The organism is Paraburkholderia phenoliruptrix, assembly GCF_047325075.1.
Lineage (GTDB): Bacteria > Pseudomonadota > Gammaproteobacteria > Burkholderiales > Burkholderiaceae > Paraburkholderia > Paraburkholderia phenoliruptrix.
In genome coordinates this window covers 1,369,323-1,426,317 of record NZ_CP168530.1, presented here as the reverse complement: position 1 = coordinate 1,426,317, position 56,995 = coordinate 1,369,323, and the positions used below count along the sequence as shown (strand labels likewise).

Genomic DNA, 56,995 nt, shown 5'->3' with positions numbered 1-56,995 from the left:
TGCGGTTTGGGCGCATTCTGTCGGACCATCCAACGCTGACGGGGGCGGCTTGCGCCACCTGGATCGCAGTGCCGTTCGACGAGAGCGGCACGCTGGGCTATGTCAACATCGCGCCGGATGCAATCAAGAAGCTGTCTGACGCAGATTTTCCGTTCTTCACGGGGTGGCAAAAGATCGATGGCGACAACACGCCGTTCAACGACGCCGGGCGCTGTGATTACGCCACGCTTTGCGGGTTGACCGGCATTCAGGATTCGCTGCCGTCGGCGCAGCCGCTCGAAGCCGATCCGAACAATAACAACGAGGTCAACCTGCAGCTTGCCAGCTATGTGCAGAACACGGATGGCGTGAATGAGAAGCTCCGGGGGATGGTGTTCAAGGCGCGTAGCGAGTGGGATCCGTCCAACAACGAGGAGCGGTACAAGGACCTGAACGATCCATATGGTTTCTTTGGCAAGCAGAAAGACACCAACCCTGATGGGTACACCAAGTTCACCGATTTCCTGGCCAAGTTCCAGTTTCTGGGCAAGACGCCGCTTGCCGGGAAGGAACTCTGGTTCTTCCATCCGCTGGCGTTTATTCGCCACTTCAGAAAGTGTGGATGGCTAAGTGTGAGGGAACTTGCTCAGTGCCTTCCGCGGAAGGTCATTGACCAAACGAGAAATGGCGTACATCAGACGGTGTATCCAACCGCCACGCTTCGCTGGGGGGTTGCACATGGCCGCGCTGACCGCTTTGCGCAATACATCAATTCCGCATTGCGAAAATATGGCATTTCTCTGAGTGGATTGCGAACTGCATATTTCATGGGAAATGCTATTCAAGAAACAATCTATCTAAGTCGCACTTCGGAACTCGGCGGAGCTCAGGCGCATTATGCCCCTTGGTATGGTCGTGGCGTGATCCAATTGACGTTTGAGGAAAATTATAAACGATATGGTGATTTCCGGAAATGGAGTGGCCCACCATCAGGTTATCGCGATTTGCTTGAGACGGACCTATCTGCAGCTTGCGATTCTGCGGGGTTCTATTGGGTTAGTTGTGCCAAACCTGTCAACAATACTCATAATATAAATATTGAGGCGGATAAACTCCCTCGGTTTACGGCCACTACGTTGATTAATGTCTGCCCAGATTACGACTATCACTCCAAATCGTGTCGAACATCCCTCTCCAGGATGGATTTTCTGGCATCTGCTGAATTTGAGAGGTCGGCGCGCGCAGTGAACACTGGCAATCCAAATAGTACCGGTACGTTAAACGGGCTGATACCGAGAACGAATGTCTTTGTTGCTTCTATCGCGAAGTTAACCGATATTTTGATCGATTATAATGATGCATATTCGCAGAAAGAGTAAAGTGCACAATTCGATTTAGGTAATTACATGGGTGGATTATGAAAATCGAAAAATATATTTTTGCAGGACTATTTTTGGTTTGTAGCTGCGCTGCGGTGGCAGAAAATTTTCCAAGCGTGTCCATGTCGGATGGCCATGCATATGTGACCACTCCAAGTGGAAAGAGGCAGGCGATATCCGTGAAAAATGGAGTGACAGCATCCGACGCCAAATTGATTGACCTGACGTTTAATGGATATGCTGATTTGGTAGTGCTTCGAGACAGCGGGGCGAATCAAAAATTTTACGACGTCTATTTGTATTCAAGGCAGAAGGATGAATATATTTACAATAAGCGTCTGAGCGATATCCCGTGTTTGAGTGTTGATCAAAAAAACAAAGAGTTAGTCGGTCAGTGTTTCCATGAAAGCTCGTGCGAAAACTGGGAGGAGCACTATTCCGTCTCTCCGAAGGGCAATATTTCTCTCGTTGAGCGAAAAGGGACCTATTGTGATCCGACTGGCGGTGAGGGGTACACCTATATCGATCGTTTCCGAAACGGCAAGAAAATGTCTTCGAAAACGTCTCCAGTGGGTAGCCAATCGGAAAAGTAAGCTATGCAATCTCCCATCCGCAAAGGCGACAAACTCGAACACGGCGGTGAAGTCACAGGCGGCTCACCGTGGTTCGAGGTGATGGGCCGCCCCCTCGCCCGCAAGGGCGACGAGGCGATCTGCGAGCAGCACGGGCCAACCACGGTAAACGAAGGCTACGCCAAATTTCCCGATCGCGACGGCAAGGAAATTGCCTTCCATCATTACCGCTGCGCGTGCGGCTGCCGTCTGCTCTCGTCGCTCATGAACTTCAACATCGAGTAATGCCGGTCGATCTTTCTCCCGCCGGACGCCCCAGCGTGTATCCGCCCGGGATGCGCTTTTGGCCATGGGCGGCGACGTGGCTCGTGTGTAACGTGTTCGGCCCCGTGATCGTGCTGCTTGCGTGGCCGAAGGGCGAGCCTGCGCGCGGCCTCGAGTTCTGGAGCTGTGTGTTGGGCGCCCCGAACGGCGTGTTCCTGGTCCTGCTCGGCTTTGCACGCGCGGGCTACGAGGTCCTATGGTCTCGCGCGTACTGGCGCAACCATCATCGCGACCGCTGGCTTGCGGAAAAAATCCGGTTCGCGCAGCGCCCGCTGCATGTAGTTGGTGCTGGGTATTGCCTGCCGCTAGCGGGCAAATCCCTTGCCGACGCTCTTGCGGGCAAGCAGTCGCTCCTGAAGATGCAGAGCGCCCGCCATGGCTCGGGTAAGGTCATGTGTAACCGCTTTGAGGACGATGATCCGCTGGTGGCCGGGCTGCCCGTGGCTGGTGAAGAGCAAAGCGAGGGCGCCGCCGCGGGCGTGCTGATGGAGGTTGGTCCCGCTGTCCAGATGATCCGTGTTGCGCTTGAACCGTTGGTCGGCAATATCCAGGCGCTGACGCGATACGAAAAGCCATACTGGCCGCAGGTACGCGTGCTGGCCGCGCCGGAGACTGCAGGCCTGTACGTGGCTCATGTCCGCGAGGCGTTGCGGCTGGCTGCACTTCCGCCGCTTGAGGTCCAGGCGATCCCCGCGACCGATGGTCTGCTGGTAGCCGACGGGTGGCTCGACGCGCGCGAGCGCCGTCCGCTTCTCGCAGTCGCTGCGGCATGGTACGACGAGGCCATCGACGAAGGCTGTGCCGAAGGTTGTGCCGCCGTGCTGCTCGATCCCGGTTACTTCAGGCTCCCGCGGGAAGTCCGCCACGAGGCTGCGCTGCACCGTCCCGTCCAGGCGACCGATGGTGAGGCCGGCTACGGTTTCGCGAATGCCGCGATCTGGGGCAAGGTCAAGGCCGCAGCGGTGACGCGCGCGTGGATCACGCGGCCGGTCGAGCACAGCGACCGCGCCCTCGCTGCCGCGGGCTTTCAGGCCGCGTCGAAGGACGCCGCACTGCACCGGCTCGATCGTATCGTCGGCGACGTGGGCGCGGCTAACGGCCTGCTGGCGATTGCCGCTGCCATTGAGTCCGGCGTAACGGACGGCCCGCAACTGGTTGTCGATGGCCTGCAGTCAGCCATCCTCCACGTTATACCCGCTAAACCAACCAACGCTTCCACGCATGACGACTCCCCAAAATAACCTGAAGAGCATGGAGCCCGAAGCCGTCGCCAGCACGCCGGCTCCGAGCCGCGTGGCGATCTGGGGCATGCCCCTCGCAGCGCTCGTCCTGGCCATTGCCGCACTTCTGCTGGTCTGGTTCGGGAATGACCGTCTGGGCATCGCGGATGGTGCGCCTCGCACGCGGTTATTGATCGGTATCCCGATCATGCTGGTTGTCGTCGTGGTAGCCCATCTGTTCGCGGTATCAACAGGCGCATACGGCGGGGCTGCCAGACTGTTCCGCTCTGAAACCGGCGACCGCACGAAGGCAGCGAAGCCGCTTAATCGCGATGCGCGACTGCAGCGCGTATACGAGGAACTACGCGTTTCGCACGGCTGGCGCTGGCAACGTCGCCTGCGCTGGTTGCTGGTGAGCGGCATGGACGAGCGCATCGATCAGGTCGCGCCGGGACTCAAGCATGCGGGCGTCATGCACGTGGGCGAAACGGTCCTCGTGCACGCCTCCCCGGACGGCATCGAGGCGGCGAAATGGCTCGGCCAGATCCGCAAGCTGCGCCGCCGCCCTGTTGATGGCGTGGTGCATGTCGCGCGCACAGACGATATGGACACCGAATTGCCGCGTATGCTCTCGGGCCTCTCAACCTCGCTGGGGTGGGCGGCGCCGGTCGCCTTCCTGCACCCGGTTGAAGCGAACGGCAGCCCTTCCGAACGCTTCGATGCGGTGGGGGCGTTCATGCCGGACGCCGCGCGCCGGCAGGCGCAGGCTGCCGCCGCAAGACTGCCCGAACTGCTCGACGAGGTCGAGCGGCGAACAGCGGACATGGGTGCGCGCCTGTGTACCCGGAATAACCGGGTAACCTGGCTGATGGAAATCTCGAAGTACGTCGGCGACCATACCGCCCAAATCACGGCGAACCTGCGCACGCTTGCCGCATCGAACTGGCTGCGCGCGCCGTTGGCGGGCGTGCTGTTCGCACCGGTCTTTCCGGCCGCGGCCGTCGTGCCAGCCCCCGTGGCTCATGGTAGTGACGATTCACCGGTCGAGGCCGTGACGGCGGTGCCCGTGGCTGAAGTGCCTCGCGAGCAGCCGCGCGCCCTGCTGCCGGTGTGGCAGCAGATCGCGGCTTCCATCCCGAACTATCGGGGTCGCCGCACGGGGTTGTACTGGCCTGATGTGCTCGCGTGGTGCGTCTTGATCGGGGCCATCGTATGGATCATGCTGCTGGTGATCTCGGGGCTGGGCAACCGGGCACTCGTCAATGAAGCCGAAACGACCGTCGCCCAGGCGTTCACGGCTACGCCCGGCACGCCGGCCGCGCTGCGCGCGCAGCTCGCGCTACAGAATGAAATCGCGACGCTCGAATATCGCCAGCAGCATGGGGCGCCGTGGTACCTGCGCGCGGGCCTGTCGCACAACGACGACCTCCTCGGTGCGCTCTGGCGGCCCTACCAGACTGTGGCCAGCCGTAATCTGCGCCAGCCGGTCGCGCAGGCCCTCGAAGGGCAGCTTGGCGCCTTCTCGCAGGTGCGCGCAGACGAGCAACAGAGCCGTGCTGCCCAGCAGCAGGCGTACAACAGTCTCAAGGCGTACTTGATGCTCGCGACGCCTGCGCGCACCGACGCGTCGTTCCTCAAGACGCAGATGCTCGACGTCTGGCCTGCGCCCGCCGGTATGCGGGCAGGCGAATGGCTCGATGTCTCGCAGCAGCTCGCAGGGTTTTGGGCCGATCATCTGAAAGCGCATCCCGGATGGCGGATCAATGTCTCGCAGACGCTGGTTACGGGGATGCGTTCGACGCTCGTGAACCAGATCGGCCTCGCGGCAAGCGACGACGTGCTATATCAGCGCGTACTCGATCAGGCGCGAGGCAAGTATGCGGACGTATCACTCGCGACCCTGCTTGCCGGCACCGACTCGCACGGCCTGTTTGCGACGGCGCAGACGGTACCCGGCATCTTTACCCGAGCAGCCTGGGAGGGCGTGGTCGAGAAGGCCATCGACGACGCCGTGAAAGGACAGCACGTCGAGGGCGACTGGATACTGACCGGCGACCAGCCGACCACGCAGATCAGCGCCACCACCGTAGAGGGCACAGTCGGAGCGGCGCAGGCTGCCGTCGACGCCAGGAAGAGTGCCGACGATCTGCGAAAGCGGCTGCGCGACCGATATTTCACGGACTATACGGCGGCGTGGGCGACCATGCTCAACAGCTTCCAGTGGATTCCGGCGACGAACTTCTCCGGCGTGATCGATCAGCTTACCCGCATGACTGATGCGCAGACCTCGCCGCTGCTCGCGGTCATGAAGTCCGTCCGGGACCAGGGCGTGGCGGGCCGTCCCTCGCAGGCGCTGACCGATTCGCTCGTGCGCAAGGCGCAGTTGCTGTTTAGCGAAGGCAGCGATGCGACCCAGGCGGCCGTAGTGAATCCGCTCGACCGCTCGTTCGGCCCGCTGCTTGCCTTGATGGGCGACGCGAACCCGGCACCAGGCAGCGGTAACGCGGGCAACGCTGCCGGAGCGAATGCCGCCGCGTTCAGCGGCGTCAGCCTTTCGCGGGTCCTGACCGCCGATACCACCGTGCGGCTGAAATTGCAGCAGATCCAGACGAGCCCGGATGCGCAGGCAATGGCGCGTTCGCTCGCGCAGGCGGTATTCCAGGGCAAGCTCTCGGACCTCTCGCAGGCGCGCGATGATGCGGCGCTGACCGCCGCGAGCCTGGGCGCACAGTGGGCAGGCTTCGGGCAAACCATGTTCGTGCGGCCGCTCGATGCGGCTTGGGAGGCTATCCTCCAGCCTGCTGCCGCGAGCCTGAATGACGCATGGCGCGCCGGCGTGACGGCCCCCTTCGATGCATCGTTTGCTTCGCGCTATCCGTTCGCGCCGACGCCGGCGGATGCATCCTTCGCGGAGTTCGGTCGTTACGTGCGGCTCGATACGGGGCTGATCAACCGCTTTATCCAGGTCGAGCTGTCCGGCATGCTCAAGCGCCAGGGCGATCAGTGGGTGCCAAACGAACTCGCGCCGCAGTCGTTGCAGTTCGATCCGAAGTTCCTCGCCATGCTGCGGCTGATCGGCCCGCTCGGCGCGCGTCTCTACGCGCAGGGCGCGGCCGGTTACCACTTCGAGCTGATGCCGCAACCCACGCCGGATGTGACGCGCACCGAACTGACTGTGGACGGGCGTCAGGTCATCTACTTCAACCAGCAGGACGCCTGGACGCCACTTGCCTGGCCGGGCAACGGCCTGAACGGCCACGCGTCGCTAACCTGGCAGACACTGAATGCCGGGATTCAGATCGCCTTCGATGCGACGGGCGACTGGGCGTTCCTGCGAATGCTGGAAAAGGCCAGGGTCAAGCCGCTTGACGATACGCGCTACGAGCTGGCCTGGAATGGCAGACCGGATCGTGACGCAGCAGACGCGTCGATGCTGCCCGCCGCCGCGAAGGCGATTCTTGCGTCGGCCGGTGATGCGGCGAAGGCCGCTTCCGCAACGACCGGTGAGCCCCCCGACAGTACGAAGCCGGCATTGCGCTATGTGCTGCGTACCCAGGCGGGAGCCGGACCGCTCGACTTGCTGAAGCTACGCGGTTTCCGCATGCCCGAGCGCATTTTCATAACGGGACGTGCCGGACCGATCTCCGGGCTACCCTCCCTGCCACCCTTGCCACCGGAGTTGCAGCCATGACGGCACCCTGGAAGAAATTTCAGGCCGACCAGGCAAATCCGTTCCTGACGCAATTCGACGGGGAGATGCGCTACCTTCGCGAAGCCGGTCTCGAGTTTGTGCGGGATCAGCCGGATGCCGCGCGGCGCCTGGGCATGCAGTACGGCCAGGAGGATGAGCAGGTCCGTGCGGTCTCCAAGGCGGTGCAGTGCCTCTACCGGACTACCCAGGCCGTCGCACTGTTGCGGCTCTCGGTCGAAGACGCCGCAGTGGCGGTGCTTGCCGATGGACGTGCGGTGATTCGTCTCACGTTCGGTCTCTGGCATGGGGAGCAGCGCGAGCGTATCGACCCGTCGCGTATCGGCTGTACCTGCACGGCGACCGTGCGGCCGCCGCTTCACTCTATGCGGCCATGACCCATCACGTGGAGTCCATCAGCCTGCGCCCGCCATCGGTACGCGACGGCGCGCTGGAGCGGCTGGCGCGGGTGTGCTTCGAGCCGGCAGGGTCCGATCCGTCGACGCGGCTGGGGCCGGTCATGGACGCGAAGCGCGACCAGCAACTCGACCGCGAACAGACGATCGGCGGCGAATGTGTATCGGAAATCTTCCGGTCTTCGCACGACCACTGCTCGCGATGGCGCTGCGACAGGGGACATGAGTGGTCGACGAAGGCATGTCATATCCGGTCGCTGGTGTGCATCATATGCAAGCCTCGACGGAATCGAGGCGGAAAATGGCTGAAAACGCAGGCGATATGAAGCGCACGGCAAGCTGACTGATCTGCATATGCGCAGCAGCTGACCGAACTTGGCGCGCGCTTGTCGGCGTTTGTTCCATGCGGTTTGGCCAGCCCACCGATTTTATTGATTATGCAGTGTCAAACTATATTGTTCGTTCACATGCATCGCAAGCACTTGAAAAAGCCCGGCCAGTCAGTCGGTATTCAGGGCCCAGCTTTGGCCGGCAGGTAAAGCAGCAGCACACTTGCGAGAAGCAGCGCAGCGCCCAGCACGGTTCGAAGCGTCACCGCCTCGCCGGACACGACGCCGAACAGCAGTATCTCCAGGATAGTCACCGCAACCATCAGCGGATATGCCACGCTCAGTTCCACCCGCTTGAGCGCCAGCGCATAGAGCAGGAAGCCGGCACCATAGGCCGCTATCGCCGCTAGTCGATAAAGAGCAGGCCGGCCGCTCATTCCGAATAGCAGCGCATGATTGTCGACGCGCCCCGCGAGCCGCAAAAGGATACTCGCGAGAGCACTACACGTGCCGCTCAAAAACAGAAAGAAAAATGGCATGGTCCGATGGTGAGAGTCAGGGCGAAAGTCAGCTGGCCGCGACTACCGTCGCCACGCAAAGGCAAACCACAAGCAGACTGAGACGATTTCTCATGGTGAATACAATCGGGTCGTCGTGCATCTCCCCGCGAAACGCCAGCATCCACACACGGCTGATCCAGAACAGCAGCAAGCCGAATAACAGCCACAGTGCGTGCGGGTGCCGATAAAGCAGGCGAACGTCGGAAGAATTCATATAGAGCGCGAGAACCAGCACGGCCACATAGCCCGAAGCCGTGCCGAACGACCGCAGAATAGCCATGTCTTGGGTGACATAGCCACGCCCCACCGCGCAGACCTTCGCTTCGCGCAACAGCGCGTCCAGTTCGGCGTAGCGCTTGACCATAGCGAGGCTCAGGAAAATGAGGATCGAAAACATGATCAACCAGTCCGACAGCGGGATATCCCCCGCCGTGCCGCCCGCCACGACGCGCGCGGTGTAGAGCGCCGCGAGAACAAAGACGTCGATCAGCATGAACCGTTTCAGACTAAGCGAATAGGCGAGCGTGGTGGCGAAATAGCCGGCCAGCACGAGTTGAAACATAGGCTGTAACAACAGCGCAAAGCCCGCTGAGGCGACAATAAGCACGGCCCCCAGAAACATGCCGAACGCGAGAGATAACTGCCCCGACGCAAACGGCCGATTGCGCTTGTTCACGTGACGGCGGTCCGCGTCGAGATCAAGCATGTCATTGAGCAGATAGACCGCCGACGCACAGAAACAGAAAGAAAAAAACGCAATGCTTTCGGCTTTGACCGTATCGGGTTCCGTAAAGCGATGCGAGGCGAGCAGCGGCACAAAAATCAGAAGGTTCTTCACCCACTGGTAAACGCGCATTTCCCTAACGGTAAGGCCAACGAGCGATCGCCGTTCCTCGAAGAACACCACCTTCTGATTCACGAGTTCTGCCGCTTCCGCGATCGGGCGGGTGCCCACGACGATAGCCCGTCTGCACTGTTTCCAAACCGGCACGTCGGACAGCGCGTTGCCGCAATAGTCGAAACCGCGCGGACCAAATTCCTCCGACAATGTGGACGCCTTGTTATTACCAGACAGATTGAACACTTCATTGCTCGCCAGGATTCCTTTGAAGAAACCGAAGTGCAACGCAATCTGCTCGGCGAACTTGCGGTTTGCGGCGGTGCATAAATACAGGTCCCTGCCGTAAGACCGCTCTTCGCGCAGGTATTCGATGAGGCGTGCGTTATAGGGGAGCAATGTCACATCGATCGCGACGCGTTGGGCAATCTGCTCTTTCAGATAAGCCTTGCCGCGAAACAGCCAGCCAATGCAGAACAGTGCATACAACGGGTTGCGCTTGACAAGTACGAGGAACGATTCGACGAGAAGGTCGGTGCTTGTCAGCGTGCCATCAAGGTCCACGCAAAGGGGTACGCTCGCTTGAGCCATCGTCACCTCGTGTTAAGCCACCTGGATGCACAGGTCTCCCTCTTTGAGAATAGCCGCCCATCGCTTCCACTCTGTGCGGTAGGACACATTCGCGACTGCGTCGCAAATGCGAATCACTGCGCGCTCGCCATGGGTTCTCACCAACAGTTAACGCCAGGAAGAGCGGCGGTGCAGGCGCGTCCTTTGCTCCGATGAAATCACCATTGCACTGGAATAGGAGCACGGCATGACAAACATTGCGTCAGATGAACGGGACGATCGCGGCAACCCGTCGAAGAGCACCGGTGCTTCCGGCGGCGGGTCGTTCGGCAACCAGCGCGGCGCGCCGGTGACCGGCGGGGCGCCCGAAAACGGCGAGCGAGGCGCGGGGGACGTTCATCCACCGGAGCATGCGAACCAGGGCGGCAAACATGAGCATGCGCAATCGGGGCATGAACAGGAGCGCGCCAAAACTTGAGGGCCCGGTACCGCGGCGGGCTGGCTGCGCGCGGCGCATTCACGCCGCTCATTAGCGACGCATCATTCCAAATTGCGACTCTTACGTGCAAAAATGAAAAGGCGTGCCCCGAGGCCATCGCGGGAAGTCAACACACGCGCCCTTGCCATCCGTGGCGCAATGCAATCCCGAACAAATTGGTTCTGCCGCAGCCGAATGGCCCGTAGCATCGGTCTGAAACACGGATTCGAACGATTCAGCCGATGGCGATTTACCTCGACGACACACAGCGCAACGCAATCGCCACGCTCGCAAAGAGCCTCACATGGCGCACCCAGTGGCCCACATGGCTGCTGATCGTCGCAATCTACGGCGGATGGTTGAGCCTTGCCACGCATGCTCGCGAACTGGGCTTGCCGCTGACCACCGCCCTGCTCGCCGTGACAAGCACGTGGTACATGTCCTTGCAACACGAGTTGCTCCACGGCCATCCCACACGCTGGCCGCGGCTGAATGCACTCTTTGGTTTCGCGCCTCTTGCCGTGTGGTTTCCGTACCGCGTGTATCGCGATTCGCATCTTCAGCATCACGACGATGCACACCTGACCGAGCCGGGGCACGATCCGGAAAGCTACTTCGTCGACAGAGAAATGTGGCAGCGCGCCGGCTGGGCGATGCGCGCGCTGCTCGCTTGCCGCAATACGCTGGCCGGCCGCCTGCTGCTGGGACCGGCATTTGCCATTGCTGCAACGGGCGTCGATGCACTGCGCAAGATCGGACACGGCGATTGGCGCGACGTCCCCGCATGGCTCGCGCACTTCGCCGCGCTGGCCACGCTCACCGCGTGGCTGCACTATGTTTGCTCAATTCCAGCCTGGCTCTTCATTCTCGGCGTGGGCTACGGGTCGCTGTCGCTTGGCTCGATTCGCTCATTCCGCGAGCATCGCGCGGCGCATGCGTGCGAGCACCGCACGGTGATCAATGAGGCGGGGGTGTTCTGGCGGCTGCTGTACCTGAACAACAACTTTCATCTGGTCCACCATGACTTGCCGCATGTGCCATGGTTCGCACTACGGACCGTCTATGAGGCGTCCCGCGAGCAGTACATCGCACGCTCGGGAGGTTTTCTCGTCGCGGGTTATGGCGAATGGCTCACGCGCTACGCGTTCACTGCGGCCGAGAAACCGGTGCATGACAGGCCGGGCCATTCGGCTCCTGTATCAGACGGAAGCGGCACGTATGCACGCCATACGCTGTTCGCCGATACATCGCGTGAAGGCTAAAGCGAATGCCCGTTTCCGGTCAGCCCTTCACCACGGCACGATTCGCCCAAGGTAATCGAGGTAGTGCAATCCGGAGCGGCCCTCGTAAGCCTCCATCGTATCGAGCAGGTTGGGAATGCTCTCTTCGATGCTCAGGCGGGCTTCCGGACCGCCCATGTCCGTGCGCACCCAGCCCGGCGCCATCAATAACAAGGTTCGCGGATCATCGGCGTGACGTGCCGCGAAGCTGCGCATGAACATGTTGAGCGCGGCCTTGCTGCCGCGATAAACCTCGTAGTTCCCATTCACGTTGTTCGTCAGGCTGCCCTGCCCGGAGGACATAACGCCGATGGTGCCGCTCGGCTTAACGAGGTCGTGGAACGCCTCAACTACCCGCATCGGACTCAGCGAATTGGTCACCATGACACGCACGAACTCTTCGGTGGAGACGTCCGCTATCGTTTCGCGGTCATCGTTCTTGACGCCTGCGTTCACGAACAGCACGTCCAGCCGACGGCCGGCGAGGCGTGCGCGCAAGTCCGCCATCTGCTGTGCAACGGTGATGTCCAGCACCTCGACTTCGAGCGCGCCTCGAAGTTCGCACAGCCTCTGCGTGGAACGGGCTCGCGCCGTCGCGATCACACGCCAGCCGCGTTTCAGGTATTCCTCGGCCATGGCGAGGCCAAGACCACGCGATGCACCAATGAGAAGGACGGTTTTCTGCGAAGGGTTAGCTTCCATGATCTGATCCTGTGAATGGCTCGACCAGGAAAATATAGCGGCGCGCGAGCCCTGCCGGAAGGCGCGCCACATGCATTGATAACCTGCATCGAACGCCTCGTCCCGTGCGCCGATGTTACGATCAGGCATGCCCGAAACCGACCTGAACCTGCTGATTGCGCTCGAAACACTGCTCGACGATGGAAGCGTGGCCGGCGCTGCCCGCCGCCTCGGGCTAAGCGCATCCGCAATGAGCCGGACGCTTGCGCGGCTTCGCGCCACAACCGGCGACCCGTTGCTGGTTCGCGCGGGCCGCGAGATGGTGTTGACGCCGTATGCCGAGGCGATTCGCGAGCGCACGCGAAATGCGCTTCATGAAGCGCGGGCGGTGCTGCGTCCGTCGCGGACCGAGCCGGATTTGTCGACACTGCGGCACACCTTCACCATTCGCGCGAACGACGGGTTCGTCGAAGCTTTCGGCTCGGCGCTGATCGAGGCGGCAACGAAGCTCGCGCCGCATGTGCGCTTGCGCTTCACATCCAAACCGGAAAAAAACGCGACGCCTCTGCGCGACGGTTCCGCGGACCTGGAAATCGGCGTGCTCGGCAACATGGGCCCCGAAGTACGGTTACAGGCGCTTTTCCGCGATCGTTTCGTGGGCGTAGTGAGAAAAGGTCATCCTCTCGAACGTGAAGGCGCGATAACGCCGGAACGGTACGTCGCCTTCGATCACGTCGTCGCTTCGCGGCGCTCGGGCGCGACCGGCCCCGTCGACGACGCGTTGGCGGCTCTCGGTCTCGAACGACGCATCGTCGCAGTCGTTCCGGGCTTTCCCGCCGCGCTCGCGGTCGCCCGCACGTCCGACCTCATCGCGCTCGTGCCTGCCTCGTTCTTGAGCGCGCAGACGGCTTACCGCGAAAGCGCTGCAAGCGCCGGCATCCATGCATTCGAACTGCCTGTCGCGACGCAAGAGATCACCGTCTCGCAGATGTGGCATCCGCGTCTGGACGTCGACCCGCTTCATCGTTGGCTCAGGCAGCTCGTGCTGTCGGTATGTCGGCGGCAGGTGCCGTCGTAGTGCGTCGAATGTGAAAAGGTCCTCACGATTGCCCCAAGGCTCCCGTGGGCGGCGCAGCGCCGCGCAGGGCAAGCGCCACGCGATTCACGCCCCAACCCGCTGCTTCACCCGTCCGCGGGCCGCCGTGTTGCGTACCGGCGGCGCCATTTCCGCGAGTAGTTCGTCGTGCAAACCACGCAACACCTCCACGAACGCGGAAGCCAACCGTTCGCGCGGCCGGTGCGGCGGAAACAGCAAATAGGTCTGAAAGCGCGTGGCCGGCACGAACGGGCGAATCGCAATGTCAGGGCCCGCATAGTCACGCGCGACGATCGGATGCGCGAGCGTCACGCCCATGCCGTGCCGCACCATCTCGCAGCACATGGCCGTGTATTGCGCCTCGATCGCGAGGATGCGCTGCACGCCCGCACGCAGGAACACTTCGTCCATCAGCGCGCGCGTGCCGTCGCCGTGACACAGTGAGATGAACGACTCGCCTTCCAGATCCTCGGGCTTGATGCTGCGCTTTGCAGCGAGCCGATGCGAGGCCGGCATCACGCACACCGCGGCCACGTCGGAGAGCTGCTCGACTTCGCAGTCCGAAGCCTCGCTCACATACACCGCCACGCCCAGATCGCAGAACTGCGACGCCGTCCAATGATTGACGGTGGCCGACGTGTTCACATGCAGCGACACCGTCACCTCGGGAAACAACTCGACGAAGCGTTTGATCGCATACGGCACGAGCGTCATGCCCGCCGACGGCATGGCCGCAATGCGCAAGCGGCCGCTGCCGAGGTTGCGAATCTGCGCGGCCGCATTCGCAAGACCCTGCAAACCGACGAAAGCCCGTTCCACCTCGCGAAAGAACGCCTCGCCCTCGCTCGTCGGAATGAGCCGCACGCCGCTGCGCTGAAAGAGCTGCAGTCCCGTGTCGCGCTCCAGTTGCGCGATGAGGCGGCTCACGTTCGGCTGCGACGTGAAGAGGGCCTTGGCCGCGGCGGTCATCGACCCCGACACCATCACCGCGCGAAACGCCTCGATGTGCTTGAGATTCATGCGTATTTTCCCCAGGAAGTGCCCGGCCAATCCATATCATCCAGGTATGGATAGGTATTTTATTCGTATTGGACGACATGACCAGCCGGGGCGACACTGCATGACACCTGACGGGCAGCGAAGCCCGCCCCCACACCCCGGAACTGGAGATCGTCGTCATGAAAAGAGCGCTGCATCGCCGCCTGTTCGCCCCATCTGCCCCGTCCTTCGCTGTTATCGCGGCCGTTTCGCTTGCCGCGAGCCTTGCCGCGCCGCTCGTCGCACAGGCAGAGACGACGCTCTATGTCGCCAATGTCGGCGGCTCCAACGAGCAGCTCTACCGGCAGAAGATCATTCCGCCGTTCGAAAAGGCGCACAACGTGAAGATCGTCTACGTCGCGGGCAATTCGAGCGATACGCTCGCGAAGCTGCAGGCGCAGAAGGGACACCAGCAGATCAACGTCGCGGTGATGGACGACGGTCCCATGTATCAGGCGATGCAATTGAACCTGTGCGCGAAGCTCGACGACGCGCCCGTCATGAAAGACGTCTACCCGCTCGCGAAACTGGGTCCGAGCGCGATCGGCGTGGGCATGGTCGCGACGGGTATCGGCTACAACGAAGAAGCGTTCAAGAAAGCCGGCCTGCCGCCGCCCGATTCGTGGAAAGCGCTCACCGACAGCCGCATCAAGGGCAAACTGGGCGTGCCGCCGATTACCAACACCTACGGCCTGCACACGCTCGTGATGCTCGCGCGTCTCGCCGGCGGCGGCGAAAAGAATATCGACCCCGGCTTCACCGCGATGACCAAACAGGTCGCGCCGAATGTGCTCTCCTGGGCGCCGACGCCCGGCGAAATGGACGGCCAGATGCAAGCCGGCGACGTGATTCTCGCGCCCTACGGCAGCGGCCGCGCGGTCGCCCTGCAGAACACCGGCTTTCCGCTGAAGTTCGTCTATCCGAAGGAAGGTGCAGTCGCGTTGCAGGTCGCCGCCTGCGTGGTGGCCGAAAACGCGCAGCCGCAACTCTCGCAGCAATTCGTCCAGTACCTGTTGAGCCCGGAGGTGCAGGCGTTGCAGGCGCAGGGCATCGGCCTCGGCCCGGTCAACAGGACGGTCAAGCTCACGCCCGAGATCGCCGCGCGCGTGCCGTATGGGCCCGAGCAGATCTCGAAGCTCACGGCGATGGACTGGGCGACGATCAACCAGCATCGCACCGAATGGACCGAGCGCTGGAATCGCTCCGTCGAGCGCTAACGTGCGGCACCGGCAAGTTTCTCGCGCGGCGCGCGATCCGATGAAGGAGCAAGGCGCATGGCTTTCCTGACGCTGCAAGGCATTTCGAAACGCTACGGCGATTTCACGGCAATCGAGCAGCTCGATCTCGACGTCGAACGCGGCGAGCTGCTCGCGCTGCTCGGCCCGTCCGGCTGCGGCAAGACCACCACGCTGCAGATGGTGGCCGGTTTCGTCTCGCCGACCACGGGCCGGATCCTGCTCGACGGCCGCGACATCACGAACGAACGCCCGGAGAAGCGCGGCATCGGCGTGGTGTTCCAAAGCTACGCGCTGTTCCCCCACATGACGGTGGCGGGCAACGTCGGCTTCGGGCTGGAAATGCGCAAGGTGAAGCGCCAGGAACGCGAGGAGCGCGTCGCCGAAGCGCTCTCGCTCGTGCGCCTGAAGGGCCTCGGGCATCGCTATCCGAAGGAGCTGTCGGGCGGCCAGCGCCAGCGCGTGGCGATTGCGCGCGCCATCGCCATGGAACCCGAACTGCTGCTGCTCGACGAGCCGATGTCGAACCTCGACGCCAAGCTGCGCGAGGAAATGCACATTGAGCTGCGCGCGATCCAGAAGCGTCTCGGCATCACGACGATTCTCGTCACGCACGATCAGGTCGAGGCGATGACGATGAGCGACCGCATCGCCGTCATGCATCGCGGCGTCATCGCGCAACTGAGCACGCCCTACGATGCCTACGAACGCCCCGCCACGCCGTTCGCGTCGACCTTTCTCGGCCGCACCAACACGCTGACCGGCGAAGTGCTGCGCCGCAATCCGCGCTGCGCCGAAGTCGCCGTCGCGGGCAAGACGCTGCATGTACCGCATGAAGGCCGCGAGGTGGACGGCGCAGTGCACGTCTATATTCGCCCGGAAAAAGTGCATCTCGCCAATGGCGATGCCCGCGTGCGCGGGCGCATCGCGACGCGGGTGTTCGTCGGCAATCAATGGCTGCTCGAAGTGGAGACCGAACTCGGCAAACTGCGCGTCGCACAGCCGAACCTCGGCGCGCCGCCGCCCGCCGAAGGCCACGAAGTCGGCCTCGCATGGACCGACGACGACCTGCGCGTGCTCACGCAAGACGGCCGGGAGGGCGCGCATGGCCACGCTTGACGACGACCGCCCCGGCGCCGCGCCATGGCTGCTGTCGGGACCTGCGCTGCTGCTTTTCGCCGGCCTGCTGCTGGTGCCGCTTCTGCTCACGTTGATGCTGTCGTTCCGCGTGTTCAGCGACACCGCGGGCGTCACGTCCGCCTACACGCTCACAAACTACTGGCAGGTGGTGAGCGACCCGTACTACGGCACGATCTTTCTGCGCACGGCGGGGCTCGCCTTCGCCGTGACGCTGCTGTCGATCGTGCTCGGCGTGCCGGAGACCATCGTGCTCGCGCGCATGAAGCGCCCATGGCAGTCGCTGTGCCTGCTGATCGTGCTCGGACCGCTGCTGATTTCGGTCGTGGTGCGCACGCTCGGCTGGCATATTCTGCTCGGCAACAACGGCGTGCTCAACAATGTGCTGCAGTCGCTGCACATCATCGACGAGCCCATCCGTCTCGTCTTCACGATGACCGGCATGATCATCGCGCTCACGCACGTATTGGTGCCCTTCATGGTGATGTCGGTCTGGGCGACCATGCAAAAGCTCGACCCGCAGGTGGAATGGGCCGGCCGCTCGCTGGGCGGCTCGCCGTTCGCGGTGTTCCGCCGCGTGGTGCTGCCGCAGATCATGCCAGGCGTGCTGTCGGGTTCGATCATCGTGTTCGCGCTGTCGGCGTCGGCGTTCGCCACGCCTGCGCTGATCGGCGGACGGCGCCTGAAAGTGGTGGCCACCGCCGCCTACGACGAGTTCCTCGGCACGCTCAACTGGCCGCTCGGCGCGAGCATCGCGGTACTGCTGCTGATCGCCAACGTCGCGATCGTGATGGGCTGCAACCGTCTCGCCGAACGCCGCTTCCGACACATCTTCGATTAAGCGAAGGAGAGCGAAATGAAACAGAACGGCATGGCCGGCCTCATCTATAACGCGTTCTTCCTGAGCTTCATTCTCGCGCCGCTCGTGGTCGTGATGCTCGTCGCGTTCACCGACAAGGGCTTTATTTCGATGCCCTTCGACGGCGCCTCGCTGCGCTGGTTCCGCGCGATCCTCGAGAACGGCGACATCGTCGCGGCGTTCTGGCTGTCGGTGCGGCTTGCCTTCGCCGCGGCGACCATCGGCGTGCTGCTCGCGGTGCCCGCCGCGCTCGCCATTGCGCGCTATCGTTTCCCGGGCCGCGCCGCGCTCACGAGCTTCTTTCTCTCGCCGATGATGATCCCCGCCGTCGTGCTCGGCATCGCGTTCCTGCGTTTTCTGTCGCTGCTGCATCTGTCGGGATCGTTCTGGTCGCTCGTCTGCGCGCACGTGGTCATCGTGCTGCCGTATGCGCTGCGTCTCGCGCTCTCGTCGGCCGTCGGGCTCGATCGGGATGCAGAGCGCGCCGCGCTCTCATGTGGCGCGAGCCGCTTCACGGCCTTTCGCCGCGTCGTGCTGCCGATGATCCGCACCGGCGTCGCGGGCGGCTGGGTGCTCTCGTTCATCCAGAGTTTCGACGAACTGACCATGACCATTTTCGTCGCGACGCCCGGCACCACCACCCTGCCCGTCGCCATGTACAACCAGATCGCGCAGACCATCGACCCGCTCGTCGCCTCGGTGTCGGCGGTGCTGATCGTCGGCACGGTCCTGCTGATGGTCCTGCTCGACCGCATGGTCGGACTCGACCGTATTCTGATCGGAGAAGCCCAATGACGCTTTCACGCACCGCCGACTCCGGCGCGCTCGCGGATGTGATCGTGGTGGGCGGCGGCCTCGTCGGTTCCGCCGTCGCCTACGGACTCGCCCGCGAAGGCGCACGCGTGACCGTGCTCGACGAGGACGACGGCGGCTTTCGCGCCTCGCGCGGCAATTTCGGCCTCGTGTGGATTCAGGGCAAAGGCTACGGCCTGTCGCCGTATGCACGGTGGTCGCGCAGCTCGGCGACGCGCTGGCCCCAGTTCGCGCAGGCACTGCTCGATGAATCGGCCATCGACGTAGCGCTCAAACAGCCCGGCGGTTTCCATTTCTGCTTCAGCGACGACGAACTCGCCGAGCGCGAGAAGCGCCTCTCCACCTTGCGCGCGGAACTGGGCGACTACCCGTTCCAGATGCTCGATGCCGCCGACGTGCGCGCGCGCATTCCGCAGATCGGGCCCGCCGTGATCGGCGCGAGCTATACGCCGATGGACGGCCACGTGAATCCGCTCAAGCTGCTGCGCGCGCTGCACACGGCGATGCAGGCGCGCGGCGTGCGGCTCGTGTCGGCGGAACGGGCGCTCGGTATCGAGCCGCAGGGGCACGGCTTCATGGTGCGCGGCAAACTCGGCACGTATCGCGCTGCGAAAGTCGTGCTCGCCGCGGGACTCGGCAATCGCGCGCTCGCGCCGTTCGTCGGACTGAACGCGCCGGTCGCGCCCAATCGCGGGCAGGTGCTCGTGAGCGAGCGCGTCGCGCCGTTCCTTCACTACCCCACGCTCAACGTGCGCCAGACCGACGAAGGCACCGTGCAGTTCGGCGATTCGATGGAAGAAGTCGGCTTCGACGATTTCACCACGACGCACGTGCTGGCCGACATCGCCCGGCGCGGCGTGCGCGCGTTCCCGATGCTGCGACACGTGCGGCTCGTGCGCATGTGGGCGGCGCTGCGCGTCTACAGCCCCGACGGCTTTCCCATCTACGACCAGTCGCAAGCGCATCCTGGCGCATTCGTGGTCACGTGCCACAGCGGCGTGACGCTCGCCGCCGCGCACGCGCTGCGCGTCGCGCCGTGGATCATGGGCGCGCGCATGCCCGACGAACTGCCCACCTTCTCCGCGCAACGCTTCGAGCGTGCAACGGAATTGACTCTTGCTCATTGAACCCGACATGACTATCCGATCGACTGACACGCCGGCTCACACACTGTTCAAACCGCTGCCGGGCGCGCAAGGCGCGAGCGCGGCGAACGTCGCCATCTGGTTCAACGACCGGCCGCTTTCCGTGCCCGGCGGCCGCTCGGTGGCAGCCGCTCTGCTCGCCGCGGGCATCGCGCGGTTTCGCGCGACGCCGGTCTCCGGCGCACCGCGCGCGCCGTTCTGCATGATGGGCGCCTGCTTCGAGTGTCTCGTCGAGATTGACGGCGTGCCGAGCCGCCAGGCCTGCATGGTCGAAGTCAAGGCCGGCATGCGCATCCGCTCGCAGGAAGGCGCACGCGACCTGCCGCCCACCAACCTCGCGGACGCCCTGCAGGAGAACGTTCATGGCCGCTGATTTCGCAACCGAAGCCGTCGACGTGGTCGTGGTCGGCGCCGGTCCCGCCGGCATGAGCGCGGCGACGCGCGCCGCGCGCGCGGGCCTGAAGACCGTGCTGATCGACGAACAGGACGCCGTGGGCGGCCAGATCTATCGCGCGATTGGCCGCGCCGATGCGCGCCGCAAGGAGATTCTCGGTCCCGATTACGCGGCGGGCGCCGCGATCGCCGACGCGTTCGCCGCATCCGGCGCGCGTCATCTGACCAACGCGACCGTCTGGCAGGTCACGCGCGAGCGCGGCGTCAATTATCTGAAGGACGGCAAGATCGGCAGCTTCGACGCGCAACGCGTAATTCTCGCGAGCGGCGCGCTGGAGCGGCCCTTTCCGATTCCGGGCTGGACGCTGCCGGGCGTGCTGACCGCGGGCGCCGCGCAAATCCTCCTGAAGAGCGCCGGCGAAGTGCCCGCCGCGCCGCCCGTGCTGGCCGGCTGCGGGCCGCTGCTCTACCTGCTCGGCTGGCAATACGTACGCGCCGGCGTGCCGATTCGCGCGCTCGTCGACACCACGCGGCACGAGGATCGCTGGCGCGCCAAGCGCCACATGCTTTCGGCGCTGCGCGCGTGGCCGTTCCTCAGCAAAGGCCTGCAACTGATTCGGACGCTGCGCGACGCAGGCGTGCCGATCTTCGAAGCCGCCGACGATCTGCGCGTCGAGGCAAGCGTGGGCGCCGACCGCGTGGAGCGCGCCGCCGCGCTGCATTTCACGACGCAAGGCAAAGCGCATCGCCTCGAAGCGGATGTGATCCTGCTGCATCAGGGCGTGGTGCCGAACACGCAGTTCACGCAGGCACTGCGCGCGGCGCACCGCTGGGACGACGCGCAGCTCTGCTTCACGCCGCAACTCGATGCGTGGGGCGAGCTGGATGTGCCCGGCATTTTTGTCGCGGGCGACGGCGCGGGCATTGGCGGCGCCCAGGCAGCGGCGTTGCAGGGCACGCTCGCGGGCCTCGCGGTCGCCGCGCAACTGGGCGCGCTCACTGCGGCAACCCGCGATGCCGAAGCCGCCGCGCACCGGCGCGCGCTCGCGGGCGTCATGCGCATCCGGCCGTTTCTCGACAGCCTCTATCGTCCGCGCGACGTCAACCGCATTCCGGGCGACGAAACCATTGTGTGCCGTTGCGAGGAAGTCACCGCCGGCGAACTGCGCAAGTTCGTCGGGCTCGGCTGCGTCGGGCCGAACCAGGCCAAGTCGTTCGGACGCTGCGGCATGGGGCCGTGCCAGGGCCGCATGTGCGGTCTCACGGTCACGGAAGTGATCGCGGACGCGCGGCGCGTCTCACCCGCCGAGGTCGGCTACTACCGCATCCGTCCGCCGATCAAACCGCTCACGCTCGGAGAACTCGCCGGTGAATGACACGACCGCCATCCAGGAAGCCGACGTGCTGGTGGTCGGCGGCGGGCTGCACGGCACGAGCAGCGCGTTTCATCTCGCGCGCCGCGGTGCAAAGGTCATCGTGCTCGAAGCCGACTACGTCGCGCGTCATTCGTCGGGGGTGAATGCGGGCGGCGTGCGCACGCTCGGGCGCCCGCTGCCTGAAATTCCGCTTGCGCTGATGTCGCGTGAAATCTGGCACGGCATGACCGATCTGCTCGGCGAGGACGGCGGCTTTGTGGCCTCCGGCCAGCTCAAGATCGCCGAAACCGACGACGAGCTCGCCGCCTGCCGTGAGCGTGTCGCGCTGCTGCAATCGCACGGCTTCACGCACGAGACGCTGATCGACCGCGAAACCGTGCTCGAACTCGAACCCGCGCTTGCGCGCCATGTCACGGGCGGCATCTGGGTGGAGCGCGACGGCTATGCGCTGCCCTATCGGACCACCACGGCATTTCGACTCGCCGCCGAACGGCTCGGTGCGCGTTTTCTGGAAGGCACGGGCGTGCGCCGCATCGAACAGCGCGGCACGCGCTGGTTCGCGCTCACGCCGCGCGGCACGTTCAGCGCGCACAAGCTGCTCGTCACCGCGGGCGCGTGGTCCGGCGAACTCGCGAAGCAGGTCGGCGAGCCCGTGCCCGTGCATCCGGAAGGTTTGATGCTGATGGTCACGCATCGCGTCGCGCCGTTCTGCCGGGCAACGCTCGGCGCCACCGGCAGACCGCTGTCGTTCAAGCAGTTCGACAACGGCACGGTGGTGATCGGCGGAAAGCTGATCGGTATCGCGGATCTCGCCAACCGTCACGGCGAAGTGGATTTCGTGCGGCTCGTGCGCAGCGCGCGCACGGTCACGGATCTCTTTCCGCATCTGCGCCATCTCGGCGTGAACCGCGCGTGGGCCGGCGTCGAAGCCTTCACCGAAGACGAACTGCCCGTCATTTCCGCAAGCCGCAAGGCGTCGAATCTGTACTACTCGTTCGGCTATTGCGGCAGCGGCTTTCAGCTCGGCCCGGGCTGCGGCAAGCTCGTGTCCGAACTGATGCTCGACGGCACCACGAGCCTTTCGCTCGATGCGTTTGCGATCGACCGTTTCGCGCGCCATGCCGCCTCCGCGGGCGCGCACGCCGGGCATCTCGTCGCGCATTAACTTTGACCCTGTTCTGCCGCGTCGCGCCGTCTTCGTGAGCGCGCGGCGGCTTCCTTCGACCTCAACCTGAGAGATTGTCATGACCGATATCGTTCGCATCGAAACCAATCAACGCATGAGCCGTGTCGTCAAGGCGGGCGGCCTCGTCTTTATCGGCGGCCAGACTTCCGCGGATCACGCGCCCGACGTGAAAATCCAGACCGCAAAAGTGCTGGAGAAAATCGACGGCTTTCTGGACAAGGCCGGTATCGACAAGACCCGGCTCGTCTCCGCGCAAGTCTGGCTCGCGGACATCGCGCGCGATTTCGCCGGCATGAACGAAGTCTGGGATGCGTGGGTTCCGCAAGGCTGCGCGCCCACGCGAGCAACCGTGCAAGCCTCACTGGCCGCGCCGGAATTGCTGGTCGAAATCGCGGTGATCGCGCTAGCCTGATCCGGTTCGTGAGACGGCGGCAGCAGCCAGCTTTCAACCCGATGACGTTTGCTCTGCTTATCAATTCCGGTTGACTTGGCTCAACCGGCCTATCTACAATCTCGACGTTCTTCGAAAACGGGGCCCTGCCTTGGAAACCAGCAGTAGTCGATCATCCAGTTGTTTCGCCGCCTGAACGGCAGGACGCCCGCGCTTCTTCCCAAGCCGCCGTCTTGCCGCCAGGCAAACGGTGCGCATCGCAGCAAACTTTCCGTGCACCTCGATCAGCGCCATGTGGATGCGGTTTCGTCGCGTCCGCACGGCCCATGCGTTGCGAGCTTCGACTGGCGGCGGTGCCCGTGCGCGCCTGCACGATAGCCCGCGCCGGCCGATGCGCAGGCGCTGCCCATGCAGCGAGGCTCGTGTCAATTGCCTGACACACATCCATGTCACGCTGACCGCCCTTGCAGGCGGCGCACTCGTCCGCCTTTTGCTTATGAATGCTTTTTTCACCGGACTGCACATGACTCTCGAATTCGTCTGGCGGCTTCTCTTCGCGTTTGGCTGCGGCGTCGCCATCGGCGTCGAGCGGCAACTGCGGCAACGCACGGCCGGCCTGCGCACCATCACGCTCGTGACGAGCGGCGCATGCCTGTTCGTTTCATTAGGAATGCTGATGGGCAACGGCATCACGCAGATCGCCGCCTATGTGGTGTCCGGCGTCGGCTTTCTGGGCGGCGGCGTGATCATGCGCGACAAGGGTTCCATACAAGGCATCAACACGGCGGCCACGCTATGGTGTGCCGCGGCTGTCGGCGTGCTGTCGGGCACGGGCTACTTCGCACCCGCCGTCGCGGGAACGCTGGTCGTGCTCGCCACCAATACCGTGCTGCGCGAGCTCAGCCGCGCGATCAATGCCGCGCCGGTCGCGAACGCGGACGTGGTGCGCGATTACGAGCTGTCGGTGGTGTGTCGCGAAGCCGACGAGGTGCACATTCGCGCGGTGCTGTCGAACGCGATGTACTCGGAGCCCTTGTCGTTTCAGAGTCTGACGAGTCAGGACTGCGATGGTCAGCCGCCGCGCGTGCAGGTCACCGCGACTTGCCGGACGCATCCGAAGGATCAGGCGCGCATCGAGCAGGTCGCCAGTCGCATCAGCATGGAAAGAGGCGTCTCGAGCGTCAGTTGGTCGGCGAAGGAGGCCGAGCCGGCGCCCGAATGATTTCGCCGGCGGCGGCAAGACGCGCCGTGGTCCATGGCAATATGCGGGTGTCGGCTTCGGCCTCTGCCTCGGCTTCGAGCGAGACATCTGCTCACGCAACAGGAAACTTGTCCATGGACGACGACGCGCGCGCCTTCAACAGCCTTCGCCCGCGCTTGCAGAAGATCGCCTATCGCATGCTCGGCTCGGTGGCCGAAGCGGAAGACATCGTGCAGGATGTCTGGCTGCGCTGGCACGCGGCGTCCCGTGAAACGATCGATAACGCCGAAGCATGGCTCGTCGCGGTGACGACGCGGGTGGCCATCGACCGCTTGCGCGCCGCGAAAACGCAGCGCGAGCACTACACGGGCACGTGGCTGCCGGAACCGCAGCTGAGCGGCTCGCCCGCCACTCCCGAGGAAGCCGTCGAGCACAGCGACGACGTTTCCGTGGCGTTTCTGCTGTTGCTGGAGCGTCTGACGCCCGAGGCGCGCGCGGCCTTCCTGTTGCGCGAAGTCTTCGACGCCGATTACGACGAAGTCGCCGCGGCGATCGGCAAGACCGAGGCGGCCTGCCGTCAGCTGGTGAGCCGCGCCAAAGCGCAATTGCGCGACGAACGGCCACGCCATGTCGTGCCGCGTGAGACGCACCATCGGCTGCTGCGGATGTTCGCGCAGGCTGTCGAGCGCGGCGATTTTCCTTCAATCCATGCCCTGCTTGCGGAAGACGCCCTGCTGATCGGCGACGGCGGCGGCAAGGTGCCGAGCGTGGCCAAACCGATGGAGGGCGGCCGGCGCATCGCGCAGCTCTTCTACGCCGGCTCGCGGCGTTACGGCAGCCAGGTTCAGGTCAGGCTCACACTGCTCAACGGCGAGTGGGCGCTGTTGCGCTTTATCGAAGGCACGCTCGAATCCGCACTGTCGTTCGAAACGGACAACGAGCGCATTGTGCGCATTCTGGCGCAGCGCAATCCCGACAAGCTCGCGCGCATCGCCGCGGCCTACGCCAACGCCTGACGCGGCCCCGCCCGATGCGGCGCGGCGCGGCCGAACGCTGCCTGCCGCCCGATGCCTGCACGCATCCCGCGCATGGGCGGCCGGGCATGTCACAAACGGCGCGACTGATACGTCTAGCCGGTTTTGAACTGGAACACTCGTGCCCGCATGCCAGATCACCGCCCGCCCCCACCCTCGCTCGTCACCGGGAGTCAGGCTCCCCACGACCCTCACGATCCTCACGACCCATTCGCCAGCAGCTTTGCGACCACGTATGCCGGCGTCATCTCGTTTCTGGCCGTCGCGGACGAAGGCAGTTTCGCGCGCGCGGGCGACCGGCTGGGCATCGGCCGTTCGTCGGTGAGCCGCAATGTGCAGAAACTCGAGGCGCAGCTCGAGGTGCGTCTTTTCCTGCGCACCACGCGCAGCACGTCGCTCACGCGCGAAGGCGAACTGTTCTACGAGCGCTGCCAGCCGGGCGTCGAGCGTATCGTGGAGGCGCTCGACGGCATGCGCGAGCTGCGCAGCGGGCCGCCGCGCGGGCATCTGCGGATTGCATCGACGTCCGGCTTCGGCCGCCGGATCGTTGCGCCCCTCTTGCGCGGTTTTCACTCGCGCTTTCCCGGCATCACGCTCGAACTGCTGCTGAACGAGCGCCCCGCGGACTTCACGAGCGACCGCGTCGACGTGTCGTTTCGCGAAGGCCGGATGGAAGACAGCGGCATCGTCGCGCGGCAACTGATCGCGATGCAGATGATCGTCTGCGCGTCGCCGGCCTATGCGCGCAGGCACGGTTTGCCGCGCCGCATCGACGAACTGGCGCAGCATCGCTGCATCAACTTTCGCATGGCCTCCGGGCGCATCAAGGAGTGGGAGTTCAAGGTGGACGGCCATACGCAGCGGCATCAACCCGCGGCGCAGCATACGTTCAACGACGCGGATCTGATTCTGCAAGCGGTGCTCGACGGCGTGGGCATCGCGCAGGTGCCTGCCTATCAGGTGTGCGATCTGCTCGGCGAGCGGCGCCTCGTGAGCTGCCTCGGCCAACACGCGCCGGACGATAGCGGCCACTACATCTGCTATTTGAGCCGCAAGCATCTGCCTGCCCGCATCCGCGTATTCGTCGACTACATGACTGAAGCGACGCGCGCCATGAATCTGCACTGCCTCGCTACGACGACAACGGCGGCGGCCCCGGAGTTATCGGCAGTCGAATGACAAGTGGGGCGATTGGTGTCGGCAAGGCAACATGGTGAGCCGGCGCGGACGCCTACCGCGGCACGCCGCGCCCGCCTACCATTGACTTCATGCGGCACATGCCGCCAACGACACTCGGAGTGGACCATGAAGATCGTCATTATCGGCGGCACCGGCCTGATCGGCTCGAAGACGCACGCCATTCTGCGCAACGCCGGGCACGAGGTGCTCGCCGCGTCGCCGAAAAGCGGCGTCAACACGCTCACCGGCGAAGGACTCGCTGACGCGCTGGCCGGCGCGCAAGTGGTGGTCGACCTTGCCAATTCGCCGTCGTTCGAAGACAAGGCCGTGCTCGAATTCTTCGAGACTTCCGGGCGCAACCTGCATCAGGCAGAGCGCGCGGCGGGCGTCGGGCATCATGTCGCGCTTTCCATCGTGGGCACCGACCGCACGCCGGAAAACGGCTATTTCCGCGCCAAAGTCGCGCAGGAGAAACTGGTCGAGGCATCGGGCATTCCGTACACCATCATCCGCTCGACGCAGTTCATGGAATTTCTCGGCGGCATCGCGGCGTCCAGCGTGCAAGGCAACGCGATCCACCTCTCGCCCGGCTCGTTCCAGCCCATTGCGGCGGACGACGTCGCCGCCTTCGTTGCGGACGTCGCGCTCGCTGCGCCACGCAACGGCATCGTGGAAATCGCGGGACCGGAGCGCGCGCCGTTCGACGAGATCGTCGCCCGCTACCTGAAGTCGGTTGGCGACCCACGCGAGGTGGTGCGCGACTCCGAGGCGCTCTACTTCGGCGGCCGCGTCGACGAGCGCTCGCTCGTGCCGCTCGGCGAGGCGCGCCTCGGTCGCATCGGTCTCGACGAATGGTTGCGGCGCAATCAGGCGGCGAGCTGACGCCTGTCCGTGCAGCGAACCCGAAACGCATGCTGTCTGTGCTGTTTCGCGCGGCGCGGCGCTCGCGCAGTGCGCTCGCCGCGGCGTAACACGCGCTATTTGACGAGCTTGAGGCTCACGGCCTTGTGCGCGCCTTCGACGCGGTTGCCGCCCAGCGACTTGGCGCGATAGAGCGCCTCGTCCGCGGCGGCCAGCAATTCGGCAAGCGACTCTGCGGCGTCAGCCGAATGCGCGAGGCCGATGCTGACCGTCGCCTGAATGTCGTCGCCGTCCACGCGGTGCGAAACGGTCTGCGCGAAGCGCGCGACGATCATCTCGCCCACCGCTTGCGCGCGCGCTGCGTCATGGCGAGGCAAGAGCGCCGCGAACTCTTCTCCGCCGATGCGCGCCAGCACCGCGTCGTGTCCCACCGCGCCGCGAGCCACTTCCGCGAAAGACTTGAGCACTTCGTCGCCGGTCTTGTGACCGTAGCGGTCGTTGAGCTTCTTGAAGCGGTCCAGATCCAGCGCGAGCAGCGACAAGGGCCGGCTTTTGCCACCCTCGCCGATCACGCGCTCGCCTTGTTCGAAGAACCACCTGCGATTGCCGAGGCCGGTCAGATAGTCGGTTTGCGATTGCTGCAGCAGTTGCCCATGGGTTTCCTCGCGGATGAGCTTGAGCAGCGTCATCGGCAGGACGACCGAATACAGCACGCCCTCATACATGGTGACGACGCTCGAGACCAGCAACAGGCCGTTGCCGTACCGTGCCGCGAGCCACGGCAGCGCGAGTGCCCGGAACGCATACGTGAGCGCATGAATGCCCGTCACGGCGACCGCGATATAGCGCGAGGGCAACGCCTTCAAGTCGTCGCCGCGCAACAGTTCGCGCGACGTCATGCCGCTCGCCAGCGCGATCGGGATCGCGCTGACATACGCCCAGATCGTGCTCTCCCAGCGCGCGCTGCCCACCGCCCACGTCAGCGCCATGACAACGAGGAGCCCGACAGACGCGGCCCGATATTGCCGGCGGCTTAGCAGCGCCACGCCATGCAGGACGAGCAGGTAACCCGTCAGAATGACCAGATTGCTGAGCGCGGAGCCCCACGCGCCGGGCAGCTCGCGGCGAAACATGGCCGCCGCGCAACCGATGGCGAGCGTCGCATAGCCCGCGGCCAGCACGCTCAACTCCCGGCTGCGCCGCGGATGACTTCGGTGCTCCCATAGCGTCATGCCGGAACTGGCGAGAAGCGTTCCGATGATGAGGAGATAGAGGGTAAAGAGATCGACACGCATCGCTGACGGGAGGTTCGACGCCAGCACAGTGCGGCGGCAGCCGCATTTTACAGTGCCGCCCGATTCCACGATGCAGGTCGGTTAAATCGCGTGCCGATTTCTCCGGACACCCCAGAATGCGACATAAAAAGTCGCAAAACGTTGTTATTCAATCGGTTTATTCCACAAATGCATCTGCTACGCTGCCTCTGCCGGATTCGTATTCATTTTCAACCACGGCCATGGAGCACGCGATGTTGGAACGGCTGGATTTGCGATTCGCCCTGATCGGCGCCTTACTGATTCTTTCCGGCTGCGGCGGCGGAGGCGGCGGCGCGTCGAACATCGGCGCCAACGGCGCGGGCGCCGCGGCGCCGGCCGGCTCGGGCACGAACGCGACAGCACCCACGCTGGCCGCCGCAACCCCCGTGGTCGACGGCACCGCGCTGGGCGATTCCAACTGGCCCACGGGCTCGACAGCGTCGGGCGGCCTCGGCCAGCCTGTCAGCGGGCTGAACTGCGCGCTGCCGAGCAAGGCATATACGTATACGCATCTGTCCATCTACCAGAACGGGCGCCAGCTCGCGGTGCCGGCCAACATCGGCGCCGTGGCGCCGACCATGGCCGCGCAGACCGGCTGCTCCTATCCGCTTCACACGGTGGATGCGAGCGGCAAGATCCATATGGATACGACGACCGGCGCGTCGTACACGCTCGGTCAGTTCTTCGCGATCTGGGGTGAAACGCTTGGCGCCTCGAATGTCGCCGGCCTGAGCGGATCGCCGGTGACGATCTATGTGAACGACGGCGGCACGCTGTCGAAATACACCGGCGACCCGGCGAGCCTCGTGCTGCCGCCGCATGGCGAGGTCACCATCATGGTCGGCACGCCGCTCACGCAGATTCCCACTTATACGTGGACCGATCCGCCGCCCTTCGACCCGAATCCCGTCACGCTCACTTACGGCGGCGTGGTGGGCACGGCGTACTGGCCGAACGGCAATACGTCGACGGGCGGCACCGGCGGCGCGGTCGACGGCTTGATCTGCGCCGCCGGCATGGCCGAGCTTTACCACGTGCACGCGCATCTCGCGATCGTCAAGGACGGCCAGTGGCTCGCTTTGCCGGCCAACGTGGGCATTCTTTCGCAGTGCAACTACGAGATGCACACGCACGACCAGACCGGCATCATTCACATCGAAACGCCGACCCTGAAAACCTTCACGCTGGGCCAGTTCTTCGACATCTGGGGGCAGCCGCTCTCCAGCACGAACGTCGCGGGCATCACCGGCAACGTGGTGGCGTACATCAACGACAACGGCGACTCGCGGCGCTACATGGGCGATCTGCGCAACATCGAGCTCACTTCGCTGCGCGACATCACCTTGCAGATCGGCACGCCCGCAGTCAGCACCCTCGCGACTTACTCGTGGTACGAGCAGCAGTGATCCGAACTTCGAGTGCTGCGCCGGTGTCGACTCTTTGCCAAGTCGACACCGGCGGGGCGCTCAAGGATCAACTACACGAAAAACTCGCGGCCGAGTTCACGTCGCCGCCCTTGTAGCGCGCCACTTTCGGATAAGGACACAGCGGCCGCGTGCGGCCCGCCCCCCAATCCGCCGGCACTTCGCTGTTCGGTATCGCATTGCTCGCGTCGCGTGCGGTCGCGATCACGCTATCGGGCGCCTTGCCCTGCTCCACCCACGCGACCATTGGCGTCAGCATGTCGAACTGGTCGGCCGCCGGGCCGCCCGAACAATGGTTCATGCCCGCAACCGTATAGAGCCGCGCGAAATTGCTCGCGTCGCCGCCATTGGCCGCCATCAGGCGTTGATACCAGTCGGTCGTGTCATTCGACGAGAACACCGGGTCGCTCGTGCCGTGATACACCATGAGCTTCGCGCCGCGTTGCTTGAGTGCGCTGAGATTCGTTTCGTCCGGCGGCGTCATGAAGGACCACGACGATTCCGTGTAGGCGCCGCTCGTCGCGAAGATTTTCGGCGCGTCGGTGTCCATGCTGAAGTTGAGCGCGTACGACGACAACTGCGCGAGCAGCGACGCGCTTTGCGGCGGCGTGGTGAACGTGAAGGCAGCCGCGGCGGGATCGAGCGTGATCGAATTGCTTTGCTTCCACTGTGCCCAGCCCGCGCCGCTCACGCCGGCATCGTACGGAAAGCTCGCGTAAAGCGCCGTGCCCGCGCTATTGCGCGCGCCCGAGAACACGTTGCCGATCGCATCCTTTTGCGCCGTGGTCAGGCACGTGCCGTCGCGCACGTTGCCCGTGCAGGTCGGTACGTCGGCGGCAAGGCTGAAATTCGCCTGGCAGGCCTTGATGTCCTGCACCATGCCGTCGGCGGCGCCATCCAGCGCGTCGCATTTCGCGAGAATTCGCGAGGCGACCAGTTGCCGCTCGGCGGTCGTGAAGCCGGTCTTGATGTCGGGCAACCCATTCGCGGTCGTTGCGGTCGCAACCTTCGCGAACTGCTGTGCGCCCCACATTTCGCCGATGGCCGCCTTCGGCAAATGGAATCCCGGATCGCCTGCAATGATGCCGTCGTATTCCGCCGACGACCTGGCCGCCGCTACCATCGCGTGGCGTCCGCCGTTCGAGCATCCCTCGAAATAGCTGCGATCCGGCGCCTTGCCATAGGCAGTGCGAATCACCTGCTTGGCCATCGGCGTCAAGGTGGCGACCGCGTTATAGCCGTAGTCGATCCGCGCCTGCGGATCAAGGCCGAAAAGCGGATTCTGCGACGACGAGTGCCCCGCGTCGGAACTGATCACGGCAAATCCCATGTTCAGCGCGTCGTTGAGCGGGCCGCCCCCGCCTATCTCGCCCGTCGCCGTGACGACGTTGCCATCCAGCCCGCCATTGGCCTGATAAAAGAAGCGCCCGTTCCATGCAATCGGCAGACGCATTTCGAAGCCGATCGCATAAGTCTTGCCGTCGACCGCGCTCACGCGCTGGTTCATCTGCCCCTGCACGAGACAGTGTTCGGCGACAGGTTTGCCCGCCACCGTCAGCGTTCCGGCGGGCACGTCCTGCACGGAACTGAACGTCGTGTTCGCGAACGCCAATTTGGCGGCCAATGTCGCACAGCTTCCAGCGAGCGCCGCCGGCTGGGCCGCGCTCAGTTGCGGGAGTGCCGACAGGTTGTCCCCCGAGCCGCCGCCGCAAGCGCCCAGCGTGGCCGACACGCACACTGCAATCACCGACCTGTTCATTCGATGTCTCCTAGAACGAGTGCTTGATGCCGACCATCACGCCGGTCTGCCCCATGCCGGCGGCGGGCGTGGTGCCGCCACCGCCGCCGCTCACCGAATAGCGCGCCTTCGTGCTGTTTGCGAGGTAGGCGGCCTGCGCGTAGACGGACGAGCGCTTGCTCAGCAGATACGTGGTGCGCAAGGTGCCCATCGTCGCGCGCGAGTCGTGCGCGCTGTTGATGATGCGGAACACTTCTCCGTCGACGATGAACGCGGGCGTGACGAAATACGACGCACCGACGAAGAAAAGGTCCGAGCGCACGTTCGGCACCGCCGGCGAATCCGTCACCACCCGCCGGCCCAGCCAGCCGGCGCCGAGCTTCGCGCCCGCGTATTGCGCGTACGCGCTGACATGAGTGCGCGCGTCCTTGTCCGCGCCATTGGCAAGCGGCGTGGGCGCGATGCCGTCGAAGAAATTGGCCTGCGCACTGGTGCCGCCGCGCTGCTCTTCATACGATGCCGCGACGCCGAAGTTCGGCGCGTCGTACTTGAGCATCACGGACCAGTCGCGACATTCGGTCGGATGACCCGCGACCGAGCCCGCGCACGTACCCTGTCCCGGCGAATTGCCGGTGCCCGCCGAATCGCGGCCGAACGAATAGCCCGCGCCGAGCGTGAAGCCCTTGTATGTGCCGAGATAGGTGACCGAATTGTCGGCACGCGCATTGGGCACATAGGCGTCGAGCGAACCCATGCCGTAGATGTCGGGGCCGATGATGTCCGCGCCTTGCAGCGCGAGATAGGTCATCGTGTATTGCCGTCCGAATGCGAGCGTGCCGTAAGCCCCCTTAAGGCCGACAAAAGCCTGCCGTCCGAAGAGCCGCCCGCCCTGCCCCGAACTGCCGTCGCGAACGTTGAAGCCGCTCTCGAGCGTGAAGATCGCGCTATAGCCACCGCCGAGATCTTCCACGCCGCGCAGGCCCCAACGCGAAGGCAGCTCGCCTGTCACGGCGGGCATGCGAAACACGTGTCCGCCCGCGGCGTTCGCATGCGATACGTATTCGACGCCCGTATCGACGATGCCGTACAGCGTGACGCTCGATTGTGCAAGCGCGCTCGTGCTGAGCGCACAAAGCGCGCTGGATACCAGAAGCCGGGTCTTGATTGTTTGCATCGTGATTATCTCCAAACGTTGTTTTCTATCTTGTCTTTTGCTCAGGATGACGTATCAATCCACCGCACGCGGTCGCCGGATCAGCAGCAGCGCCGCCGCGGCCGCGATCAGCGTCACGGGAATGCTCGCGCCGATTACCGTCGACGAACTGCGCCCCATGGCGAGCAGTTGACCCGCCGCCAGCGGCCCCACTACCGAGCCCACGCGGCCGACCGCCACCGCGGCCCCGACGCCGGTGCCGCGCATCGCCGTCGGATAAAACGCGGCGGACAGCGCATACAGCACCGATTGCCCGCCGATCACGAACATCCCCGCACAGAACGCCGACACTGTCAGTGCCGCAAAGCCCGGCGCAATCGACAGGGCCGCAAGCGACGCGATGATGCCGACGTACATGCCGGCCACCACCACGCCGCCGCGCAGTCGGTCCATCAACATGCCGATAAAGAGCGCCCCGAGCCCGCCGCCGATGTTGAAAAAGATCTGCACGTAGCCCACTTCCGCGCGCGCGAGTCCGCGCGCCGCCATCAGCGAGGGCAGCCAGTTGAGCAGGAAATACAGCACGATCAGCGTGCAAAAGTAGCTGATCCAGATTTGCAGCGTCGACAGTCCGCGGTTCGCGCCGAACAGCACCTCGCCGATCGGCGCGGGCGCCGCGTTCATGCCGTGCGACGCGCGCTGGAATGCAGTCGACTCCGGCAGGAACGCGAGCAGCAGCGGCACGAGGATGAGGGGTCCGGCGCCACCCACATAGAAGATGTGACGCCATTCCGTGTCGCCCATACTGAGAATGCCGACGATCGACGCGATCACGCCGCCAAACGGAATGCCGCAATACATCACGCTGACTGCTGTATTGCGCGACTTCTGTTGCACCGCTTCGGACGACAAAGCAATCAGGTTCGGCAGCGCACCGCCAAGACCGACACCCGTCAACACGCGCACGAACACCAGCATGCCGAAGCTGCTGACGAGCGCAGTCGCGATGGAAAGCAGGCCGAACAGGCACGCGCTGAGAATCAGAATGCGTTTGCGGCCGATACGGTCCGCAAGCCGCCCGCCAAGCATCGCGCCCGGTAGTAATCCGAAGGTGCCTGCGCTGAACGCGAGCCCCATTTGCGCGACGCTCAGGCCGAATTCGCGGGCCATGCGCGGTGCCGCGACACCTACCGACTGAAGGTCGAGCCCTTCGAGAAGCGCGACCGCGAAACACAGGCTCAATGTTGCGACGGCGCCGCCGCGCGCGGCTCGCTGTGTCATGCCGTCTGCCGGCAAGACTGTTCTGGTGGACTTCATGTCTGTCTCCTTTCAACGGAGGGCAGCGCGTGAGCGGCTGACTCCGGTCCCTTGCAAGTTGATTGCTGCTTGTTGTGTCGATGCCGCCACCGCCTCGCATACCGCATATATCAGGTCGCCTGATATAAAGAGCGAATAAAAGCGCGTTGACAAGAACGCGCCTCAAGCTCACTGCGATCGAGCATATTAAATATCAGGCACCCTGACAAAACAAGATAAGCTTGTTTGGTGAATACCCCAGGTGTTACACGCAATCGGACCAATCAGACGCAGCCGGACGCAATCGGCCGCAATTTACGCGGCGCAAGGGTTTTCCCCGATCAACTAGCGATTGTGCGCCGGGCCGCTTGCGACTAGACTTTTATCAGGCTACCTGATACGACAGGCGCGCTTGATGCAACGCGCAAACGCACTCAGGTACTCGCACATCACGACATTTAATACGCGCAGAACGCGCTGGAGCACGAACATGGCAAGTTATGAGGATCGCTGGAAAACGGTCGACGTGAAGGTTCAGGAAGGCATCGCTTGGGTGACGTTCAATCGTCCGGAAAAGCGCAATGCAATGAGCCCCACGCTGAACAGCGAAATGGTACAGGTGCTGGAGACGCTTGAACTGGACGCCGATGCCAAGGTGCTCGTGCTGACGGGCGCGGGGGATGCCTGGACCGCCGGCATGGACCTGAAGGAGTATTTCCGCGAGGTGGATGCGGGCCCCGAAATCCTGCAGGAAAAAATTCGCCGCGACGCATGCCAATGGCAATGGAAGCTGCTGCGCATGTATTCGAAGCCGACCATCGCCATGGTGAACGGCTGGTGTTTCGGCGGCGGCTTTTCGCCGCTCGTCGCATGCGACCTCGCGATTGCAGCCGACGAGGCCGTATTCGGTCTCTCCGAAATCAACTGGGGCATTCCGCCGGGCAATCTGGTCAGCAAGGCGATGGCGGATACGGTCGGGCATCGGCAGGCGCTCTACTACATCATGACGGGCGATACGTTCGACGGCCAGCAAGCCGCGGCGATGGGCCTCGTCAACAAGAGCGTGCCGCGCGAGCAACTGCGCGCGGAAACCGTCGCGTTGGCTGCCAAGCTGCTTGAAAAGAACCCCGTGGTGCTGCGCGCCGCCAAGCACGGCTTCAAACGCTCGCGCGAACTGACGTGGGAGCAGAACGAAGACTATCTCTACGCGAAGCTCGATCAGGCGCAACTGCGCGATCCGGAGAAAGGCCGCGAGGAAGGACTGCGGCAATTCCTCGACCAGAAGTCGATCAAGCCGGGGCTTCAGGCGTACAGGCGCAGTGAATGACGCGCGGATGAAAAACGTGTGCATGCAAAGGAGACAGCCATCGTGAACGAAGTGACTATGTTGATCGGGGGCAAGAACTGTCCCGCGTCGAGCGGCGCGACCTTCGAGCGGACCAACCCGGTCACCGGCGGGGTGGCTTCGCGTGCGCCGGCCGCCACGCTCGCCGACGCGGATGCGGCCGTTGAAGCCGCCGCCGCCGCGTTTCCCGCGTGGTCCGCATTGCGGCCGACGGAGCGCCGCGCGCGTCTGCTGAAGGCGGCCGACCTCATGGAGGCGCGAGCCGGCGCATTCATCGAATGCGGTATGGCGGAAACCGGCGCCATGGCGAACTGGTACGGCTTCAACGTGCATCTCGCGGCCAACATGCTGCGCGAAGCCGCTGCCATGACCACGCAGATCGACGGCAGCGTGATTCCCACCGACACGCCGGACAATCTCGCGCTGGCCGTCCGCCAGCCGTGCGGTGTCGTGCTCGGCATCGCGCCGTGGAATGCGCCGGTGATTCTCGGCACGCGCGCGCTCGCCATGCCGCTCGCGTGCGGCAACACAGTCGTGCTCAAGGCGTCGGAAGCCTGCCCGGCCGTGCATAGAATGATCGGCAGCGTGCTGCATGACGCGGGACTCGGCGACGGCGTTGTCAACGTCGTGACGAATGCGCCCGCCGATGCACCCGCCATCGTCGAACGCCTGATCGCGCATCCGGCCGTGCGGCGCGTCAACTTCACGGGCTCGACGCACGTGGGCCGCATCATCGCGATGCATGCGGCGAAGCATCTGAAACCCGCGTTGCTCGAACTGGGCGGCAAGGCGCCCGTGCTCGTGCTCGACGACGCGGACCTGGACGCGGCGGTGGAGGCCATCGCGTTCGGCGCTTTCTTCAACCAGGGGCAAATCTGCATGTCGACGGAGCGCGTCATCGCGCATCGCAGTGTGGCGGACGCGCTCGTCGGCAAGCTGGATGAGAAGGCACGGCAACTCGTTGCGGACGCACCCAATGCCCGCGGCGCCGTGCTCGGCGCCATGGTCAGCGAAGCGGCCGCGAGTCGCGCCACTGCGCTCGTGGAAGATGCGCGCGGACACGGCGCGACGATACTCGGCGGCGGCGCGCTCTCGGGCGCGATCATGCAGCCCACCATCGTCGATCATGTGAGCCCGGCGATGAGGCTGTATAGAGAGGAATCCTTCGCACCGCTCGTGACCGTGCTGCGCGTGGACAGCGACGACGAAGCCGTGCAAGTGGCGAACGACAGCGAGTTCGGTTTGTCGGCGGCCGTGTTCAGCCGCGATATTGCGCGCGCCATGAACGTCGCCAAACGCGTGGAGTCGGGCATTTGCCACATCAACGGACCAACCGTGCACGACGAAGCGCAAATGCCGTTCGGCGGCGTGAAAGGCAGCGGCTACGGCCGTTTCGGCAGCAAGGCGTCGATTGCCGAGTTTACCGACCTGCGCTGGATTACGATTCAGACGGGCCCGCGCCATTATCCGATCTGAAAACGAGAGGCCGTGCCTCGGCATCATTCGAATCCGCATTCTTCGCAGCAGACGGAGATGCAAGGAGACAATCAGTGAATTCGCAGCCGACGCAATCCCGTGTCGACAAGGAAACGCCCGTACGGTATCGCGACGTACGGATCGGCTCGGCGCCCGCGCGCGTTCGCCGTGACGCGGACGTCTGGTACATGGAGTCAGCCGCCACGCCCGGCGCGTACCCGAAGCGCCTGACCGACCGGCTCGCGAGCGGCGCGCTCGCGCATCCGGACCGTTGGCTCGTCGCGCGCCGCGGCGCCGACGGCCAATGGCGCGGCATCAGCTACGCGCACATGCTCGAGCACGCGCGCGCAATCGGCCAGGCACTGCTGGATCGCAAGCTGTCGGCTGAGAGACCCGTCGCGATTCTTTCCGGCAACGATCTCGAGCACATGATGGTCGCACTCGGCGCGATGTGGGCAGGTGTGCCGGTCGCGCCCATTTCGCCGGCCTATTCGCTCGTTTCCAGCGACTACGGCAAACTGCGGCACGCGCTCGATCTCCTGACACCCGGTCTCGTCTTCGCGACGGACGCCGCCACGTTCGCCGCCGCCATCGACGCAACCGTTGCCGCCGATGTCGAAGTCGTGGCCGCCACCGGTTCGTGTAGCCGGGGAGTGACCCGCCTGTCCACGCTGCTCGAGACGACACCCAGCACGGTCGACGCGGCGCACGACGCCATCGCCGCGGACAGCATCGCCAAATTCCTCTTCACGTCCGGCTCCACGATGTTGCCGAAGGCCGTGCCGACGACACATCGCATGCTGTGCAGCAATCAGCAGATGCTGCTCGAAACGTTTCCGCAATTCGCCGACGAGCCGCCTGTTCTGGTTGACTGGCTGCCGTGGAATCACACGTTCGGCGGCAGTCACAACGCGGGTATCGCGCTCTACAACGGCGGCACGCTTTACATTGACGACGGCAAGCCCGTCGGCAAGAAGTTCGACGAGACGCTGCGCAACCTTCGCGAGATCGCGCCCACTATTTACTTCAACGTGCCGAAAGGCTGGGAAGAACTGACGAGTGCGTTGGAAACCGACGCCCGGCTGCGCGAGACGTTTTTCTCGCGCGTGAAGGTGTATTTCTTCGCGGGCGCGGGTCTCTCGCAGGCAGCGTGGGACCGTTTGCAGCAGGTGACGGAGCGTCACTGCGGCGAGCGTATCCGCATCATGGCCGGCCTCGGCATGACGGAAACCTCGCCGTCCTGTCTCTTCACGACGCTGCCCGCCATGTGCGCCGGCTATGTCGGCGTGCCCGCGCCGGGCTGCGAAGTGAAGCTCGTGCCCGTTGGCGGAAAGCTGGAAGCGCGTTTTCGTGGACCGCATGTGATGCGCGGCTACTGGCGCATGGACGCGGCCTCCACGGCAAAGTCGTTCGACGAGGAAGGCTATTACTGCAGCGGCGACGCGCTGAAATTCGTGGACCCGCAGCAGCCCGAACTCGGCCTGATGTTCGACGGCCGCATTGCCGAAGACTTCAAATTGAGTTCAGGCACCTTCGTGAGCGTGGGGCCGATGCGGGCGCGGGTCATTTCAGCCGGGGCACCGTATGTGCAGGACGTGGTCGTCACCGGACTCAATCGCGACGATGTCGGCGTGCTGGTGTTCCCGAGACTCGACGACTGCCGCCGACTCGCGCGACTGCCCGAGTCGGCGAGTGCGGCCGAAGTGGTGAATGCGCCCGCTGTGCGACAGTTTTTCGCGGAACTGCTCGTGCGGCTCAATCGCGAATCGACGGGCGGGGCAACCACGATCGCGCGGCTGCGTCTGCTCGACGTCGCGCCGTCGCTCGATCTCGGCGAGATCACCGACAAGGGCTCGATCAACCAGCGCGCCGTGCTTACCCATCGCGCCCAACTCGTCGAGGCGTTGCACGACCCCGTTCGGCGGGACCCGAACGCGATCTACGCGCCGCACGCCTCTACTTGAGCCGCGATCACGCGACAGGCGACACAGAGCCGCGTACCGCGTGACGCTGCCCGCTTACTTGCGTGCGGGCACCGGAGCGAGCACCTCGTGCTTGCCGGCGGCGCGCTGCGCCGCCTTGTGGACCATCGTGTACGCGTAGTCGACGCCCATGCCGTACGCGCCCGAATGCTCCTTGACGATCGCCATGACGGCGTCGTACGTCTCCTTGTGCGCCCAGTCGCGTTGCCATTCGAGCAGCACCTGTTGCCACGTGACCGGCACCACGCCGGCCTGGATCATGCGCTGCATCGAATATTCGTGCGCTTCCTTCGAGGTGCCGCCCGATGCGTCCGCCACCATGTAGATCTCGTAGTCGCCCTCGTCCATCGCGCACAGCGAGAACGTGTTGTTGCAGACTTCCGTCCACAGGCCTGCCACGACCACTTTCTTGCGGCCATTCGCGGCGAGCGAATCGCGCACTTTCTGGTCGTCCCACGAATTCATCGACGTGCGTTCGAGCACCTTGTGATCCGGGAACACATCCAGCAACTCGGGGTACGTGTAGCCCGAGAAGCTTTCCGATTCGACGGTCGTGATGGTGGTCGGAATGTTGAACACGCGTGCTGCCTTCGCGAGGCCCACCACGTTGTTCTTCAGCACCTGACGGTCGATCGACTGCACGCCGAACGCCATCTGCGGCTGGTGGTCGATGAAAATGATCTGCGAGTTGGCAGGCGTCAGGACTTGGAGTTTCGGATTAGCCATGGCTTTGTGCATCCTAAAGGTCGGTAAAGGGTTTGCTGAACATCGGAAGACGTGCCGCACCCGCTTCTGATGCGAGGAAAACTGGCATGCAGTCTATCGGCGGCCCCGAACGGAGTCCTTGTCCCCGTCCTTAATCGTTCTTAAAAATAACAAAGCGAAAGGTTGACGGCTGATCCGCCTTTTCGTCTGACGATTGAGGCGCGCGGCGTAAAGCGTGCAAAAAGCATGAAACACGCGTTCTTGACGCGCTCAGCAAAAAAACAGGAACTTCCGCGAAACGCATCGTGTCCACGGTCGTCGCGGCCGCGAACCGCGCGGCCGCGACTATCGAGGAGGATGTGTCCCATGAAAGAAGGACGTGTTGCCGCGCTCGATCTCGGTCGGGCGCTCGCGATCGTCGGTGTCGTCGCAGTGCACCTGTCGTTTCAATTCCCTCATCTGCCGCACGGCGTCGCCCTGCTCGCGCGAATGGGCCAGTACGGCGTGCAATTGTTCTTCGTGATCAGCGCGATCACGATCTTCATGACGCTCGAAGCGGAGCATGGGCGTTGCACCGGGGCACGGCATGTGACATTGCGCTTCTATATCAAACGGTTCTTTCGCATTGCGCCGCTGTATTACGCGGCAATCGCCGTCTACGGATTCATCAGCTATGGTGCCGCGCAGTCCGGCTACGAGCGCGCGTGGGTGCTCGGCGCACACGGCGCGACAGACATTCTGCTCAACATGGTCTTTTTGCATGCGCTTTCGCCCACGGCGATCAACAACGTCGTGCCGGGAGGCTGGTCGATCGGCGTCGAAATGCTGTTTTATCTGATCGCGCCCCTGCTCTTCTTCGTCGCCGCGAACCGTGTGCGGCTCATGATCGCCACGGCGTTGCTGCTCGCGTTGTCGGTGGTTGTGCTGGTCACGCAGGACTGTCACGACGGCTTCGTTTGCCACGTCGGCAACAACTCCTTCAGCTATTTCTGGCCGCCGGTGCAAGGGCCGTGCTTTGTCGTGGGGATGTGGGCCTGGTACGCATTTCGGCGACATCTCACGGGTGCTGCGAGCGTCACGCGACGTGCTGCCTGCGCGACGTTTCTGCTCGCCGCGGGTTTCTCGCTCGCCACGGCGATGCTCGGTGTATGGCTCGCCAAGGCGCATGAACTGGCGCCGGTTTTCGCCGCCTGCAGCGCGGTCGCGTTTTTGCTGTTCGTGTGTTCCCGCCGCCGCGAATGCCACGACGAAGCCCTCTCTGCTCGCAGCGGCAAGCCGCTCGGCAGGTTGATGCGCCGCTGCACCGGTGCGCTCGGCCGCGAGAGTTACGGCATCTATCTGTGGCACTTCGTCTGCGTCTATGCAAGCCTGCACTTCTTCCAGGGCACATTTGGGCGAAGCGATCGCGAAACGTCTCTCGTGCTCTTCATTGTGACGGTGCTGGCGGTGCTCGCCGCGTCGTATGCGTTTTCGCGCCTGTCCGAGCGGGTCATTCAGGCCCGCGCGACACGCCTGTCGCGCAGTCTGCTTGCTCGCGTCGACCAGCGCTTTCAGCAAACCGCAGCCCGCGACTGAACATGTTCGGGCACGCCGGTTGCTGGCTATGCCTGCTGGGTCGGCGGCAGGTTCATGCCTGAACTGCCGACGGTGTGCGCTGCAGGCCCTTCGCGGTTCCTCACCCGGGCGCCGCCGCAGTTTGCAACGCGTGTTCCGCACTACAACCGGCGCGTCATTTCTTCGCGAAGGAACGTCTCGCCAGGGCAGTCAACGATGCTCACTAGCACGAAGCCGTCTCACGAGGACGCGCACGACTCAGGCCATTTCGTCCAGTTCTACGAATCCGACACGGGTTTGATGGAAGACGTGGGCGGCTTTCTGCTGCGAGCACTCAATGCGGGCGGCAGCGCAATTGCGATCGCCACGGCCGATCATCTGGCGTCGCTCACGTCGTGGCTCAACGCGAAACAGCCCGCGCGCACCGCAGACGAGGCGGGCAGAGTAGTGATCCTGCTGGATGCACACGCCACGCTCGAGCGCTTCATGGTCGACGGCTGGCCGGACGAGACACGCTTTATCTCAACAGTCGGCGCGGTCGTCGCGAAGGCGGCGCAGCGCGGCGAGCCGCTCCATGCGTTTGGGGAGATGGTTGCGCTGCTCTGTGAACAAGGTCAGGGCGAGGCCGCGTTGCGTCTCGAAGAACTCTGGAACCGCCTCGCGGAGCGTCACCGGTTCTCCCTTTTCTGCGGCTATCCCGACAAACTGTTTCCTGGCGCCGAGCACACCCCGCTCTTTCGCCACATTTGCCACGCGCATCATCACGTGCTGCCGGGCAGCGCGTTGCGCGATGCCGGCAGCAAGGAACTGCATCTGCGGCTCGCGCTGGCCGAGCAGCGTGCAAGATCGCTCGAAGATGAAATGAACCGCCGCAAGGCCGCCGAACATCAACGCGACACCGACCGTGAAGTACTCCTTTCTGAATTGCGCGAGGCCAATGGCGCAAAAGATGCGTTTCTGGCGATGCTCGGACATGAGCTGCGCAATCCGCTCGCGCCCATTGTCAGTGCGCTCGAACTGATGCAGCGGCGCGGCACCGATTCGACCGCGCGCGAGCGGTCCGTTATCCAGCGTCATGTCGATCATCTGGCGCGCCTCGTCGACGATCTGCTCGACGTGTCGCGTATGATCCGCGGCAATGTCGAACTGTATCGGCAACGGGTCGACGTGCACGAAGTCGTCATGAAGGCCGTGGAGATGACGCGCGTGCTCGTGCAACGCCGCGCTCATCGATTGAATATCGAGGTGGATGGGGCGCTGGAGTGTTTCGCCGACCCGGCGCGGCTCGCGCAGGCCATTGCCAATCTGCTCATCAACGCGGCCAGATACACCGAACCGGGCGGCGCGATAACAGTGAGCGCTGCAGACACCGGCGCAGGCACGCTTCGCATAGGTGTACGCGACACCGGCATCGGCATTGCGCCGGACACATTGCCTCGCATTTTCGACACCTTCTACCAGGGCACGCAGACGATCGATCGCGCCCACGGCGGACTCGGCATCGGTCTCGCGCTCGCGAGAAACTTCGTGGAGCTGCATGGCGGACATATCGAAGCAGCGAGCGGCGGCCGAGGCTGCGGTAGTCAGTTTACGATCGTGCTGCCCTGCGCGCCCTCGCCCGCAATGGCCGGCAGCGCGCAGCCGGCCACGCGTATCGCCGTGCCTGCGCCACTAGCCATGCGTCGCCCGGAAAGAAGCGCCGGCGTGCAGGAACGACGTGTTCTGCTGGTCGACGACAACGTCGACGCGGCGGACGCACTCGCGGAACTACTGCGAAGCTACGGCCACTCGGTAATGACCGTTTACGATCCCGCTGCCGCGCTCGCCGAGGCGAGCGCCTTCATGCCCGCGGTTTCGGTGCTCGATATCGGCCTGCCCGTGATGGACGGCTATGAACTCGCGCGGCAATTGCGGGCACGCTCCGGCAACCGGCAATGCGTATTCGTCGCGCTAACGGGCTACGGTCAGCAGGGCGACCGCGACCGCAGCCGCGCGGCAGGCTTCGACCATCACTTCGTCAAACCAGTCAGGCCCGCTGAGCTGCTTGAAATCATCGACGGCGCTTCATTCGACGCTTCACATGAAAGCGGATAGATCCACGAACGGCGAAGTGAAATCGCTCGCGAATTAGGCGCTTTGCACTGTTCTCTTCAGCCACTTCCTTTCTATCCGAACGTCTCGCGATGCGCGGCGAATAGCCGGCGCAAAAAACCTCCCCCCAAAAAGGGCCGCCTTCATGGGATTGGGCCAAAATACCTTCGTTTAGCGACGCCGCCAATTGCGCAGCATTCCGTGAGTTAACCTCGCATCGTGATACATCGGGAAGCCTGGCCGGGCCCCGAATGTAGCGAACAACTTAGGGGATTCGAAAAATGACGACGACCAACTCAGTGCAATTTCCGGGTGAAGCCGGCACGCCTGTGCCGCTGCAAGAAGCACAATTGTCGGAAAGTACTGCTCCAGTGCGCCGACAATCGACTCTCCGAAAGGTCAAAGAGGCCGCCAAATCGCTGCTGCCGGCGCCCGTGTTCCTGGCACTGCTGCATCACAAGGAAATTGGCCGCTATCCCAACCTGTTTCGCCCCACCACGTTCAACGAGAAAATCCTGCAGAAAAACCTGCGGCCGGACCCGTGGTTCGCCGAGCTGACGGACAAAATCGCAGTAAGAGGCTATGTCGCGAGCAAGCTGGGCGAACAGCATGTGATTCCGCTCCTCGCCGCGCCGGACGTTTTCACGAAAGAAGTATTCGACGCGTTGCCGAACTCGTTCGTGATGAAGGCGAACCACGGCAGCACCTATGTGGAAGTGGTAAGGGACAAATCCGCGCGCTCGTTCGAACAACTACGAGAACTCGCCAATCACTGGCTCACACTGGACTTCTACAAGATCGCGCGCGAAAAGCATTACCGCCAGATCAAGCCGCGCATTTTCTTCGAGCAACTGCTGCTGGACCAGAGCGGCCAGATTCCGGCGGACTACAAACTGCATTGCTTTGGCGGACGAAGCGGAAGACCGCACATCTACATTCTCGTAATCTCCGACCGGTTCGGCTCAAACACGCGCGGCGACATCTACGACGCCGACTGGAACCATCTCGACATGGCCATTGGCGCTTATAAACCGAGCCCTGAGCCCGCGCCGCGCCCCGCCAATCTGGATGCCATTCTTTCCACCGCAAGAAAACTGTGCGCGGACTTCGACTATGTGCGCGTGGACCTGTACGCGCCGGATAACCAGATCTATTTCGGCGAGCTGACTTTTACGCCGGGCGCCGGAGTACTGCCTTTCACGCCGGACAGAATCGACTACGAGTGGGGAAAACTCGTGCCCGATGCATTCCTGTCGAACCGGCCTCCTTTACCGATACTGTCGGATAACCCAGCGTAACGCTTGCCGATTTTTTCCGGCAAGTTTGTCACCTCTTTCACTCGGCGCAGCAGGGTTTATTCCCTGCTTTACCGAAGCATGCGCGAGCGCAGAAAGCTGTGTTATCGACCGCACATATCGCATGACGGTTTGTTGGCGACGCAACCAACGGAACGGTAAATTGATTTGTGCTAGTTCGACAGAGGCCCATGCGACCGGATGCGCCGATGCGGGCGATTGTCGCCCCTGCGCAGCGGTCGTGGTTCACGACAGTGGTGAAGACAAATGCAAAACGTGACAATCGTCATCTGCAATTACAACTACGGCCGATTTCTGGCCGGGGCAATCGACTCGGCGCTTGCCCAGGACTATCCCGCAACCCAGGTGCTCGTAATCGACGACGGATCGACAGACGACTCCCGTGAAATCATAGAAAGTTACGGCTCCCGCATTAAGGCGCTTTACAAGCAGAATGGAGGTCAGGTCTCCGCCTATAACGACGCGGTCAATATGATCGACACGGAATTCGTCATGCTGCTCGATTCCGACGATCTGCTGTATGCGCATGCGGTTTCGAAAGTCATGCGCGTGTTTGAAACCGGCAGCTTCGTCAAGGTCCAATTCCGGCTCGACGTGATCGATCCTTCAGGCAAGCCTTCGGGCACGTACGTGCCGCATTCGGCGGCTCCATGCGACTGCGGCGGACCGTTGCGCCAGGGCTGGCTCTATCCGTCGCCGCCGGCTTCGGGCAACGCCTATCGGACCAGTGCGTTAAGGCGAATTTTTCCGGTGCCGGAAGCCGAGATCAATCGCTACGGTGCGGACTTCTATGCGATCTACGGCGTCGCGCTGCTCGGGACCGTTGCGACCATTCCCGAATCGCTCGGCGCGTATCGCGTACATCGCACCGAAAACTCGGGCATCGATTTCGCCAACTCGGAAAGCAACGACAAAGCGCCGAAGGCGTTGACGAAACGTTGGGCGATCCTGCGGCAAATGGCGCGCGCGCGTTTGGGAATCGAATTGCCCATGTCGTTCTATGACTTCTCGCTCGAGAAATCGTACTTCTGCTCCGCCATTTATCAGGCGCCGTTCACGAAGCGCTGGCGCTGGGTGAGCCGCCAGTCGCACAGCTACTTCCGCTCCATCGTTGCCAACCCGTTCTGGAGCTACAAGAAGAAGATCGGCACGCTCGCCCTCTCGAGTCTTTGCCTTCTGCCTTTTTCCGCGCTCTCCGATTTCGCCGTTCGCTATATTGCCAACCCGCTTGCCCGGCGTCGCCTGTAGAGGCGTTTCACTCGACTTCGGCGCAACCCATCTTGCCTGGACCACATGATGAACAAGTTCGTTGGCCTCGATGTGCTTCGTTTCGCACTCGCCGTTTATCTGATGGTCTTTCACTCGATACATCAGTATCCGCAGTACACGACGCTGCCGCTGGTCGAACTCGCCAATCTCGGCGGGTTCGCCACCAGTTCGTTCTTCATCCTGTCGGGCTTCATTCTTGCGCACGTCTACTTTGGACGCACGACGGAACTGCGAGGCGGCACACGTGAATTCTTCGTGAAGCGCCTGTCGAACCTGTACCCCGTGCATCTGATCGCGCTGGTACTGGTGCTTCTCGTCTCGGTGGTCGGCACGCGGGGGTTCCAGCAGTTCGCCGTGATGTCGCTCGACGATGCCGAGCATTTCGTCACGCTAGGCACCACAGAAACCGCCGTGAATTTCGTGCTGAATCTGTTTCTGCTGCAAGTGTGGTATCCGCTCTATGGGTCGGTGAATCCGCCGTCGTGGTCGCTTGCCACCCTGTTCTTTTTCTATCTGGCGTTTCCGTTCGTCGCGCCGCGGCTGCTCCGAGCCAGGAACAAGTACCGGCTCGTCGTAGTGCTGTGGGTGCTCTACCTCGTTCCGCCTGTCGCCGCGACGCTCATGCACTGGTATAGCCCCGCCGCGGTCGGCTTCATCACGCGCAATCCGGTGCTGCGGCTGCCCGAGTTTCTGGTCGGTATCGTCGTGTATGGACTCTTTCGCGAGGGGCAGTTGAACGCGATATACGAGAGCCGTGCGAAGATCTTTGCAGCATTGCTTGTTTTTGCGGCCTCGTTCGCGGTCGCCGCGTGGCTCGAGACGTATGGGTCGATGAGTACGCGTTACGTCGTTCACAACGGCGCGTTGATGCCCGGAGAAGTACTGCTCGTGATCGTCTTCGCCGGGCTGGGTGTGCCTTCACGCTTCGCGGCGCTGGCCACGCGCCTCGGCAATTCGGCGCTTTCGCTCTTCGCGATTCATGTCCCCGTCTTTCTGGTCATGATGAAGGTGTTGAAGCTGCTCTCCATTGGCAAGTCGCCGCTGTGGTGCGCTTCGCACTTCTCCGAGTGCGTCGCGGCTTCCAAGGAAGTCGTGCCGAGCATGGCAACATATCCGCTCTATCTGATCGGCACCGTGATCGCGGCGGTGTACTTTCAGGAGCGGCTGGTCGCGCCGTTAAGAGACTGGATTCGCGGCCGCTTTCTCACCACGAGGCCGCGCGCCGGGGCAGCCGGCGCGAGAAGTCTTTGACCTGTATGTGCGCGGCGCCTATGTGGCGCGGCGCTCGCGGCACGCGGCTCAACGCTGCAACGGCCCCCTCAGAAGCTCGCAAACGACTGGACGAGCCGGTTAAAGGCGCCCGCGTTCGACACATTCATGCCGTGTGACGCCCCCGCGATGGTCTGCCTGTCCGCGTAGTCGATCCACTCAGCAAGTTTCTCGACATTGTTGCGGAACATACGAGGGCTGCGCTGCCCTTCGATCAGCAGCGTTCGGCATTTCACGCCGCGTGCAGCCTCGCGCGAATAAGCGGGCAACGGGTCGCGAAACTGCTTCGGCAAGGTCGCGGCGTTGTCCGTGGCCATGGTGCGAAAGGCGACCGAACTCTTGCGCCACGAGCCCGGCGCGCTCACCGAGTCGACGAACAGTTCCAGTCCCGCGTCGATCTCGCCGCCTTCGATCAGCTCGGCCACCCGCGCGCGCAGCGCATTCGTCGCGGCGGGCAGCGCGGCCTCGGGCATGCCGTCCAGCTGCAACGGACCGCCCGGGTCGGCAAGCGTCAGCGTCTTCACGAGACGCGGATGCTCGCGCGCCACATGAAACGCGACGCAACCGCCGCGCGAATGCCCCACCAGATGGACGGGCGCGACGCCGAGCGCCTCGATGAACTCGGCCAGTTCGGCGACGTGCGTCTGCCAGCCGAATTCGCCCTGAATGCAGGCCTCGCCCGCCGGCCAGTAATGGCTCAGGCTCACCGAGATGCAGCGAAAATGCGCCGACAGGGCCGCCGTCTGCGCGCTCCAGTAGCGGTAGTCACACAGCGAGCCGTGCACGAACACGAGCGGCTCGCCCTCTCCGCACTCGACGTACGGCACGCAAATGCCCGAGGCAATCGTCGCAAACGAGAGGTCGGGCACGGCAAGCAGGGAGAAATCGGTTCGGGCGTTCATACACGGGCTCCTTTGCCAGCACTATGCCGCACGTCAACATTTAAGAAAATCGCGTAATATTGATGGAATCCATCAATTTTTCTGATAACAAGCATTGAAAGCCCTTGACCTCGACGTGATGGCCATGATCGTCGCCGTGGCGGACGCCGGCAATATCAGCCGTGCGGCGGAGTTCGTGCACCGCTCGCAGTCGGCGGTGAGCATGCAGATCAAGACGCTCGAGGCCGCGCTCGGCAAGCCGCTCTTCGTCCGCAAGCCCAGAAGTGTCGTGCCGACCCAGGACGGCGAAGTGCTGCTCGCCTACGCGCGCCGCATGCTGGCCTTGCGCGACGAGGCGTGGGCCGCTGTGGTGCGGCCCGACGTGACCGGCCGCGTGAGCATCGGCGTGCCGGACGACTACGCGTCGTCGCTGCTGCCGCCCATCCTCAAGAAATTTTCCGCGACCTATCCGAAGGTCGAGATTCGCGTGGTCGGCCTGCCGAGCGTGGCGCTCGCGCCGATGGTGAAAGACGGTTCCGTCGATCTGGTGTGCGCGACGCGCGTGAAGGGTCTGGCGGGCGAGTTCCTGCGGCTCGAACCCATGGTGTGGGCCGCATCGCCGAGCGCGCACGACATCTGGCGGGAAAGACCTCTGCCGATTGCGGTGTTTCTGCCGGGCAGCGTCGCGCGCGAGAACGCGATTCGCAGCCTCGAACAGGCGGGAATCAGCTATCGCACGTCGTATGAAAGCCCGAGTTTGATGGGTCTCGTGTCCATGGCCGAGGCGGGCCTTGCCGTGGTTCCGCTCGCCCAATGCGCAGTACCCGCGCATTTCGCCCTGCTCGGCCAGGCGCAGGGCTTGCCCGAAATCGCCGCGCTCGAAGTGGTGCTCGCGCGAAGCACGGCATCCAAACGCCCGCCGTGCGATTTTCTCGCGGAGAAAATCATTGCCGAACTGAGGCGCTAGGCCACCGCCAGGGTGAAGTCGCACGGCGCGTTGCACAACACGTCGCGCATGCGCCCGGCAGCGAGTGTATAAAGGAAGCTGCCTCTCGCGCCAAACCGAAGCTGCCCATTCCGATGACTACGCCCCCTCGCGAATCGTCCGGCACCTTGTGGCCCGCCGTCGTGCGCCAGACGGAGCATGCGTTGGCCTGCGGCGCGCTGCACCCCATACAGACCGTGCGCACGACGATCGAAGACGGCGGCGTGCGTTTCCTCGTCCGCCAGGTGTCGAGTCTGGAACGCAAGGACGAGGACGCCCGGCAACGCAAGACGGACCCGGCCAGCCGTCGCGCGGTCAACCCCTTCCTGCCCTATGAGCCGGACCTGTTCGTCGCCGATATCTCGGACACGCACCTTGTCCTGCTGAACAAGTTCAATGTGATCGACCACCATCTGCTGGTCGTGACGCGCCGCTTCGAGTTGCAGGAGAACCTGCTCGATCTGGCGGATTTTCGCGCACTGTTCGATTGCATGACGCAGTTCGAGAGCCTCGGTTTCTACAACGGCGGACCGGCGGCCGGCGCGAGTCAGCCTCACAAGCATCTGCAGATCGTACCGCTGCCGCTCGACGAAAGCGCCTCACATCTGCCGATCGAGCCGTTGCTGGCGGCCGCATCCAGCGACGGCAGTCTATGCACCGTGCCAGGACTTGGCTTTCCGCACGCATTCGCGAGCCTCGATGCGAAGCTCGCAGACAACCCGCAGCAACTGGCGGACCGTGCATTGCACACGTACCAGCATCTACTCGATGCCGCCGGTTTGCACGCCGTGGAGGTGAACGGGCAAGCGCGCCAATCAGCGCCCTACAACCTGCTCGTGACGACGCGCTGGATGATGCTCGTGCCTCGCTGCGTCGAACGAACAGAAGGCATTGCAGTCAACGCGCTGGGTTTTGCGGGCTCGCTCTTCGTTCGCAACGACATGCAGATGCAGACCATCCGCAAGCTCGGTCCAATGAATGTGCTGCGGCGGGTCGCGGGACTCGTCCCACCGTAGCCCGCACGCAAGCGAAGGCCACGCTCAGGCGAACCGCTCGGGCCGGAACGGACGCGCATCGACGAAAGGCTCTTCACCCGTCATCATTTCCGCGAGGAGCCGCCCGCTTACCGGGCCGAGCGTCAAGCCATGATGGTTGTGACCGAACGAGAACCACAGCCCCCGGTGCCGCGGCGCGCGCCCGATGATGGGCCGCATGTCGGGCGTGCAGGGGCGCAAGCCGAGCCACGGGTTCGCGTCGAGCCGCTCGCCCAGTCCGAACACCGGCTTTGCCGAGCGCTCGGCGCGTTCTAGCTGGACGCCGGTAGGCTTCGCTTCGCGCCGCGCGATCTCTACACCCGTGGTAAGCCGCAAGCGCCCTTGCATCGGCGCCACGACGTAGCCTTGTTCCGAGTCGACGTAGGGCATGGAGAGCATCGGCTTTGTCGCCCGATAATGCATGTGGTAGCCGCGTTTGGCGCGCAGCGGAATGCGATAGCCGAGCGGCTCGAACACCTTGTCCGACCATGGGCCGAGCGCCACCACCACATCTTTTGCGCGGATCCGGCCGGAAGACGTCTGCACCGTCCATGCGCCCGCCTCTTCTTGCAGCGTCGTCGCGTCGCCGGTCAGGAACGTGCCGCCGTCATGCTGGAAGAGACGCGCATAGCCTTTCGTCAACGCGCCGGGATTCACGATGCTTTTGGGGTCCTGCCAGTGCAGCGCGCCGCAGAATCCGTCTGCGAGACCGGGCTCTTGTGCTGCCAGCGCGGCTCTATCGAGTGCGACGACATGCAGGCCATGCGTTCGCGCGGTAGCTTCGGCCGCGACTGCATGGCGTGCGAATTCCTTCGGCGTGCGAAACGCCTCCATCCAGCCCTTGCTGACGGCCAGTTCCGCGAGACCGGCGCGCGCGATCAGCAGATCGTGCTCGGCGACGCTGTGACGGATCAACGGCAGCATGTCGTGCGCCGCGCTCATCAGCCGCTCGGGCGACGACTCCCACCAAAAACGCGCGAGCCAGCCCGCAAAAGAAGGCAACGCGCGATAGTCCCAGTAAAGATCCGTCGACTGATTGCGCGCATAGCGCAGCAGCGTGCCCAGATGGCGCGGAAACGCGTACGGCACGACCGACGACGACTCGATCAGGCCCGCGTTGCCGAAACTGGTTTCCTCGCCGGGCGCGCGCCGGTCGACGAGCGCCACGCGCCGTCCCCGCGCCTGCACATGCAGCGCAGCCGACACACCGACGATGCCGGCACCCAGCACGATCACATCGAAATCCATAAGCTCGCTCTGCTTGCCCCGTGAAAGCGGACTCGTCTATTGAACATCCGCACAACGCGCACATGGCGCGGCCGACGCGCAATGCCCGCGCCAGGCGCGCCATGCGTTACTTCGCGATGATGTCGCGATTGAAGTACTTCTGCGAGAGCGCGCTTAGCGTGCCGTCTTTCTTCAGCGCGTCCAGCGCCGCGTCGACTTTCTTCGCGAGTGCCTTATCGCCCTTGCGCATGCCGAAGCCGGTTCCTTCGCCGAGCGTGGCCGGATCGCTGAGCGGCTGACCGGCAATCGCATAGTCATGGCCCGCCGGCTTCTTCAGGAAGCCGTCTTCGACGGTTTGCGCTTCCTGGACCGCGGCGTCGAGCCGCCCCGCCACGAGGTCGGTGTACACCTGGTCCTGATCCGCGTAAGAGACCACGGAAACGCCGGCGTTCGCCCAATGCGCCTTCAGAAAATCTTCCTGCGACGACCCTTGCAGCACGCCGACGCGCTTGCCCTGCAGGCTCTTCACGTCCGGCATCAGGCCGGAGCCGCGCTTTGCCACCATCACGATCGGCACGACGTAAATGGGCGGCGTGAAGTCGATGGTCTGCTTGCGCTTGGCGGTGATGTTCATCGCCGAGTTGATGACGTCGAATTTACGCGCCTGCAAGGCGGGAATCAGACCGTCGAACGCATTTTCGACCCATTCGCATTTCACCGCCATCTTCGCGCACACCGCATTGCCGACGTCCACGTCGAAGCCTTGCAGCTGGCCCGTGGCGGACTTGCTTTCGAACGGCGGATACGCCGCCTCGATGCCGAAGCGCAAGGTGTTCTGGGTTTCGGCGCTGACAGTGCCGACCGACCCGACGGACGCGACCACAGCAGCGGCGACGAAAAGTGAGAGTTGGAGCTTACGAAGCATGATGGTTCCCTGTCTGTTTGGGATCGCGAATCAGCGGCACAAAAGAACGTTGCCTGTCTGCCTTGAGAGGCCGCCCGAATCGCGGGGGAAACCCGCGTTCGCGCCCTCTCTGGAACAACAGTCTATTCTGGACAGCGACAAAAGCAAGCAATTTTCAAAAATAAACGTCCAGTCTGGACTTTTTGACTTTAGAATGACCGTGACGCCGGAGACGGCAACGTTGCGGAGAGTAGGCACATGAGCAAGACAGACAAGGCAATTCCTCTGATCGTCGACGAGGAAACGGTTCGCCACGCGCTACCTCATCTGGACGTGCGGGTTGCGTTGACAGAGATGTTTCGCGGGCTTGCGAACGACGCGGCCGTGCAGCCGCCGCAAACCCTCACGCTCTTTCCGTCCGGTGCGGGCGACTTCATCACTTACCTCGGCGCCATGGCGCACGCTCAGGTGTTCGGCGCGAAGTTGTCGCCCTATATCGTGACCGCCTCGAAGCCGATCATCACGGCGTGGACCGCCTTGATGTCGATGCAAACCGGCCAGCCGCTCATGTGGTGCGATGCGGGTTTGCTCACCATCGAGCGCACTGCGGGCACCACCGCGCTCGCCGTCGACCAACTGGCGCCGCCCGAGGCGCGCACTCTCGCGATTGTCGGCGCGGGCGCCGTTGCGCAGGCTCACATTCGTCATCTTGCGTCGCTGAGACCCTGGACTTCCATTCGTGTTTTCTCGCGCGATCTGCAGGATGACGAAACAAAACGCCGGCAGATCATCACGCTCGACGAACGCGCGAGCCTCTCTACGCGCATCGAAGACTGCGTGGCCGACGCCGACGTGGTCGCCCTCTGCACGTCATCGGGCACGCCCGTGCTGGCCGACGGCATGCTGCGCAAGCCCGCACTCGTCACGTCGATCAGCACGAACGTGGCCAACGCTCACGAGATTCCGCCCGCATGGCTTCCCGACATGGACGTGTACTGCGATTACCGCCGAACCACCCCTGCGAGCGCAGGCGAGATGAAGCTGGCTGCCGCAGAGCACGGCTGGCATCCGCGCGACGTGGCGGGCGATCTGCCCGAGCTGCTATCCGGCGCCGCGCCGAAGCCCTCCTACCGGAAGCACGCGTTTTTCCGCTCCATCGGACTGGGACTGGAAGACGTGGCCATCGCGTTCGAGCTGTTCAGGCATCTGACCACCCGATAACGGCTCATGGCGCGCAAGCGGTTGCCTGCATCGCTCATGGCAAAATAACGCATGACTCGTGACGCATGACGCGATGCCCAACTAAAACACGCGTCGTCGCGATGAGGCGCAGCGCAAAGCACGAAACCGCACCGCAGCCCGACGCGTTGCAGACCTTGCGAAACTGGAACCCACCTGTCCCTATGCGAAAGACCAAGACAACGGCCGCGCGCCGCCTTCTTCTGGATCGGTATAGCCGTGTCGCCGACGGCATCGCGCTGCTTTTTTTCCCGTACGTCGAGATCGTGATTCACGACCTGCAGAGCCAGACCGTCGCGTACATCGCAAACAATCTCTCCAAACGCGAGATTGGCGACGAATCCGCGCTGGAGGAAATCGACCACACGGTCGAGTCCGGCACCATCGGTCCGTATGAAAAAGTGAACTGGGACGGCAGGCGCATGCGCTGCGTGAGCACCGTGCTGTTCGACGACGCGGACGTTGCGGTCGGCGTGATGTGCGTGAACTACAACATCGCCGTGTTCGAGGACATCAAGCATGTGATCGACCGAGTGATTTCAGGCGCCGGCGTAGTGAAGCAACCGGAGGAACTGTTCAGGGACGACTGGCAGGAGCGCATCAACACGTTCCTTCACGCGTGGCTGCAGGAGCGGCAACTCGCGCTCAATTCGCTGACGCGCGACCATCGCCGCGAACTGGTGGAAGCACTCTGGGCCGAGGGCGCGTTCAAGGGCAAGAGCGCCGCGAACTACGTGGCGAACGTGCTCGGCATGGGCCGCGCCACCGTCTATCAACATATCCGGGACCTGCGCGGCGCGGCGGCATGAAGCGCCACACGAGCAGCAGCAACGCCAGCACCGCAGGGCACCCGCGCAAATCGGTCGGCACGGTTTCGCGGTGTGCGAGCCGCGCATCCAGCATGGCGTCGCGCAGCGACTTTGCATCAGCAAGGCGCCGGTAGCCGAAGCCGATCTGCTCGGCCACGGAACTCAAATAGTGCCCCTGCAAGGCGGACAGCTCCTCGTGGCTCACCGCATGCACTGCGGACGCATGCATCTGCGGGACCTGCACGACTTCGTCTGCCTGCCAGTAGCCGATGCGGTTGCCGTGCGCGTCGCTGCGCGGAATCGGCGCCGGTTGATCGCCACCCACGCCGACCAGCCATCCCTTCACATGCGCAGGGTTGATGTCCTGCTTGAGCGCGTCCGAGGGCAAGCGCGGCGGCGCCTCCTGGCCATCCGTGACGAACAGCACAGCCGTGCTGTTGCCAAGGCCCTGCGCCACGCGTACCGCCGAATACACCCCGCCCTCGGCGATACGGCTGTAGTTGGTCCAGCGCATACGTCCGTCGATCCGCTCGAGCGAGGACAGCAGCGCGTCGTAGTTGGCACAGACTTCCACGGGCGGCAGCAGCAGAAAACTGCGCTGTCCGGTAAACGCGCTCCAGCCGACTTTCGACCCGCAGGGCAATTGCCCGAGCGCTTCGCGCATCGCCGCGCGCGCGAACACGAGGCGGCTCACCGGCGCGCCGTCGAGCACGACATCCTCCACGTTCATGCTCTGCGTGATGTCGAACGTGACGACGTAACTCGATGCATTGCGCGGCAACGCAACGGGCGGCAGCGCGAGCGAGACAATCAATAGCACGAGCGCCGCTGCCGTCATCCAGTGACGTCCCGCGAAAAAGCCGCGCGCAAAGGGACCGAGGCTCACGGCAAATCCTTGCTTTCCGGATCGCGCACCTTCACGTCGTGCTGCTCCTTGACGTCGGGCGTGCCGGACGTGGAGCGCGTCTCGGGCACGAGCCACAACGCCCGCTCGAGGTTGTAGCGCGCGTCCCAATCGTCGGGGGCAAGGCGCAGCAAGGTCCGGTAGCGGGCCTTTGCTTCCTCGACCATGGGGAGCGACTCGACCGCGCCCGCAGGGCTATGGCCGATGCCCTGGCGCAAATACAGATTGCCGAGATTGAACAGCGCCGCGCGGCCCGTCTCGCTGTGCGGCTGCTCGCGTATCAGCGACTCGAAGAGCGGGCCCGCCGTATCGAAAGCGCCCTGTTTCGACAGCGCGATGGCGCGCGCGAGCCTGACTTGCGGCGCGTCGTCCATGGTGCCGGCCGCGTGCGGCGCCTGTTTGGCCGCACCCCTGCTCGTTGCGACGACCTCTGCGACTGTCCGATTCACCTGCTCCGCATGCCGCCACCGCATCCAGTCGTAGGCGGCCACCGCTGCGCAGCACAGCGCTACCGTCCCGAAGATGAGATGCACCGTCGCGCGCTTCATGACCACACTCGCACCTGAAAGACCCGCAAGGCGAGCAGCAGCACGCAACCCGCCAGCGCGGCCGCGAAGCAATAGGGGCTCAGATCTTCGCGCGGCAAACGCTCGACAAACGTCGTCAACGCATTTTGCTGCCGGTTGATTTCGGCCATTGCGTCCCTCATGGCTTTGGCATTCCCCGTCTGGAATAAACGGTAAGGTGTCTTAAGCGAGAGGAAGTAGCGATGCAGTTCAGCTTCCGCCGAGGTCTCGCTGGCGGGTACCCTCGCATTCAGGTCGGGGCTGTAAATGCTGCTGCGCAAGTAGATGAAGTACAGCGCGATCTGATTGCGCAGCAGACCTTCTTCGACGAGTTCCCGCACCCGCGCATCGAGCTTGGCGCCGCCGTCGGATACCAGCACGATGGCGCGGCGGCCCGACGAATGCTGGTCATTGAATTCGCCGATCGCCGTGAGGAGGCCGAGGTCGAGCTGCGTGTCGGGCATGCCGCGACCCACGGCCGTACCGGCAATGGCTGCGTCGATCGCGCGATGATCGTAAGTGAACGGCATCGCGAGCAACGGGCTCGTGCCGAACATCATGAACGCGAGGCGGTCGTTCGGCCGCTCTGCGACGAACTCCGTCAACGACGCGCGCGCCACCTTGTTCTTCGATTCCCCCGCGCTCACCTCGACGCCCCTGCTGTTGATGGGCTCATCCATGCTCGCGCTGCGGTCCATCAGAATGAGAATCTGCGCGCCGCTGCCCGTGCGCAGCACCTCGCGATGCGAACGGCCGGGACCGGCGAGGCCGACGACGATCGCGAGCATCGCCAACACCGCACTGCCCTGCGCGATGCCGCCGACCCAGCGCCCAGCGCGATCCTCCGGCAGCCATGCGAGCCACGAAAACGCCAGCGTGTCGGCGCGGCGCGGCAACAGCGGCAGCAACGCAAGCGGCAGCAGTGCGAGCAGCCACGGGCGAGCGAAGTCGAGCGCCATGTCGTTCATCGCTGATGACGCTGCTCCGCGCGATACAGCGCCTCGCACAGCGTGCGCAACGGGTAGGCATCGGCGGATGAGGCCGGCGTAAAAAAGCGCTCTGCCGATTGCCGGTAGAACTGCTCCAGTTGTGCGCGCAACGGTTGCAGATACGGCGCGCGAGCGAACAGCGCGGGCAGCGAGCCGGCGTGCACCACGTGACCCGCCGTCTCGTTCAGCGCGCGATGCAGGCAAAGCCATGCATCCGTGGAGGTCTGCGCGGGCAGCTCGTCTGAGGGCTGCATGCGCCGCAACT

General features: G+C 63.9%; 52 protein-coding genes (2 of these 52 only partly in view). 36 read left to right on the top strand and 16 right to left on the bottom strand.

The features are described from left to right. The 7 genes from ACEN8U_RS06355 to ACEN8U_RS06325 all read left to right on the top strand — a co-directional run. A protein-coding gene (locus ACEN8U_RS06355) for a hypothetical protein (RefSeq protein ID WP_413656787.1) crosses the window boundary here: on the top strand, positions 1-1,358 show its 3' portion. 988 nt of this gene lie to the left of the window's left edge; 1,358 of the gene's 2,346 nt are visible here — the last part of the coding sequence; its start codon lies off the left edge, out of view; it ends in the stop codon at positions 1,356-1,358. Between the two features lie 38 nt (positions 1,359-1,396). Beyond that, positions 1,397-1,951: an XAC2610-related protein gene (locus ACEN8U_RS06350; protein WP_310108083.1), complete on the top strand. Its 555-nt coding sequence runs from the start codon at positions 1,397-1,399 to the stop codon at positions 1,949-1,951. A gap of 3 nt (positions 1,952-1,954) precedes the next feature. Beyond that, positions 1,955-2,215 (top strand): PAAR domain-containing protein, encoded by a 261-nt coding sequence (locus tag ACEN8U_RS06345; RefSeq protein ID WP_310108085.1) that lies wholly within the window; start codon positions 1,955-1,957, stop codon positions 2,213-2,215. 104 nt (positions 2,216-2,319) lie between these two features. After that, complete coding sequence (locus ACEN8U_RS06340; RefSeq protein ID WP_310108087.1) at positions 2,320-3,495, top strand: hypothetical protein; 1,176 nt, start codon at positions 2,320-2,322, stop codon at positions 3,493-3,495. Further along, entirely contained in the window at positions 3,476-7,165 is a 3,690-nt protein-coding gene (locus ACEN8U_RS06335) for an ImcF-related family protein (protein WP_310108090.1), read from the top strand. Before ACEN8U_RS06340 ends, ACEN8U_RS06335 begins: the two co-directional genes overlap by 20 nt. Then, positions 7,162-7,560, top strand: a complete 399-nt coding sequence (locus ACEN8U_RS06330; protein WP_310108092.1) for a hypothetical protein — start codon at positions 7,162-7,164, stop codon at positions 7,558-7,560. The genes ACEN8U_RS06335 and ACEN8U_RS06330 overlap by 4 nt, the downstream gene beginning before the upstream one ends. Then, positions 7,557-7,904, top strand: coding sequence for a hypothetical protein (locus tag ACEN8U_RS06325; protein WP_310108094.1), 348 nt, complete (start codon positions 7,557-7,559; stop codon positions 7,902-7,904). Before ACEN8U_RS06330 ends, ACEN8U_RS06325 begins: the two co-directional genes overlap by 4 nt. Before the next feature lie 185 nt (positions 7,905-8,089). On the opposite strand, the gene ACEN8U_RS06320 is transcribed toward ACEN8U_RS06325, so the two are convergent. Next, entirely contained in the window at positions 8,090-8,446 is a 357-nt protein-coding gene (locus ACEN8U_RS06320) for a ligand-binding protein SH3 (RefSeq protein ID WP_310108096.1), read from the bottom strand. Positions 8,447-8,474: 28 nt separating this feature from the next. After that, positions 8,475-9,896 (bottom strand): UbiA family prenyltransferase, encoded by a 1,422-nt coding sequence (locus ACEN8U_RS06315; RefSeq protein ID WP_310108098.1) that lies wholly within the window; start codon positions 9,894-9,896, stop codon positions 8,475-8,477. A 226-nt stretch (positions 9,897-10,122) separates the two neighbouring features. Here ACEN8U_RS06315 and ACEN8U_RS06310 point away from each other — a divergent pair, with 226 nt between their 5' ends. Beyond that, positions 10,123-10,353 carry a hypothetical protein gene (locus ACEN8U_RS06310; RefSeq protein ID WP_310108099.1) on the top strand — a complete coding sequence of 77 codons (231 nt, stop codon included), beginning with the start codon at positions 10,123-10,125 and terminating at the stop codon, positions 10,351-10,353. Between the two features lie 242 nt (positions 10,354-10,595). Continuing rightward, a complete protein-coding gene (locus ACEN8U_RS06305) occupies positions 10,596-11,615 on the top strand; it encodes a fatty acid desaturase (protein ID WP_310108101.1) in 1,020 nt (339 codons plus the stop codon). A gap of 27 nt (positions 11,616-11,642) precedes the next feature. Here ACEN8U_RS06305 and ACEN8U_RS06300 read toward each other — a convergent pair whose 3' ends face one another. After that, positions 11,643-12,335, bottom strand: a complete 693-nt coding sequence (locus ACEN8U_RS06300; protein ID WP_310108752.1) for an SDR family NAD(P)-dependent oxidoreductase — start codon at positions 12,333-12,335, stop codon at positions 11,643-11,645. A 127-nt stretch (positions 12,336-12,462) separates the two neighbouring features. Here ACEN8U_RS06300 and ACEN8U_RS06295 point away from each other — a divergent pair, with 127 nt between their 5' ends. Next, on the top strand, positions 12,463-13,392 hold the full coding sequence (locus ACEN8U_RS06295) for a LysR family transcriptional regulator (protein WP_310108102.1): 930 nt from the start codon (positions 12,463-12,465) through the stop codon (positions 13,390-13,392). Between the two features lie 84 nt (positions 13,393-13,476). Here the strand turns inward: ACEN8U_RS06295 and ACEN8U_RS06290 are convergent, their stop codons facing one another. Next, positions 13,477-14,430, bottom strand: coding sequence for a LysR substrate-binding domain-containing protein (locus tag ACEN8U_RS06290; RefSeq protein WP_310108104.1), 954 nt, complete (start codon positions 14,428-14,430; stop codon positions 13,477-13,479). Between the two features lie 158 nt (positions 14,431-14,588). Between ACEN8U_RS06290 and ACEN8U_RS06285 the strand changes: the two genes are divergently transcribed. From ACEN8U_RS06285 to ACEN8U_RS06225, 13 genes are all read left to right on the top strand, one after another. Beyond that, complete coding sequence (locus ACEN8U_RS06285) at positions 14,589-15,665, top strand: ABC transporter substrate-binding protein (protein ID WP_310108106.1); 1,077 nt, start codon at positions 14,589-14,591, stop codon at positions 15,663-15,665. Positions 15,666-15,722: 57 nt separating this feature from the next. Next, positions 15,723-16,802, top strand: coding sequence for an ABC transporter ATP-binding protein (locus ACEN8U_RS06280; RefSeq protein WP_310108108.1), 1,080 nt, complete (start codon positions 15,723-15,725; stop codon positions 16,800-16,802). Next, entirely contained in the window at positions 16,789-17,661 is an 873-nt protein-coding gene (locus ACEN8U_RS06275) for an ABC transporter permease (RefSeq protein ID WP_310108110.1), read from the top strand. The genes ACEN8U_RS06280 and ACEN8U_RS06275 overlap by 14 nt, the downstream gene beginning before the upstream one ends. A 15-nt stretch (positions 17,662-17,676) precedes the next feature. Continuing rightward, positions 17,677-18,474, top strand: a complete 798-nt coding sequence (locus tag ACEN8U_RS06270) for an ABC transporter permease (protein ID WP_013590423.1) — start codon at positions 17,677-17,679, stop codon at positions 18,472-18,474. Beyond that, entirely contained in the window at positions 18,471-19,619 is a 1,149-nt protein-coding gene (locus ACEN8U_RS06265) for an FAD-dependent oxidoreductase (protein ID WP_310108112.1), read from the top strand. Before ACEN8U_RS06270 ends, ACEN8U_RS06265 begins: the two co-directional genes overlap by 4 nt. 7 nt (positions 19,620-19,626) lie before the next feature. Continuing rightward, a complete protein-coding gene (locus ACEN8U_RS06260; protein WP_310108114.1) occupies positions 19,627-20,010 on the top strand; it encodes a (2Fe-2S)-binding protein in 384 nt (127 codons plus the stop codon). After that, a complete protein-coding gene (locus ACEN8U_RS06255; protein ID WP_310108115.1) occupies positions 20,000-21,406 on the top strand; it encodes an NAD(P)/FAD-dependent oxidoreductase in 1,407 nt (468 codons plus the stop codon). The genes ACEN8U_RS06260 and ACEN8U_RS06255 overlap by 11 nt, the downstream gene beginning before the upstream one ends. After that, entirely contained in the window at positions 21,399-22,571 is a 1,173-nt protein-coding gene (locus tag ACEN8U_RS06250) for an FAD-binding oxidoreductase (protein WP_310108117.1), read from the top strand. Before ACEN8U_RS06255 ends, ACEN8U_RS06250 begins: the two co-directional genes overlap by 8 nt. Before the next feature lie 79 nt (positions 22,572-22,650). Continuing rightward, positions 22,651-23,004, top strand: coding sequence for a RidA family protein (locus ACEN8U_RS06245; RefSeq protein ID WP_013590428.1), 354 nt, complete (start codon positions 22,651-22,653; stop codon positions 23,002-23,004). Between the two features lie 502 nt (positions 23,005-23,506). Next, positions 23,507-24,205 (top strand): MgtC/SapB family protein, encoded by a 699-nt coding sequence (locus tag ACEN8U_RS06240; protein ID WP_310108119.1) that lies wholly within the window; start codon positions 23,507-23,509, stop codon positions 24,203-24,205. A gap of 113 nt (positions 24,206-24,318) precedes the next feature. Then, positions 24,319-25,200, top strand: a complete 882-nt coding sequence (locus tag ACEN8U_RS06235; protein WP_310108121.1) for an RNA polymerase sigma-70 factor — start codon at positions 24,319-24,321, stop codon at positions 25,198-25,200. Between the two features lie 147 nt (positions 25,201-25,347). Continuing rightward, positions 25,348-26,397, top strand: coding sequence for a LysR family transcriptional regulator (locus ACEN8U_RS06230; RefSeq protein WP_310108122.1), 1,050 nt, complete (start codon positions 25,348-25,350; stop codon positions 26,395-26,397). A gap of 126 nt (positions 26,398-26,523) precedes the next feature. Next, positions 26,524-27,279, top strand: a complete 756-nt coding sequence (locus ACEN8U_RS06225; protein WP_310108124.1) for an SDR family oxidoreductase — start codon at positions 26,524-26,526, stop codon at positions 27,277-27,279. Positions 27,280-27,374: 95 nt separating this feature from the next. Here ACEN8U_RS06225 and ACEN8U_RS06220 read toward each other — a convergent pair whose 3' ends face one another. Further along, on the bottom strand, positions 27,375-28,553 hold the full coding sequence (locus ACEN8U_RS06220; protein ID WP_310108126.1) for a GGDEF domain-containing protein: 1,179 nt from the start codon (positions 28,551-28,553) through the stop codon (positions 27,375-27,377). A gap of 233 nt (positions 28,554-28,786) precedes the next feature. Between ACEN8U_RS06220 and ACEN8U_RS06215 the strand changes: the two genes are divergently transcribed. Then, on the top strand, positions 28,787-29,980 hold the full coding sequence (locus ACEN8U_RS06215; protein WP_310108128.1) for a hypothetical protein: 1,194 nt from the start codon (positions 28,787-28,789) through the stop codon (positions 29,978-29,980). Between the two features lie 67 nt (positions 29,981-30,047). Here ACEN8U_RS06215 and ACEN8U_RS06210 read toward each other — a convergent pair whose 3' ends face one another. From ACEN8U_RS06210 to mhpT, 3 genes are read right to left on the bottom strand one after another with little or no spacing between them, the layout of a single operon-like run. After that, positions 30,048-31,757, bottom strand: a complete 1,710-nt coding sequence (locus tag ACEN8U_RS06210) for a tannase/feruloyl esterase family alpha/beta hydrolase (RefSeq protein WP_310108130.1) — start codon at positions 31,755-31,757, stop codon at positions 30,048-30,050. Between the two features lie 10 nt (positions 31,758-31,767). Beyond that, complete coding sequence (locus ACEN8U_RS06205) at positions 31,768-32,910, bottom strand: porin (protein ID WP_310108132.1); 1,143 nt, start codon at positions 32,908-32,910, stop codon at positions 31,768-31,770. 54 nt (positions 32,911-32,964) lie between these two features. Further along, positions 32,965-34,170, bottom strand: a complete 1,206-nt coding sequence (mhpT, locus tag ACEN8U_RS06200; protein WP_310108754.1) for a 3-(3-hydroxy-phenyl)propionate transporter MhpT — start codon at positions 34,168-34,170, stop codon at positions 32,965-32,967. A 505-nt stretch (positions 34,171-34,675) separates the two neighbouring features. Here mhpT and ACEN8U_RS06195 point away from each other — a divergent pair. From ACEN8U_RS06195 to ACEN8U_RS06185, 3 genes are all read left to right on the top strand, one after another. Further along, a complete protein-coding gene (locus ACEN8U_RS06195) occupies positions 34,676-35,512 on the top strand; it encodes a p-hydroxycinnamoyl CoA hydratase/lyase (protein WP_310108134.1) in 837 nt (278 codons plus the stop codon). Between the two features lie 42 nt (positions 35,513-35,554). Further along, positions 35,555-37,006, top strand: a complete 1,452-nt coding sequence (locus tag ACEN8U_RS06190; protein WP_310108136.1) for an aldehyde dehydrogenase — start codon at positions 35,555-35,557, stop codon at positions 37,004-37,006. Positions 37,007-37,080: 74 nt separating this feature from the next. Beyond that, positions 37,081-38,970 (top strand): feruloyl-CoA synthase, encoded by a 1,890-nt coding sequence (locus ACEN8U_RS06185; protein ID WP_310108137.1) that lies wholly within the window; start codon positions 37,081-37,083, stop codon positions 38,968-38,970. Positions 38,971-39,024: 54 nt separating this feature from the next. Here ACEN8U_RS06185 and ACEN8U_RS06180 read toward each other — a convergent pair whose 3' ends face one another. Further along, positions 39,025-39,714 carry a hydrolase gene (locus ACEN8U_RS06180; RefSeq protein WP_035476995.1) on the bottom strand — a complete coding sequence of 230 codons (690 nt, stop codon included), beginning with the start codon at positions 39,712-39,714 and terminating at the stop codon, positions 39,025-39,027. A 345-nt stretch (positions 39,715-40,059) separates the two neighbouring features. Here ACEN8U_RS06180 and ACEN8U_RS06175 point away from each other — a divergent pair, with 345 nt between their 5' ends. The 5 genes from ACEN8U_RS06175 (at position 40,060) to ACEN8U_RS06155 (ending at position 47,174) form a co-directional block, all read left to right on the top strand. After that, positions 40,060-41,268: an acyltransferase gene (locus tag ACEN8U_RS06175; RefSeq protein WP_310108139.1), complete on the top strand. Its 1,209-nt coding sequence runs from the start codon at positions 40,060-40,062 to the stop codon at positions 41,266-41,268. A 195-nt stretch (positions 41,269-41,463) separates the two neighbouring features. Then, complete coding sequence (locus tag ACEN8U_RS06170; RefSeq protein WP_310108141.1) at positions 41,464-43,341, top strand: ATP-binding protein; 1,878 nt, start codon at positions 41,464-41,466, stop codon at positions 43,339-43,341. A 278-nt stretch (positions 43,342-43,619) separates the two neighbouring features. Further along, positions 43,620-44,636 carry an ATP-grasp fold amidoligase family protein gene (locus ACEN8U_RS06165; RefSeq protein WP_310108143.1) on the top strand — a complete coding sequence of 339 codons (1,017 nt, stop codon included), beginning with the start codon at positions 43,620-43,622 and terminating at the stop codon, positions 44,634-44,636. A gap of 264 nt (positions 44,637-44,900) precedes the next feature. Beyond that, positions 44,901-45,902 carry a glycosyltransferase family 2 protein gene (locus tag ACEN8U_RS06160; RefSeq protein ID WP_014972007.1) on the top strand — a complete coding sequence of 334 codons (1,002 nt, stop codon included), beginning with the start codon at positions 44,901-44,903 and terminating at the stop codon, positions 45,900-45,902. 48 nt (positions 45,903-45,950) lie between these two features. Continuing rightward, entirely contained in the window at positions 45,951-47,174 is a 1,224-nt protein-coding gene (locus ACEN8U_RS06155; protein ID WP_310108145.1) for an acyltransferase, read from the top strand. Between the two features lie 68 nt (positions 47,175-47,242). Here ACEN8U_RS06155 and ACEN8U_RS06150 read toward each other — a convergent pair whose 3' ends face one another. After that, the gene (locus tag ACEN8U_RS06150) at positions 47,243-48,094 is read right to left on the bottom strand and encodes an alpha/beta hydrolase (protein WP_310108146.1); all 852 of its coding nucleotides are present in this window, start codon (positions 48,092-48,094) and stop codon (positions 47,243-47,245) included. Between the two features lie 124 nt (positions 48,095-48,218). Here ACEN8U_RS06150 and ACEN8U_RS06145 point away from each other — a divergent pair, with 124 nt between their 5' ends. Together ACEN8U_RS06145 and ACEN8U_RS06140 are read left to right on the top strand one after the other, a co-directional pair. Beyond that, positions 48,219-49,040 (top strand): LysR substrate-binding domain-containing protein, encoded by an 822-nt coding sequence (locus ACEN8U_RS06145; RefSeq protein ID WP_013590448.1) that lies wholly within the window; start codon positions 48,219-48,221, stop codon positions 49,038-49,040. 113 nt (positions 49,041-49,153) lie between these two features. After that, positions 49,154-50,074, top strand: coding sequence for an ATP adenylyltransferase family protein (locus ACEN8U_RS06140; protein WP_310108148.1), 921 nt, complete (start codon positions 49,154-49,156; stop codon positions 50,072-50,074). Between the two features lie 24 nt (positions 50,075-50,098). Here ACEN8U_RS06140 and ACEN8U_RS06135 read toward each other — a convergent pair whose 3' ends face one another. Continuing rightward, positions 50,099-51,340, bottom strand: coding sequence for an FAD-binding oxidoreductase (locus ACEN8U_RS06135; protein ID WP_310108150.1), 1,242 nt, complete (start codon positions 51,338-51,340; stop codon positions 50,099-50,101). A 106-nt stretch (positions 51,341-51,446) separates the two neighbouring features. Further along, a complete protein-coding gene (locus ACEN8U_RS06130) occupies positions 51,447-52,244 on the bottom strand; it encodes an ABC transporter substrate-binding protein (RefSeq protein ID WP_013590451.1) in 798 nt (265 codons plus the stop codon). Positions 52,245-52,481: 237 nt separating this feature from the next. On the opposite strand from ACEN8U_RS06130, the gene ACEN8U_RS06125 reads away from it, so the two are divergent. Continuing rightward, positions 52,482-53,444, top strand: a complete 963-nt coding sequence (locus ACEN8U_RS06125; RefSeq protein ID WP_310108152.1) for an ornithine cyclodeaminase family protein — start codon at positions 52,482-52,484, stop codon at positions 53,442-53,444. 182 nt (positions 53,445-53,626) lie between these two features. Beyond that, positions 53,627-54,271, top strand: coding sequence for a transcriptional regulator (locus ACEN8U_RS06120; RefSeq protein WP_310108153.1), 645 nt, complete (start codon positions 53,627-53,629; stop codon positions 54,269-54,271). Here the strand turns inward: ACEN8U_RS06120 and ACEN8U_RS06115 are convergent. The 4 genes in view from ACEN8U_RS06115 to ACEN8U_RS06100 are tightly spaced (at most 44 nt apart) and all read right to left on the bottom strand, a layout consistent with a single transcriptional unit that may run on beyond the window. After that, the gene (locus ACEN8U_RS06115) at positions 54,171-55,109 is read right to left on the bottom strand and encodes an MxaL protein (RefSeq protein ID WP_310108758.1); all 939 of its coding nucleotides are present in this window, start codon (positions 55,107-55,109) and stop codon (positions 54,171-54,173) included. The two genes, ACEN8U_RS06120 and ACEN8U_RS06115, sit on opposite strands and share 101 nt — an antisense overlap. A 44-nt stretch (positions 55,110-55,153) precedes the next feature. Beyond that, positions 55,154-55,723, bottom strand: coding sequence for a tetratricopeptide repeat protein (locus tag ACEN8U_RS06110; RefSeq protein WP_310108155.1), 570 nt, complete (start codon positions 55,721-55,723; stop codon positions 55,154-55,156). Then, positions 55,720-56,709, bottom strand: a complete 990-nt coding sequence (locus ACEN8U_RS06105) for a vWA domain-containing protein (RefSeq protein WP_310108157.1) — start codon at positions 56,707-56,709, stop codon at positions 55,720-55,722. The genes ACEN8U_RS06110 and ACEN8U_RS06105 overlap by 4 nt, the downstream gene beginning before the upstream one ends. Then, positions 56,706-56,995 carry the 3' end of a calcium incorporation protein MxaA gene (locus ACEN8U_RS06100; RefSeq protein ID WP_310108159.1) on the bottom strand. It continues 661 nt past the right edge of the window, so only the last 290 of its 951 coding nucleotides appear in the window; its start codon lies beyond the right edge, outside the window; its stop codon occupies positions 56,706-56,708. The genes ACEN8U_RS06105 and ACEN8U_RS06100 overlap by 4 nt, the downstream gene beginning before the upstream one ends.

Bases quoted from the DNA above. Each gene is read 5' to 3' on its own strand.
- ACEN8U_RS06350 (WP_310108083.1), top strand. From the start codon at position 1,397: ATGAAAATCGAAAAATATATTTTTGCAGGACTATTTTTGGTTTGTAGC.
- ACEN8U_RS06345 (WP_310108085.1), top strand. From the start codon at position 1,955: ATGCAATCTCCCATCCGCAAAGGCGACAAACTCGAACACGGCGGTGAA.
- ACEN8U_RS06335 (WP_310108090.1), top strand. From the start codon at position 3,476: ATGACGACTCCCCAAAATAACCTGAAGAGCATGGAGCCCGAAGCCGTC.
- ACEN8U_RS06330 (WP_310108092.1), top strand. From the start codon at position 7,162: ATGACGGCACCCTGGAAGAAATTTCAGGCCGACCAGGCAAATCCGTTC.
- ACEN8U_RS06325 (WP_310108094.1), top strand. From the start codon at position 7,557: ATGACCCATCACGTGGAGTCCATCAGCCTGCGCCCGCCATCGGTACGC.
- ACEN8U_RS06320 (WP_310108096.1), bottom strand. From the start codon at position 8,446: ATGCCATTTTTCTTTCTGTTTTTGAGCGGCACGTGTAGTGCTCTCGCG.
- ACEN8U_RS06315 (WP_310108098.1), bottom strand. From the start codon at position 9,896: ATGGCTCAAGCGAGCGTACCCCTTTGCGTGGACCTTGATGGCACGCTG.
- ACEN8U_RS06310 (WP_310108099.1), top strand. From the start codon at position 10,123: ATGACAAACATTGCGTCAGATGAACGGGACGATCGCGGCAACCCGTCG.
- ACEN8U_RS06305 (WP_310108101.1), top strand. From the start codon at position 10,596: ATGGCGATTTACCTCGACGACACACAGCGCAACGCAATCGCCACGCTC.
- ACEN8U_RS06300 (WP_310108752.1), bottom strand. From the start codon at position 12,335: ATGGAAGCTAACCCTTCGCAGAAAACCGTCCTTCTCATTGGTGCATCG.
- ACEN8U_RS06295 (WP_310108102.1), top strand. From the start codon at position 12,463: ATGCCCGAAACCGACCTGAACCTGCTGATTGCGCTCGAAACACTGCTC.
- ACEN8U_RS06290 (WP_310108104.1), bottom strand. From the start codon at position 14,430: ATGAATCTCAAGCACATCGAGGCGTTTCGCGCGGTGATGGTGTCGGGG.
- ACEN8U_RS06285 (WP_310108106.1), top strand. From the start codon at position 14,589: ATGAAAAGAGCGCTGCATCGCCGCCTGTTCGCCCCATCTGCCCCGTCC.
- ACEN8U_RS06280 (WP_310108108.1), top strand. From the start codon at position 15,723: ATGGCTTTCCTGACGCTGCAAGGCATTTCGAAACGCTACGGCGATTTC.
- ACEN8U_RS06275 (WP_310108110.1), top strand. From the start codon at position 16,789: ATGGCCACGCTTGACGACGACCGCCCCGGCGCCGCGCCATGGCTGCTG.
- ACEN8U_RS06270 (WP_013590423.1), top strand. From the start codon at position 17,677: ATGAAACAGAACGGCATGGCCGGCCTCATCTATAACGCGTTCTTCCTG.
- ACEN8U_RS06265 (WP_310108112.1), top strand. From the start codon at position 18,471: ATGACGCTTTCACGCACCGCCGACTCCGGCGCGCTCGCGGATGTGATC.
- ACEN8U_RS06260 (WP_310108114.1), top strand. From the start codon at position 19,627: ATGACTATCCGATCGACTGACACGCCGGCTCACACACTGTTCAAACCG.
- ACEN8U_RS06255 (WP_310108115.1), top strand. From the start codon at position 20,000: ATGGCCGCTGATTTCGCAACCGAAGCCGTCGACGTGGTCGTGGTCGGC.
- ACEN8U_RS06245 (WP_013590428.1), top strand. From the start codon at position 22,651: ATGACCGATATCGTTCGCATCGAAACCAATCAACGCATGAGCCGTGTC.
- ACEN8U_RS06240 (WP_310108119.1), top strand. From the start codon at position 23,507: ATGACTCTCGAATTCGTCTGGCGGCTTCTCTTCGCGTTTGGCTGCGGC.
- ACEN8U_RS06235 (WP_310108121.1), top strand. From the start codon at position 24,319: ATGGACGACGACGCGCGCGCCTTCAACAGCCTTCGCCCGCGCTTGCAG.
- ACEN8U_RS06230 (WP_310108122.1), top strand. From the start codon at position 25,348: ATGCCAGATCACCGCCCGCCCCCACCCTCGCTCGTCACCGGGAGTCAG.
- ACEN8U_RS06225 (WP_310108124.1), top strand. From the start codon at position 26,524: ATGAAGATCGTCATTATCGGCGGCACCGGCCTGATCGGCTCGAAGACG.
- ACEN8U_RS06220 (WP_310108126.1), bottom strand. From the start codon at position 28,553: ATGCGTGTCGATCTCTTTACCCTCTATCTCCTCATCATCGGAACGCTT.
- ACEN8U_RS06215 (WP_310108128.1), top strand. From the start codon at position 28,787: ATGTTGGAACGGCTGGATTTGCGATTCGCCCTGATCGGCGCCTTACTG.
- ACEN8U_RS06210 (WP_310108130.1), bottom strand. From the start codon at position 31,757: ATGAACAGGTCGGTGATTGCAGTGTGCGTGTCGGCCACGCTGGGCGCT.
- ACEN8U_RS06205 (WP_310108132.1), bottom strand. From the start codon at position 32,910: ATGCAAACAATCAAGACCCGGCTTCTGGTATCCAGCGCGCTTTGTGCG.
- mhpT (WP_310108754.1), bottom strand. From the start codon at position 34,170: ATGACACAGCGAGCCGCGCGCGGCGGCGCCGTCGCAACATTGAGCCTG.
- ACEN8U_RS06195 (WP_310108134.1), top strand. From the start codon at position 34,676: ATGGCAAGTTATGAGGATCGCTGGAAAACGGTCGACGTGAAGGTTCAG.
- ACEN8U_RS06180 (WP_035476995.1), bottom strand. From the start codon at position 39,714: ATGGCTAATCCGAAACTCCAAGTCCTGACGCCTGCCAACTCGCAGATC.
- ACEN8U_RS06175 (WP_310108139.1), top strand. From the start codon at position 40,060: ATGAAAGAAGGACGTGTTGCCGCGCTCGATCTCGGTCGGGCGCTCGCG.
- ACEN8U_RS06170 (WP_310108141.1), top strand. From the start codon at position 41,464: ATGCTCACTAGCACGAAGCCGTCTCACGAGGACGCGCACGACTCAGGC.
- ACEN8U_RS06165 (WP_310108143.1), top strand. From the start codon at position 43,620: ATGACGACGACCAACTCAGTGCAATTTCCGGGTGAAGCCGGCACGCCT.
- ACEN8U_RS06160 (WP_014972007.1), top strand. From the start codon at position 44,901: ATGCAAAACGTGACAATCGTCATCTGCAATTACAACTACGGCCGATTT.
- ACEN8U_RS06155 (WP_310108145.1), top strand. From the start codon at position 45,951: ATGAACAAGTTCGTTGGCCTCGATGTGCTTCGTTTCGCACTCGCCGTT.
- ACEN8U_RS06150 (WP_310108146.1), bottom strand. From the start codon at position 48,094: ATGAACGCCCGAACCGATTTCTCCCTGCTTGCCGTGCCCGACCTCTCG.
- ACEN8U_RS06145 (WP_013590448.1), top strand. From the start codon at position 48,219: ATGATCGTCGCCGTGGCGGACGCCGGCAATATCAGCCGTGCGGCGGAG.
- ACEN8U_RS06140 (WP_310108148.1), top strand. From the start codon at position 49,154: ATGACTACGCCCCCTCGCGAATCGTCCGGCACCTTGTGGCCCGCCGTC.
- ACEN8U_RS06135 (WP_310108150.1), bottom strand. From the start codon at position 51,340: ATGGATTTCGATGTGATCGTGCTGGGTGCCGGCATCGTCGGTGTGTCG.
- ACEN8U_RS06130 (WP_013590451.1), bottom strand. From the start codon at position 52,244: ATGCTTCGTAAGCTCCAACTCTCACTTTTCGTCGCCGCTGCTGTGGTC.
- ACEN8U_RS06125 (WP_310108152.1), top strand. From the start codon at position 52,482: ATGAGCAAGACAGACAAGGCAATTCCTCTGATCGTCGACGAGGAAACG.
- ACEN8U_RS06120 (WP_310108153.1), top strand. From the start codon at position 53,627: ATGCGAAAGACCAAGACAACGGCCGCGCGCCGCCTTCTTCTGGATCGG.
- ACEN8U_RS06115 (WP_310108758.1), bottom strand. From the start codon at position 55,109: ATGACGGCAGCGGCGCTCGTGCTATTGATTGTCTCGCTCGCGCTGCCG.
- ACEN8U_RS06110 (WP_310108155.1), bottom strand. From the start codon at position 55,723: ATGAAGCGCGCGACGGTGCATCTCATCTTCGGGACGGTAGCGCTGTGC.
- ACEN8U_RS06105 (WP_310108157.1), bottom strand. From the start codon at position 56,709: ATGAACGACATGGCGCTCGACTTCGCTCGCCCGTGGCTGCTCGCACTG.